Here is a 42971-nt window from a genome sequence, read left to right as displayed (position 1 = left end):
TTCGGCGGTGCTGACCACTTCGTTCGCATCCACAAACGGATCGGTTTCTGGCGTGACCGAAATGGTTAAGGTTGAGGTGTCATTGCTGAGGCCATCGGTGAGCAGATAAGTCACCACTGGCACCGGGCCGTTGTAGTTCAGAGCCGGGGTAAAGCTGTAGCTGCCATCGGTGTTTAAGATCAACACCCCAATACCGGCGATGGTGACGCTATCGCCTGCATTGTAAGTGCTGTTATCGCCGGCGACGGTGAAGCTAATGACTGTGACATCGCCTTCAACACTACTCGTTCCATTAAGAACAGAACCTTCTAAAACAGTATCTTCAGGTGCCGATACTTGCTCATCTTCATCATCAAAGTTATCCGTGATCGGTGTGACATCGATAGTCAGGGTAGAAGTATCTGATACCGAACCATCACTCAGCGTATAGGTTGCGATGGGGACTGGGCCGTTATAATTGTCATCAGGTGCAAATATAAATGTACCATCAGAATTAATCGTAAGACGCCCAACATTGGTGATTTCTACCGTATCACCCGCTTGATATGTTTGTGGATCTCCAGTGAGTTTGTAGCTGACAACAAGAACGCTATTAGGGATCCCGACAAAGTTATCAAGAACATTGCCAAGTAATAGAGTATCTTCGTCTGTGAAAAGAACTTCATCTGCGTCGAAGATCTGTACGGCTTCTATATCATTGTTTTGTATGAAGCTAGAGGCTGTTGAATTGAATCCTTGGGTACTATGACCTGCTGTTGCAAGGGTTTCTGCACCTCCTCTATTTACATTCACAAAACCTGTGCCACCTTGGTTCGTTAACTGTCCGTCACCTGCTGCGGTTTCTGGTAGATCTTCAGTGGGGTCGTCACCCGCTAAAATTTGTGCTTGTAACTGTGCAATTTCATCGTCGAAGTCACCGACTCCTAGATTTTCGGATAGGGGAGATACTTCTGGCGCAGAAAGCAGGTCATCATGTGTGATCAATCGTCCATCGAGTAATCTCAAGACAAACTGGGTGTCATTGGAAAAGAAAAGCTGTTCGCCGCTCTGAATTTCATCGCCTTCTTGGATGGGGCGAGTATTTCCGAGATTATCCTTCGCTTGCAGCTGTCCCTTTAGCTGAGTCACGGTGGATTGTTCAGACGTGATTGCAACACCCATAAGAGCGCACCTGTTCATATATCATCCTTGACATAAATTGAATTTGGTTTTTTTGGTTATGTTTTTATTTTTAACCTTGAATGGTTAAGGTTTGTACGAATACGGTCGAGTGTCAAATTTCTGACATTGCCAAAAAGAAATACTTAAAGAAGATGTTTGAAGTGATGAGATTGGTTTTAGTTCTTTATATTCAGGCGCTTGCAAGTTCTTAGAAGCGTGAATAGGGTGATGCAAATAATAAAACCACCATGAAGGTGGTTTTATTATCACAAATTGGTCTAACAAACTTTATAAGTGCGCGGCATTCCGATAGCTTTGTATCGCACTAAAGTGCTCACCCAATTGCTCTTGAACATCTGCGAGTGCAAGCCAAAAATCACGAGTAGGATTTTGTTCACATACTTTTAGCCAGCTTTCTTTGGCTTCATTGTATGCTTTTTGTCCTTGATACAGGTGTGCCATACACAAATGATATTCGCTATTTTCTTTTAAACTGTCCGATTTAGCTTTGAGCTTATCAATAACCTCAGTATCTTCTGGGGTTAAAATCTTAGGGAAGGCAGCGAACAACGCTTTGTCTGGAGATCCTTTCAGCTTCTTCAATAACAGTTTAATGGCTTCGTCTTTCTTACCACAAACACTAAGGCCTTGCGCATATGCTGCAATATATCTAGATTGGCCGCGTTCAGCACGGCTAAGCCACTGCCAAACTTTTTCAAGCTCTTCTTCGCTATCCAGTGCTGCTTTATCTATGAGTGCGAGATTTGTTGTTTCAACTAATGCTAAGAATCCATCATCATCTAAAACGTTGCGCTTTTTAATGACGGGTAAAAGGTGCTTCAGTGCTTGCCAGTCTTGCTGAGCCTGATATATGTCAATGGCTAAACGCAAAACAGGCAATTTACTCTTACTGGTTGGGTTGAGTTTATCAAGCTCAACACGTGCAGCTTCAGCATTGCCTTGTTGAAGCAAATAGCGGCTTCGCGTGGTCGTCACAGCACTAACTGCAGCGGGATCTTTTTCTGCTTCCGCAAGGTACTGATCTCGGGCTTCGATGTTTTCTTGATGCTGTGCGGCACGAGCAGCAGCGAGTAAATTGAGCGCCGGCAGTTCACCTTTCGCGGCGCCTTTGAGCATCGCTTTTTCAGCCGTTGGCCAATCTTCTTCTGCTAAAGAGAGCGCGCCAAGTAAGGTATTCTTCTTCGCCGCTTTTTTACGCCAGCGCTCAGGCAAGTAACGACTATTCAGAATAAGGTTAATGGTGAATACGATGACCCACTCAGCAACCTGAAGCAGGCTAAAGAACACAATGAGTGCAATCGTTGCAAATACCAAGCTGGTTTCGATTTGATATTCGCCGGCAGCAATATAAACATAGCCAGTGCTGCCCACCAAATACGGGCTAATACATAGTCCGATAAGTATGATGATGAGATAGGCTAGAATACGGATCATAGCGCAGCCTCCTCAGTTACAGGGTTGACTTCACCATATGTGATGAGGCGCTTCAGTTTTGGGGTTGACTCAAAGTTTTCAATTGAAATCGTTGTGATTTTCAATGTACTTAAGGCGTCGAGTGCTGCAAGTGCATCTTTTGTTTCTTGTGCTTCTAAATCGAAGTACTGATAAATCCATTGACGGGCCATCTTAATGGACTGGCGGTAATTGGTTTCATCAAATTTATACAATGCCAGCTGCGATTGAAGCAGTTTATTACGGATGTTTTCTAGTAAATACCACTCTTGGTGCGGTTCTAGTAATGGAGCCAAGTCCGTCGTACGATGCCTTACCGTAATAAAGTCTTCAGTAAGTGCTTTCCATGTTTTAGACAAATTGCTGCGCCAGTCTTCTACAGAGTTAGATAACTCTCCGCTGTCGACTTTCGCATGTTCCGCTAAAGCTTCATTTCTGACCAATGGTAATGTATCTAAGCCTGCGATTAGCTCATCTATGCTCAGTACCGTGCCGGTAACATCGGTCCCTTTGATTGCTGAAACTTTGGCGATGTCACGTGCCAATTCACGGCGCAATGTGGTTAAACCAGGCTCTTGCATAGCTCCGATACGGTTGTCTGCTGCTTTTAATAGTCCGGCTGCAGTTTGTGGGTCTTTTTCTAACCATAATTTGCGGCCTGCCATGCGAACTAAGTAATCTGCTTCGGTCGCTAACCAGTGATTTGGGTTACGCTGGGCGATCATTGCCACACGTTTTTGCAAGGATTCTTGATTCTTACTTAATCCAGCAACATTGTCGTAGAGAGATGAAGTTTGTTGCTGACGCTTTTCTAATTCGAGTAATTTTTGCTTCGGGCCATTGAGTGCCTGGGAAAACTCGGCTTTCAGCTCCGCATTTGCAACTACTTGTTTTTGAAATTCCATATACAAGTAGTAAGCAGCACCGATAGAACAAAGCGCTAAAATGATAGCAACAAGAATACTGAATCGTACTCTCCAAGAGCTCGATTGTTTCACCGGTTCTTGAGGCTGTGGCGTTGGGCTTGGTTCATCCGTCGATGATGCCTTGGGTGGCGTTTCAACAGAAGTCGCTTCTTCCGTTGGTTTTGTATCGACTGAATCTGTTGGCTCAGTTTCTACAGTAGTCGAAGATTTTACTTCTTCTTGTGGTTGAGGGTCTTGTTGCTTTTTGTTATCCATTTAACTGTCCTTTCAAGCATGTTTACAGCCCAAACGTCATGAAAGCTCTCTTTAGGCACCAAGCATCATAGCTATTGCTATAAATGGGAGATCTATATTCGCAGTTGCAATCAGGTAATGGTTTCAGGAATAGATTAATCATTTGTTTTAAAATGATAATTCCTGAAAATCACTAGTGAATTCAACACGTCAGAATGATCAATTATTTAGATTTATCGGCATAATATAACCTAGGATTTGAATTTGACCTAGGGGGCATGCCACAGAAATTCAACTAGTTACTGAGAAAAATTTGACTCGAACTAATCTTGTGTTGGCAGGGCCGCAAGAATTGCTGCTGCATTTGCACCTGCAGCGATAACGATGTTTTCAAGGAAATGTGAACGGGCTATTTCAGCGACGCGGGTGCTGGGCACAATGATTCGGCAGGCTCTAAGCCAGCTACATTGTGTGTTTGAAACAAGCTTGCACAAATTCAGTAGGATTTCACCGCTAGTCACCACGATGGTATCAATACCGGATAGCTGCCACTTTTGTACGATTTTTGAGTCGACACCAATTGGACATGAGCGTTGATAAACTTGCCAATAATTCATGTTGGCCCCCTGCTGAGAAAGTGATTGTGCTAAACATTCACGTCCGCCGACACCACGAATAATAACGATGTTTTTATTTCTTGGTGTTTTAAGTACAGGCAGGCTCAGGAGACCTTCGGTTTTTTGGTTGTCGCTCGGTGCGGCAATGGATGTAATGCCTCTGGCATCGAGGGCAACTTGTGTGGCTTGACCTACCGCGATGTACTTGGCTGCTGAAGGCCATTGATGAGGGCGCTGTTCAAAAGCATAACGGACAGCATTGGTGCTAATAAAAATGATGATGTCAGCTTGATCAATGAGGGACTGGTCAAAGGGCTCTGAATATAAATTGATGTCGAGCAAAGGTGTGACTAAATAAGGCACACCTCTGTGCTCTAGTGCTGCTGCGAGTTGATGGTTGCGCCCTTCCGGACGCGTCAGTAGCACTTTCATGGCTGTGGCTTAAGCTTTGACATAAACCGCGTCAAGAATGGCTTTTGCACCTTTACTAAGTAGATCTTCAGCCAGTGTGACGCCGAGCTTCTCTGCATCTTGTGTCGCACCAGAGATGTTTGACTCAATAATATGACTTCCGTCTGGGTTACCCACTAGACCACGTAAAGATAAGGTTTCTCCAGTGATTTCGGCATAGGCACCAATCGGTACTTGGCAACCGCCTTCAAGACGTGTATTCATGGCGCGCTCTGCTAATACACGATGACGTGTTTCTTTATGCTCAAGTGGCGCAAGAAGTGCTTTTACTCGCTCGTCATTAGTACGGCACTCAATGCCAACCGCGCCTTGACCATTTGCAGGTAGTGATTCTTCTGCTGAAATAAAGCTTGCGATGCGTTGTTCTAGTTCTAAGCGGATTAAGCCCGCCGCCGCTAGGATAATCGCGTCATAATCCCCAGCATCTAGTTTGCCGAGTCGCGTGCCAACATTGCCTCGCAGATCTTTAATGACAAGATCTGGGCGACGGGCGCGTAGTTGACATTGACGACGCAAACTTGAGGTACCAACGACAGCACCTTGTGGCAACTCATCAATCGACTTATAGGTATTTGAAACAAAAGCATCGCGTGGATCTTCACGCTCACAAATGACTTCTAAACCTAACCCCTCAGGAAAATCTACAGGTACGTCTTTCATGGAATGTACAGCTATATCCGCTCTGTCTTCTAGCATGGCGACTTCAAGCTCTTTCACAAACAGCCCTTTACCTCCAACTTTAGCAAGTGGTGTATCGAGAATGACATCCCCTTTAGTGCTCATTGGTAAAAGCTCAACGGTAAGATCTGGGTGAATGCGTTCGAGTTCAGCTTTAACAAACTCAGCTTGCCACATTGCAAGTGGGCTTTTACGGGTTGCGATACGAATGATGTTTTGTGACATGCGTTGATAATCCATGTGAGGCTCATGTTATTTGCGACAATGCTAACATTGCCAAACCATAGATGTAAGAATGCCTTATGGATTCTTTGAAGTGTGTACAGGGATAAAATGAATTGAATTGTGATCTTGATCTCATTTCAATGTCAGCTAGAATAGGGAAGGTAACTCGAAAGTAATACGAATTTTGCTAATCCTATAATTATAGTCGCCTGGCGCTAGGAGAATTGATACGAATGATTAAGCCCTGCCAATTTATCAAAGTATCGCAGCGGCTGAATCAAGTTCGGACGGCGCGAGCACAAGCAGGGCTGACGCTTGAGCAACGACATCTCTATAACCTTATCCCTTTTCTATTCCACATCCATGATGTGCATTTTCCTGGATATAACGGTCAACTTACAGCACGGGGTATTCGTCAGTTTGCATTAACAGAGCAAATCATTGCAGCGTGCGAATATTTTAAGCTGCCGCTCGCGAATGTTGCGGAAAGCGATCAAGAAAGTTTTGATGGTATTTATGCCATGGGAAGTGCCGGTAGTTTTGGCCAGAGCCATAAGAGTGACATTGATGTTTGGTTGGTGCATGACACCAGCCTGTGTTGCGAAGATATATTTTTACTCAATCAAAAAGCGCAAAAGCTGACGGAATGGTTTGCTGTATTCGAATTAGAAGTTAACTTCTACATGATCCACCCGCGGCAATTTATTGATGGTCACCCTCACCGCTGCGAAGGCAAAATGGAAATGGCGCACGAACACAGTGGTAGCGCCCAACATTGGCTATTGCTGGAAGAATTTTACCGGACGCATGTAAAACTGGCGGGCAAAACTTTGGCATGGTGGCCTGAAGTCAAATCTAAATGTCCTTTTTTGAATTTGGGGGAAGTGAGTCAGCTACCTGCAAGTGAATATTTTGGTGCATCCCTGTGGCAACTCTATAAAGGGCTTGAAACCCCTCATAAAGCGCTGTTGAAGGTATTGTTACTTGAAGCATACGCCAGTGAATATCCCAATACGCAACTTCTGTGTGAAACGGTTTGGAATAAGACGCTTTCTGAAGACTTTTCTGCCACCAATGATGCGTACTATTTATTATTTGAAAAAATTGAGCATTACCTGATTGGCAAAGGAGACTCTCGACGCTTAGAGTTGGTTCGACGTTGTTTCTATTTGAAGTGCGGTATTAAGTTATCAGATGAAACGCAACCGAAAGATTGGCGTTATGGACAAATGACAAAACTGGTGAGCCAATGGGAATGGCCAGATAGTCTCATTGAAACCTTAGACAATTGTGAAAATTGGCATAGTGGGAATTTGCAATGGTTTAACGGTCAGTTGAATGAATTGATGCTTGCAAGTTATCAAACATTATTACAGTTTGCGTCTAAACAAGGGTTACGTGAAGGGCTTCGTGTTGATGAGTTAGGCCTACTTACTCGTAAATTACATACATATTTTAGTGACGATAAAGACCAAATTCAGCAGTTGAATCGCTTATGGAGTCACTCGATTGCCGAAGAAAACCTCACGATTGTACATAGTCGCACTAATCAAGAGTTCTACCTGTATCGGCAGCGCCCAGAGCGGCAATACTTTATGGGCGAGTCGGCCATTTACGTGGCAAAAAGCCCAATTGCCACCATTATGTGGGCCTGTTTAAATGGTGTTGCAACGCCTGAAACCCAGTGGCATGAATATGGCCAGCCCCAAGGCAAGTCTAATCGTTTGAATGAAGCTGCGAAAAGCTTATTAGATTATATTGATACGGACAAAGCCAAGGTATCTAAGCGGGATTTGTGCCAGCCTTGGCATATTCGTAAATTGATTATGTTGGTTAACCTTGAACAAGATCCGACACAAACTTGGCGTGGGCAAGAGTTCTTGATCGATCGAATGAACTCAAATGTCTTGTCTCTGGGTCGAAAACAGCAGAATTTATTAGGAAGTGTCGATGCTATTTGTCTCAATAGTTGGGGGGAGTGGCACTGTCATCACTTTGAGGGCGAAGAAGCTTTATTAAAAGCCGCCGCATTTATTACGCCGGGTTTACGACGTTCAAGTGAAGATACGACCTTGATCGAAGTCATTAGTTGTTCGGAGAAGTTAAAATATCAGCTTGAGAATGTTGTCAGTAAATTCTTTAGAAAAGTATCGCGCTTATGCCATAAAACAAATCCAGCGAGTACCTTAGTGCAACCGCTACAGTTGGGTGAGAAAAAGTTTGGGATATTTTTCAATAATAGCGGGCTTGCATACGAAGATATGGCCAGTTCACAAGTGCAAGAACCCAGTTTGTCACAACAGTGTCCACCTATCTCGGAGCAAGTGCTTTCGACAGAATATCAGGATCAAGATATTCCATTGGTCATCCAAGACTTTGCCGCATCGGGTGCCATCCAATATTTCCTACATCCTCAAGGGAATCGTATGGAAGTGTTTGTGCTTAACGAAGACAATGAGCTGAATTTCTATACTCAGGAAGATATCAACATCGAAGCTTTAGTCACGAAGGTGAGCCATCACTACGCGTTTGACCAACCAGAGCAATTAAATGGTAAATTTAATTTGCCGCAGTTCTTTAAGCTATTGACTGTTGAAGGGAAAATAAAAGCAGTGCCCTTTGGTATCGAGCTTGATGAGCTTGAAATTGAATTTTAAGTTGCTCTGCTCGAGTTACTTATGATTCCGATACAGGCATAAAAAAGCCCTTACTCTATTTGTAAGGGCTTTTATTTGAGTCTTAATTTATAAGTCGAGCTTAATGCCACTTTGCTTGTCAATTGAGTCAATAATAAATGGCATAAATTCATGGCCATTTCTATCATCAATCCAACGTTCGCCCTCATAACCAAAATGATATCCGCCAAATCGTGTTGCAACCCAGATTTGATGTAACGGCTCTTGCTTATTAATGACTATTTTTGAGCTGTCTTCAAATTCTAGTTGCAAGACATTGCCACTTGCATCGATATCCACGTCAGCATCTTGATCATCGATGGCACTTTCGATTGCATTTTCTATGGCTTGAAACATTTCATCAGCTAAGTGATGAAATTCTGTATCTGTCATGGCCATTTATATCTGTCCTTTGCTTTCGTATTGATGGATGCGATTATATACACAAGCTTGCGGCAAAAGCGAGATGACAAGCTGCTTCCATGCAGCGTTAGACAATGTCATGATAGGTCTTGTTCGTATGAAAAACTGAAGAAATAAGTCTCGTAGAAGCCGCTTATTCCTTGTGTATAAATCTGAATCAAACTGGATAGATTGATGTTGAGAAATTTGAGACTGTTTTTATTGTTGTTGCTTGCTAGCCTATTCATATCTGCATGTGGTCAAAAAGGGCCGCTGTATAAGACGCCACCGGCGCAAGACAATCAACAACAAACCACTGCAACAGGCAAGGAATCTTAATTTGGACTACTTTCTCTACCAAGATGATGCGCTTTGCGCAGAAACATGTAACGTTCAGCAACTTGCTGAGCAATACGGTACGCCACTCTATGTGTATTCAAGAGCAACGTTAGAACGTCATTGGCACGCATTTAATAATGCTGTGGCAAATCATCCGCATTTGATTTGTTATGCGGTCAAGGCTAATTCAAACATTGCTGTACTGAACGTATTAGCGCGCTTAGGCAGTGGCTTTGATATTGTTTCTGGTGGCGAGCTCGCCCGTGTGATTGAAGCGGGTGGCGATCCAAGTAAAGTGGTTTTCTCGGGTGTAGGGAAAACACGCCAAGAGATGGCTGAAGCGATTGAGTTGGGCATTTACTGCTTTAATGTCGAGTCGGCAGCAGAGCTTGAAGTGCTGAATGATGTGGCCGGAGAACTGGGGCAAGTTGCTCCGGTTTCGCTGCGAATTAACCCAGATGTTGATGCCGGAACGCATCCGTATATTTCTACGGGGTTAAAAGAAAACAAATTCGGGATCTCTATGGAGGAAGCTGAGCGGGCCTTTGCGCGGGTGCAAGCACTCCCCAACTTGGCTGTCAAAGGTGTTGATTGCCATATTGGCTCACAATTGACCGAGATGCAGCCCTTTCTTGACGCGATGGATAGAATGCTCGCCCTTATCGATCGCCTCGCGGCTCAGGGAATTGATATTCGTCATCTCGATGTTGGTGGTGGCTTAGGCGTGACCTATGAAGAAGAAACACCGCCTCACCCAGATGTTTATGCCGCTGCACTGTTAGAACGCCTTGGCGGTAGAGACCTCAAACTTATCTTTGAACCAGGGCGCGCAATTGCTGCCAATGCTGGTATTTTTGTCACGCAAGTCTTGGCTTTAAAAGAAAATACAGATAAACGATTTGCGATTGTAGATGGCGCGATGAACGATCTTATTCGCCCCGCCTTATATAGCGCTTGGCAAAATATTGTCCCGGTGAACAAAAAAGCAGGGGAAAGCCAATGCTACGATATTGTTGGCCCTGTGTGCGAAACTGGCGATTTCCTTGGCAAAAATCGAGAACTCTGTATTGAAAGTGGTGATTTGCTGGCTGTTCGGTCCTCTGGAGCCTACGGCTTTGTTATGGCGTCAAACTACAATAGCCGTCCTAAACCTGCGGAAGTGATGGTTGATGGTGCGCAGCATTTCTTGATCCGCGAAAGAGAAAAACGCACACAACTCTGGCAAGGTGAACACCTCCTGCCGTAAACTAGTGAAATAATTTTAATTTTACCCAGTGAGTGAGTCCCGTAAAACCGCGGGGCTTTTGATCGCTCTTATACCTGGGTATGACTGAGTAAATAGGGAAGCTGTGTTAATCCAATTCACCAAAATGCATGGATTAGGGAACGATTTCATGGTGGTCGACGGCGTCACACAGAATGTGTTCTTTTCGCCGGAGCAAATTCGTAAGTTATCTGATCGCAATTTTGGCGTCGGATTTGACCAGTTGCTGTTGGTTGAGCCGCCCTATGACCCAGATTTAGATTTCCATTATCGTATTTTCAATGCAGATGGGAGTGAAGTCGAGCAGTGCGGCAATGGCGCGCGTTGCTTTGCTCGGTTTGTGCGGCAAAAAGGCTTGGTGAACAAGCATAAAATTAAAGTGAGTACTTCTAAAGGCAAAATGACGTTACGTCTCGAGCGCGATGGCAACGTTACTGTGAACATGGGCGTGCCGATCCTTGAGCCCAATAAAATCCCATTTAAAGCCAAGCGCATTGAAAAAACCTATCTCTTGCCTACAGAGCAGCAAACCTTCCTTTGTGGTGCCGCTTCTATGGGGAATCCCCACTGCGTCATTGAAGTGGATGACGTTGATAACACCGACGTTGACACATTGGGTGCATTATTGACTAACCATGAACGCTTCCCTAAAGGGGTGAATGTTGGGTTTATGCAGGTACTAGATGCTCACCATGTCAAACTGAGAGTATATGAGCGTGGCGCAGCAGAAACTCTTGCATGCGGCAGCGGTGCATGTGCAGCAATGGTCGTTGGCCATATTCAAGGAAAGCTGGCGAAACACGTGAAAGTTGAGCTACCTGGTGGTAGCCTGAGTATTGAGTGGCAAGGCGAAGGCAAACCGCTATGGATGACGGGACCTGCTGAACATGTATACGATGGACAGATCCAAATATGAATGACGCTACAAAATCTCGCGTAGAAGCCCCATTTGATGAGTTGATTATTCGGGAATACTTGCTCGATAACCCAGAGTTTTTTTGTCGTTACCCAGAGCTTGTGCTTGCCATGCGGTTACCGCATCCGGAGCGTGGCACGGTTTCACTTGTGGAAAAGCGCCAAGAGCAATTACGCAGTCGAGTTCAGCAGCTTGAAGAAGAGATCACGGCGCTGATGGGCGCGGCTTATCGCAATGAGCAGATTTATATGTTCAATACCGAGCTATCGTTCAAACTGCTCGAATGCAAAACACTTGCAGAGTTGCGAGATGTGTTAAGCACCGATTTAAAGAAGCAGTTTAATTTCAGCCACGTGCGCTTGATTACTGCCCATGATATTGATAACGAATTATCGTCGATCTGGCAGCAACGATTTGTTCAGGAGCATTATTTTGGTCGCCTTACGCAAAAAGAGTCTCAGCGCTTATTTGGCAGTGAGGTTGGCTCGGTCGCCTTAACGAAATTATCGAATTTAGATAATAAAGTCATTTTTGCTATCGCCAGCCCAGATGCCGCGCATTTCCACCCTGAAATGGATCATCTGTTACTCGACCAGCTACGCCGTTTACTTGAGCACCTCTTGCCTCAGCTATAAACTGTATTGGGCTCAAATCTGTATTCTAAAACCAAGGAGTGATCATGCGCTTAGTGGAAAGTCCTTGGTTATCGCGATTCGAACGTTATCTTTCTGCCGAGCGTCAACTTGCTGCCCATACCGTGCGCAATTATCTATTTGAATTAAATCGGGCAGCTCTATTTCTAGACGAACAATTGTCGTTACACTGTTGGCAACAAGTAACACGTGAGCACCTTCAGCAATTCATCGCTCGATTGCATCGCCAGGGTTTAAGTGCGCGCTCATTAGCCCTCAGTTTGTCTGCAATAAAACAATTTGGTGAGTATTTGCTGCTGCATAACCATATTGAGCAAAACCCTGCAAAGACCCTGAGTGCCCCAAAACAAAACAAGCCATTACCCAAAAATATGGACTTAGATGCTGTGGGGCATTTACTCGAAATTGATGTGAGTGACCCGCTTGCTGCGCGTGATAAAGCGATGATGGAGTTGTTCTATTCTAGTGGTTTGCGCTTAGCAGAGCTTGCAGCACTGGATATTGCAGATATCAATTTCGATGGCAAACTCGTCAAGGTGATGGGCAAAGGAAGCAAACAGCGAATTGTGCCTATCGGGGAGGTGGCAATGAGCGCGGTACAGCATTGGCTATCGCTTAGAAACTACCAAGCCTGTCCAGATGATGCTTTGTTTTTAAGTCAGCAAGGTAAGCGCTTGTCGCACCGCAGCATTCAAGCGAGATTGAAAAAGTGGGGGAATGAGCAAGCGTTATCGGTACCCGTACACCCACACAAGCTTCGACACTCCTTTGCAACCCACATGTTGGAATCGAGTGGTGATTTGCGGGCAGTGCAAGAGCTGCTGGGTCACGCAAATTTATCGACGACACAGATATACACCAGCTTAGATTTTCAACACCTTGCTCAGGTGTACGATGGTGCTCATCCTCGCGCGAAAAAATCAAAAGATTAAAAGGATCTCCTATGCAAATATACGTCCGTCCAGCGCCTTTTCAGGTGTTGAGTTTTGATTTAGACGATACGCTTTACGATAACCGGCCAGCAATTGCGATTGCTGAACGCGAACTACTGCAGCATGTGCACCAACAACATCCGCAAACAGTTTCTTGGCAGCGACAAGATTGGCGAGCGCAGAAATTAAAGGTATTGCAGCGAAACCCCAAATTAGCGCATGATCCGAGCGCAGCAAGGCTAGAGGTATTGACCCAAGGGTTCAAACACCTCGGATTAGGAAATAAGGCCTTTTCCGCGGCAAAAGATGCTTTTGATTGTTTTTATTTTCACCGTAGCAATTTTACCGTTGAAACCTCCGTGCTCACGTTGCTTGCAGAGCTTGGGCAGCGCTATCGCTTGATTGGTGTCACCAATGGCAATGTGGAAGCAGAGCGTATTGGTTTGACGCCTGCGCTTGAGTTGGTGCTGCGCGCGGGTAATGGCCTTCGAATGAAACCCTATGCTGATATGTTTGTTGAGGCAAGTCAGCACTTACAAATCAATTTAAATCAAGTGATGCACATTGGTGATAGCTTAGGGTCAGATGTTGCGGGTGCGCGCTTAGCGGGTTGCCAAGCTACGTGGTTAAGCCCTGGCTATGGCCGAGATCAGCCCGAAGCCGATTGGATGGCTAACAATAAACACCCGATGTTACCCCAAGTGAGTATTCAACATATCACCGAACTCCGTCACTTCTTATCATGCTAATCCGAACCCTGGGGAAGATTAACTTTTCTTCATTTCGCTTTTGATGAAAAAGGGGCGAAGTAAATCACAGGATTGAATGCACGAACCGATTACAATGCCATTTTTGCATTTTATAACCCGAGAGATACTATGTTGCGAATTTTAAGCCTGCTCGCTGCAGCACTTCTATTTTCTACCCCTGCCTTTGCGCATAGCTTTGAAGGTGGTGGTGGCTTTCTGACGGGCTTTAACCATCCCGTGTTGGGCTTTGATCATTTGCTCGCCATGTTAAGTGTTGGCATTTTAAGTACGCAACTTGGTGGAAAAGCGATTTGGACCGTACCCGCTGCATTTATTGCATTTATGCTGTTTGGCGGTGTGTTGGGGCTCACTGAAGTTCATGTCCCCTTTGTCGAAACCGGTATTGCACTATCTGTGTTGCTATTGGGTTTAGCGGTTGCTTTTGACAAAAAGCTTCCTTTGTTATTTGCAATGGCTTTTGTGGGGGTGTTTGCGATATTCCACGGCCATGCCCATGGTGTTGAAATGCCAGCGTTGGCGAGCCCGATTTTATATGCCATAGGGTTTATGACCGGTACCGCAGTCATTCATTTAGGTGGCGTTATGCTTGGGTTTATGATGCAAAAAATTAGTGCTCAGCATAAGCTGGTTCGCGCATCGGGTGCGGGTATTGCTGCTATTGGTGGTTACTTGTTATTGGCGGCATAGGCACTAGCCATCGGTGTAATACTTGGCAGTGCGAGGGCTGAACTGACTTGATGCCAAATGAGTCGATGCGAAACAAAAAAGCCAAACGGTTTTCCTACCGCTTGGCTTTTTTATTGGCGTTAAATACTTAAAGCTATTGCTGTTGTTAACGTCCTCGAGGTAGGGGAGTTGCTAGCACTTGGTTTGTCACTTGTTGTGGATTGACCATGCCTCCCACGGTGAGCAGCATGCCGTGATACAGTATTAATCCCCGGTGATCCATACTTCCAGTGGTTATTTGTTGCGGCGCAAGCCATTGTTGGCGACGTAAATCAAAGCGATACAACCTGTTCGACGCTTGGCTCGGCAAATTATTATATCCAATGCCATCATAGTTGTACGGATTGTCACTTCCCCCTAAAAAGATGATTTGATGCTGACGAGCAGCGCCTGTCGCGGCCATGCGGTAGTGTGCCACGGCTTGTTGAGCCGTTGTGCCCTGTTGTTTGGTGGCGACAGAATAATGGGGAATAAGCTGCCAATCGATGCGTAGATGATTGTCGCGACGAATTTTACCAAATAAACAAACAGGAGAAGCCGTAAAAGTACGAGCTTGTTTCAGCATGGGCGTGACGGTTACGCCATCGCACAGCACTAACTGGTTATCGACAATTCCAGCCGCTTGTCCAAAAACTGCTGGTGCGGGGATCGGCGTTGCTTGTGACCAAGTATTGTTTAGGGTGTCATAGACCTGCACTAAGTTGACGTTGCCGTGTTGGTGCCAGCCGCCTAAAAGGTAGATATAACGATTTTGGTAAGTGACGAGGGCGACATCATCGACCGCCACAGGCATATCAGCAATGCGGCCATAACTATTTGCGCGGACATCGTAACGATAGTTGTCTTGGGTCGAAACCTCATGATGCTTTTTATCGACGGTAAAGCCACCAAAAACATAGGCCTGATCGTCAATACCCACTGCAATTGCAGCCAAACGTCCGGCGATAGGGTTCGCATGGGGAACGGGCTCAATCGCTTGCCATTGGCTATTCACTTTATCTAATTCAAGCTTCCACGCCTTATTGTGAATATCTTCATAGCCCTTGCCAGCCCCAAGGCCCAAGAAGCTTAACAGTATGTCACGACCATTGACCTTCACTTTGGCTACGGCATTATTACTGACCGGTTCCGGCAGTGCTGGCCAGCGTGCTGAATCGGCAGATACGCTGACAGAAAAAAGCCAACCAAGCACAATAGCAGATGTGGTGATGAGGGTTTGAGTAACTTTATTCATAGGTTTTAGTGATACTCAGTTAGATATGAATTTGCGAAATATTGGCTTAAATTAGCCAATTCATCAGTAACTTGCAATACCTCTTCGGCGATAGCAATAATCGATAGAATCTATAACAAAGCCGTTATTTCATGGGGCTTAGACACATCAATCGAATGCGGCGTAGGTTTATCTGATTTCTCGCCTTGGGCAGCCTTGATCAAAAGAGCTATCGATGCGGCAATCGAATCGACATCGATGTCCAATATATCGATGCTCGGAACCGCACAAATTCTCTCAGACATGATCATAAGTCTGCTCATATTGCTTGGAAGCTAAGATTTGGCGTTTTTATGCCCATGATGAATAAATCGTGTTTGTGATAGTTTATCTAACGAAAAAGAGTCTAGTAAATCAGTGGCTATTCATACTAATGCAAGCAGAACACTAAGTGTGGGGTCATGTGTGGGTTTTAAAAAGCAAAAAGGGCCAGTCATTACTGACTAGCCCTTTGAAATCAATCATTAAGACAAATAGTCTTAGTTCATGCCGTATTTTTTAAGCTTCTTACGAAGAGTGCCACGGTTAATGCCTAGCATGTTTGCAGCGCGTGTTTGGTTACCACGAGTGTGCTGCATGATGATGTCTAGTAGTGGTCTTTCAACTTCACATAGAACCATTTCGTATACTTCAGAGGCTTCTTGACCGTCCAACTGAGAGAAGAAGTTAGTGACAGCGCGCTTCACTGAATCACGTAAAAGCTGAGGCTTAATAGTGCCATTTGCGGTTTCGATTTTGCCAACAGTTAGTTGGTGAACTTCTGAGTTAGTTGTCTGATCAAACATTCGTATTCTGCTCTTAATTAATTTTTTACTAATTCATCAAAATAACGTTCTAAAGTGGAACGTTGTTCTGCAACGGTTTCCAGCTGATTGAAGCCAGCACGGAAAGAGCGCTGCGCTTCCTGGTCGAGATACCATCCCACGTGCTTTCTAGCGAAGCGGACTCCCTTATATTCGCCATACAAAGCATATAATTGCGTGAGGTGGTCTAACATCACTTGGCGCTTCGTCTGTATATCGACTGGTGCTAGTGTGTTGCCTGTCTCCAGATAATGCTGTATTTCTCTAAATATCCAAGGCCTTCCTTGAGCACCCCGTCCTATCATCAAAGCATCGGCACCAGTGTAATCAAGCACATATTGTGCTTTCTCTGGACTGTCGATATCTCCGTTAGCGATTACAGGAATCGAGACATTACTTTTAATCGCTTTAATTGTGTCGTACTCGGCTTCGCCTTTGTACATGCACTGCCTGGTTCTACCATGAACCGCGAGTGCGGCAATCCCACAATTTTCCGCAATTTGGGCGATTTGAACACCATTCCTTTGTTCTGGGACCCATCCCGTGCGAATCTTCAACGTGACAGGTACTTCAACTGCGGCAATCACGGTTTGTAAAATCTTTCTTACTAACTCGGGATCTTGCAACAGTGCTGAACCTGCTAATTTCTTATTCACCTTTTTGGCGGGACAACCCATATTGATGTCAATAATCTGAGCACCTTGTTCAACATTGAACTGAGCAGCTCGTGCTATTAACTCTGGATCGGCTCCGGCAATTTGTACCGAGCGTAAGCCCTGTTCGCCAGAATGTAACATTCTTTGGCGGCTTTTATCGGTGTCCCAGACATCTGGGTTCGACGAAAGCATTTCAGAAACGGCCATGGCTGCGCCATGCTGTAAACAGAGGTTTCTGAAGGCTTGATCAGTGACACCTGCCATTGGTGCCACGATCAGCTGATTGGTCAGTTGATAGGGGCCAATTTGCATTTTAGGTTTCACGTTTCGCTTCAAAGGGGCGCTATAGTACGCCTTTTTTGCGCCGCTGAAAAGGTCAATAAATGACCTAAATGCAACTTTTTTTCTTGACTTTTAAGTGCTGAGAAGTCAGTAACCGTGCCGGATAGACTAACGGCTAGCTTGATTTACGTACGCCTGTCAAGCGACTCCAATCGTCTTTGTGAGCGGGTTCATCCATAACAAACCATTGGCTGTAATGGCTTGAAAGTTCTTCAGCTTGTTCTTTAAGAAGACCACTCAGTGCAAGCTTGCCTCCGGATTGAACACGTTCGGCGATCAAAGGGGCTAATTCGCGAAGTGGGCCCGCTAGAATATTAGCGACCAAGATTTCTGCTTGAAGGTTTTGCGGTTGATCTTCTGGCAAGTAAAGGGCGAGTTTATCTGCAACTTGGTTGCGCTCGGCATTGGCTTTAGAGGCTTCAATCGCTTGGTAGTCAATATCTATCCCTGTGACTTGCCCTGCGCCCAATTTGAGTGCTGCGACGGCAAGAATGCCTGAACCACAGCCGAAGTCGATGACTTGTTTATCGGTTAAATCTAGGGCATCAAGCCACTCTAAACATAAAGCGGTTGTGGGGTGAGTACCGGTACCAAATGCAAGCCCAGGGTCGAGGATAACGTTGACGGCTTCTGGATCTGGAATATCTCGCCAGCTAGGGCAAATCCAAAGCCTTTTTCCAAATTGAATAGGGTGGAAGTTGTCCATCCATTCGCGAACCCAATCTTTATCTTCAATTTGTTCGATTTTGTATTTCATGTCTTGCCCCAAAATAGGCATCGACTGGAGGAATTCAACCGTTGGTGTCAGATCGGTTTCCGCATCAAATAATGCAATGACAACCGTATCTTTCCAGAGGGGAGTTTCACCAAGTTTAGGCTCAAAGATAGGCGTATCTTTACCGTCTTCCAAAGTGATTGATACAGCACCTTGTTCCATCAGCAGATCGCCAATTAACTCTGCATGTTCATTGCTGGTACTGATTCGTAATTGGATCCAAGGCATCGGGAATTCTCTACTTATTAAAAATTGACGCGCCATTATACCGAGTCTGTTAAAAACTGCAGTGTAATATCAAGCTTGAGCGCCAAGTATTTATAGCGTTTGGACTCACCAAGGCGTTTGCTAGTATTCACGTTCTCAAGCCACTGTATGAACGGAGGCCTCGATGTACTTGTTGGCTAATACACTGATATTTATGGGTAATTGGTTTTACCAATTCAAAATTTCCGGGTCGTTTTTGTGATCTTTGCAGCAGGCGCGTGCAGTCAATGGTGATGCTTGTCGCATAAATGGTTGCCAGTAAGATGTTTGTTGTGTTTCCTTGATACTCTGGTTATTACCAAGCTAAGTTGACCCGAAGGTAAACCGTAAACCTTATGACTGCTCGAACACTCATTCCTCGAATATTTTCTTATCAATTAACGGGTCACCCATGGTCAGCAAGAGCGGATAAATTGCAAAGTGCGACCGGTTTAATGTTGGCAAGCTTTTTGGTTTTTCACCTGCATTTTGAGTCCAGCATTCTTTTGGGGAAAGAAGTCTTCTTTCATTTAGTGCAAATCCTCGAGGGCGGTTTGTTTACTGATGATGGCCGTGGGGTTAGCGCATTTACCCAAATCTTTTCTGTGTTTATGCTACTCATTGTGGTGTTGCACGCTGCGATGGCTCTGCGTCGATTTCCATCGCAGTTGGGACAATGGCGGGCATTAAGGGGGCATCTTGTGTGTGTTAAGCATAAAGATACCCAAGCTTGGTTTTGGCAATTGGCAACGGGTTTTATTCTATTTTTCTTGGTGCCTGCCCATCTGTTTACCATGATCCTACATCCCGAGATAGGCCCTAATTTATCAGCCGCTCGAGTGGTGCAAGATAACTTTTGGTTACTCTATGCTTTGTTGTTACCAGCCGTCGTCATTCATGGCTTGATTGGCTTATACCGAGTCGCTGTGAAATGGGGGCTAGTGAGCAATCGCAGCGTTTTACGAAAAGTAATTAAACTACTGATTATTTACTTAATTTTACTTGGATGCGCGAGCTTACTTGCGTATGTCGTTATCGGGCTTGATTTACCATCACAGGTTTCTCCATATATTTCTAAAATTTAATCGTTGAAGGTTTGCTCTGGCAGTGTACTTGGGTTGCTGGTGGGAAACCTTGGATTTTAACCTGTGCTGCAAGCTATCGCTTCGGCATTCGTCGAATGTTGGTCACGGCCACGGGCTGTTACAGTGGACTAGCAAAGGCAAATTTTCTTTAGTCGTCATATGTTCAATGTAGGACATGTGCTCATGTCCGACACAAGCTTTTGCTTTGATGGAAACAAGGAAGCATGAATGAATCGAAAAACGCACCGTGTTAAATGGAGTGGCTTGCTGGACTTAACTCAAAGTATATCTGGGATTTTGCTGGCAATTTTCCTGTGGGTACACCTGTGTTTGGTTGCATCGATCTTGCTTGGCGCGGAAGCGATGCAGTGGGTTGCCAAAACTATGGAGTTGAGTTTCTTGAGTGCCGATGGTCATGGTTACCCTTGGGTTGTGACCGTGATGGCGGTTCTTATCGGCGTGTTGATTTTACTCCATGTCCTGGTTGCTTTGCATAAGTTGCCTTTAACTTTAAAGCAGCAGCGAGCGCTCAATAAACAAATGCATGTGATCCCCCATGAAGATACAAAATTATGGCGCTGGCAAGCAATAACCGGTGTGATTGTTCTGCTCGCAGCGCCGGTTCATTTATGGCTGGTGGGCGCCGCTCCTGAAACGATAGGCCCGTATGGTTCAGCCGATCGAATATGGAATCAAGGCGGATGGTTGCTTTACGTGCCTCTTTTATTGGCGGTCGAGTTGCACGCGGCTGTTGGTATTTATCGAGTCGTCTTAAAGTGGGGGCTTGCTGGTGATGACATGACACGAATTCAATTGCGAAAAGCCAAAAGTATTGCCAGTGCCATATTTATATTGGTTGGCCTTGCATCACTCGTCGCATTTATGCCCCATGCAAGTTAATGCATTTAAATATTTAGATTAAGGAGCGCATGTGAAACTCATCTATACCGATTCGTTAGTGGTCGGCGCTGGGCTAGCAGGTTTAAGAGTGGCCATTGCCTCAAAGGAGCAAGGTTTAGATACGCTAGTGTTGTCGTTGATCCCTGCTAAGCGTTCCCACTCTGCTGCAGCGCAAGGGGGTATGCAGGCGAGTCTTGGCAATACAGCCAAAGGAATGGGCGATGATGAGGATGTGCACTTTCAAGATACAGTGAAAGGCTCTGATTGGGGATGTGATCAGAAAGTCGCGCGTATGTTTGCCCATTGTGCACCAAAGGCGGTACGCGAGCTTGCGAACTGGGGAGTTCCTTGGACTCGCGTGACCGCGGGTCCGCGGGACGTGATTGTGAATGCCGAAAAAGTAACAATAGAAGAGGCCGAAGCCGCCCACGGACTCATCAACGCGCGAGATTTTGGTGGGACCAAAAAGTGGCGAACTTGTTATACCGCTGACGGTACTGGGCATTCGCTGTTGTATGCGGTCGACAATAAAGCGATTTCGATGGACATTCCGGTGCATGAGCGTATGGAAGCACTGCGACTTATTCATGATGGAAAGCGTTGTCATGGGGTGATTGCCCGCTGTTTAGTGACCGGAGAGCTGCGGGCTTATGTTGCCAAAGCTACAACGATTGCGACGGGGGGCTATGGTCGTATTTACGAGGTCTCTACAAACGCCATTATTTGTGAAGGGATTGGGCAAGCGTTGGCACTTGAAACCGGCGTTGCGGCGTTGGGTAATATGGAGGCTGTACAGTTTCACCCAACAGCGATCGTGCCTGTGGGGATTTTGACCACCGAGGGGTGTCGAGGCGATGGCGGCTTATTGCGAGATAAAGACGGTTACCGGTTCATGCCTGATTATGAACCGGAGAAAAAAGAACTCGCCTCCCGTGATGTTGTCTCACGACGAATGACGGAGCATATGCGTAAAGGCAAAGGGGTCGAGAGTCCATATGGTAACCACCTGTGGCTCGACATAACGTTGCTAGGCAAAAAGCATATCGATACAAACTTAAGGGAAGTGAAAGAGATCTGTGAAAACTTCCTTGGGATTGATCCCGTTAAAGAGTGGATCCCGGTTCGACCAACCCAACACTATTCAATGGGGGGAATTCGGACCGATCATACCGGTGAAAGCCCTCAACTGAAGGGGTTGTTTAGTGTAGGAGAGGCCGCATGTTGGGATATGCATGGCTTCAACCGACTTGGCGGCAATTCACTTGCTGAAACGGTTGTCGGCGGCATGATTATTGGTAAGTACGTTGCCGAATTTTGTCAGCACAATAGTTTAGAAATAAACACTGAGATAGTGGATGGCGCGTTGAATGCAGTTAATGCTGAAATCGATGGATTGCTCACGAGCCTAGGGAAAGAGAGCGCGTTTCAATTAAAGCTAGAAATGCAGCAGGTTATGATGGAGCGCGTAGGTATATTTAGAAATGGCCCGGAATTACAACAGGCTGTTGCAGCATTACAGGCTTTATTAAAGCGTTCACAGCAACTGGGCTTGCAATGCAAAAAGCGTCATGCAAATCCAGAATTAGTTGAAGCGCTAAGGGTGAAGCGGATGTTAAAAGTCGCGCTTACGGTGGCATGTGGCGCGGCGGCCCGTACCGAAAGCCGTGGCGCACACGCCCGAGAGGATTATCCCCAACGAAACGATAAGGAGTGGTTGAACCGTACGTTGGCGACTTGGCCTGATGAAAATGCCTTGGAACCTCAGCTGAATTATGAAGCGTTAGATGTGATGGCGATGGAGTTACCCCCGGGCTACCGTGGTTATGGGATTGATAATGCGATTGCTCATCCTGATACCGAGGCCCGTGAGCAGCAAATCACAGCCATTTTGGCAGCCTTACCAAAAACAGCAACGCGTCAACAGAAGCAGCAAGCGCTAATGGCATTTGAACTCCCAGAGGAGCTTATGCCTGACAATGAAAGGCTGGTCGACCGACTGCAGCCGCAGCAACAATTAAACCTGAAAAAGTAGGGTGGCACCGATGAACCAACAAACAACTTCAATGTCACCAGAAAACGCCTCAGGGCGTTTATTGAACTTTCATATCTTTAGGTATGATCCGCAGCAGAAAGGGGACAAACCAAGAACTGAAGTCTACCAGCTGCGTGAAACGCCGGGGATGACGATATTTATTGCGTTAAATCAGATCCGTCAGCAGCAAGATCCATCTTTGCAATTTGACTTTGTTTGTCGAGCAGGGATTTGTGGGAGTTGCGCGATGGTGATAAATGGCCTGCCAACCTTGGCCTGTCGCACTTTGACCAGCAAGTTCAAACAAGGTGACATTACCCTGATGCCATTACCTGGTTTTGAATTAATTGGCGATCTTTCTGTCGATACTGGGAAGTTTATGCGTGAGCTCGCTGAGCGACTAAAGTTATGGCTGCACCCTCATCATCATGAAATTGACGTGCACAGCATTGAGGCTCCTATGGCGCCGGAGCAAGCTGCAGCGCTTTATGAACTTGAGCGATGTGTAGAGTGTGGTGTGTGTGTCTCCGCATGTGCGACCAAGCAGATGCGTGAAACTTTTGTTGGTGCCGTGGGCATGATGAAAATCGCGCGTTTTGAATTAGACAGTCGAGATGGGCGAACCGCTGAAGACTTTTATCATGTGATCGGGAATCAAGATGGTGTATTTGGTTGTATGACGTTGTTAGGCTGCCAAGACAATTGCCCGAAAGATCTGCCTCATATGCAGCAAATTGCTTATTTGCGCAGAAAAATGGCCGCGACAATTTTGTAAGTTGCTTGCTACCAGTTTTCAGTTTTTTTGATGTTGTGTTTGCCCTGTTGCTTTATTGTGAAGTGCGGGCAATGCCGCCTTTTTATGGGTATAGGCTTACGCTTTTTGCAAACTCCTTGTAGAGTGCATTATTCAAGATATAGCTAAACATAATGGCTGGCTTTGGTGAGTACTGAGGCTCGCTTTGAGGTGGATGTGCAATTAAATGACTTAGAGCTCTTCATCGCAGTGGCCGATTACGGAAGCATTTCAAGTGCAGCGACCGTACTCGACATGACGCCAGCCAGTGCGAGCGCAGCGCTGAAGCGACTAGAGCAACAGCTTGGTTTTGTTTTATTTGTTCGTTCCACGCGACGACTCCGCTTAACAGCAGAAGGTGAACGTTACTTGCTGAACTGTCGCCAAGCGCTAGTGTTACTGAAACAAGGGGAGCAAGCGGTTGCAGATCAACAAGGAAAGATTGCCGGTACCTTGAACATCACCACGTCATCAGATTTTGGTCGGAATTTATTACTGCCTTGGCTGGATGAATTGATGGATGATTATCCAGAGCTCGCGATTCACCTAAGCTTAAGCGATCAACTTTCTGATTTCTTTCAAGACAAGGTGGATATCGCCTTACGTTATGGTGCGCCCAAAGATTCTAATCAGGTAGCCTTTAAGATTTGCGAGTTTAGGCGCGTTTTGTGCGCCTCGCCGGCATATATTGAACATTTTGGTGTCCCGAAAACAATTCATGAACTTGCTGAGCACAATTGCCTTTTTTATCAAGTCGGTGAAAAAACCCATGATTTATGGCGGTTTGAGCATCAGGGTCAATCACTTAAAATTCGTGTATCAGGGAATCGACGCTGCAATGATGGCGAGGTCGCCCGTAAATGGGCGCTTGCGGGGCGTGGCATTGTATTTAAGTCTGCACTTGATCTTGCAAGTGACTTGCATGCGCGGCGGGTCGTGAAAGTCTTGCCGGCGTACAGGGGAGAGGAAGTTGAACTGTATTTAGTGTGCCCAGGGCGAGAACAAGTCACACCAGCGGTCATTGTTATACGTGATATGTTGCGTCAAAAGTGCAAACGGGTTCTGCAGGCACTAGCGTCGCTGAATACGTAAGGCTCGGGCGTTAGGTGGGATCGTTACATTAAGAAGAAATCCGTCAGCCAATATTTAATTTAAAGTGGAATCTCAGCATAAAAAAAGCCGCAATTATGCGGCTTTTATCGTTTCAACAGACACAGTTTTTTATGACTTGGCGCGCTTCATTGCGGTAAAGAACTCGTCATTGGTCTTGGTCATCGCAAGCTTATCAATCAAGAATTCCATGCCGGTCACTTCATCCATAGGGTTGAGGATCTTGCGTAAAATCCACATTTTTTGCAGCTCATCAGGTGTGGTCAGCTTCTCTTCGCGGCGTGTACCTGAGCGATTAAAGTCAATCGCTGGGAATACGCGTTTTTCAGCGGCTTTACGTGATAAGTGAAGCTCTTGGTTACCTGTACCTTTGAACTCTTCGTAGATGACTTCATCCATCTTCGAACCGGTTTCAACCAGTGCGGTAGCAATAATGGTTAAGCTTCCACCGTGCTCAATATTACGAGCAGCACCAAAGAAACGCTTTGGACGATGAAGTGCGTTTGCATCTACACCACCGGTTAAGACTTTGCCTGATGATGGAATAACCGTGTTATAAGCACGTGCTAGACGAGTAATCGAGTCCAAAAGAATCACAACATCTTTTTTGTGCTCAACTAAGCGTTTGGCTTTTTCAATTACCATTTCGGCGACTTGCACGTGACGACTCGCAGGCTCATCGAAGGTTGAAGCGATCACTTCACCTTTCACCATGCGTTGCATCTCGGTTACTTCTTCAGGACGCTCATCAATTAGCAATACCATAAGTACTACATCAGGATTGTTGTAAGTAATGCTTTGTGCCATGTTTTGTAAAAGCAACGTTTTACCGGCTTTTGGTGGCGCAACAATCAAACCACGCTGGCCTTTACCAATTGGTGAACACAAGTCCAAGATGCGCGAAGTGATGTCTTCAGTCGAGCCGTTACCACGTTCCATACGCAAACGATCTTCTGCATGCAGTGGTGTCAGGTTTTCGAATAGGATCTTGTTACGAGAGTTTTCTGGTCTATCGAAGTTAACTTCTGCAACTTTTAATAGTGCAAAGTAACGTTCGCCTTCTTTTGGCGGACGAATTTTACCAAAAATGGTGTCACCGGTACGCATATTAAAGCGACGAATTTGGCTAGGGGAAACATAAATATCGTCCGGTCCTGCGAGATAAGAGCCGTCGGCGCTACGAAGAAAGCCAAAACCATCTTGCAATATTTCTAACACACCGCCGCCAAAAATGTCTTCGCCGCTTTTGGCATGAGCTTTTAAGATGGAGAAGATAATGTCTTGCTTGCGAGCTCGAGCCATGTTTTCTAGCTTCATGCTCTCTGCTAAGGAGACGAGGTCTGAAATTGAAGTGTCTTTTAATTCTGTTAAGTTCATTTTGGTGGGTCTTGTTTTTTACGCGACAATAGTGACTGTGCTCAATCAGCTAAGTTATATATTTGGAATTGATTGGACAGTAAGAAGTGGGTTAGTTAGACGAAATCTGATTATTAAAGTAGCACTAACTGGGCGGGGCGTCCAGAATTTTAGCGGCTCTCGACACATATTTATCATTAACATGTGTCGAGAATCACTGAATGTTACAAATCCGCGGGGGAAGTGTGAATAGAACTTTGGCTAGTTTTAGACTTGAGCGTCAATGAACTCTTTTAATTGAGTTTTTGAAAGTGCGCCAACTTTGGTCGCGACAAGCTCACCACCTTTGAACATCAATAGGGTTGGAATACCACGAACACCGTACTTTGCTGGCGAAACATTGTTCTGATCAACGTTTAATTTAGCAACGGTTAACTTGCCTTCATACTCTGTGGCAACGTCATCTAAAATTGGAGCAATCATTTTACAAGGACCACACCACTCAGCCCAAAAATCAACGAGCACGGGTTGTGCTGAATTAATGACGTCGTTCTCAAAGCTATCGTCGCTCAGGGTTACAATTTTATCGCTCATGATGTTCTCCAGTTTTAGTGCCATCGCTGGTTTGTTAATGGCTTAACCTGTATATTGGGTTGGACTTTTGGCTTTTCAAGCCTTCTTTTTCATATAGTCGCTATTTCAAACGATTGAGTATCTTATTGCAACCCTAACTGGTATGCTTCCGCTATGAGCGAAACACATTTATCAAAACAGAAATTTGCTGATTTACCTCTACAACCTGAGGTTATCAAAGCACTAAACGAAAACGGCTTCGAGTATTGCACACCCATCCAAGCGTTGGCTTTACCCGTCTTACTTCAAACAAAGGATATTGCTGGTCAGGCACAAACAGGTACAGGAAAAACCTTAGCCTTTCTAACTGCAACCTTTAACCATTTATTACTAAAACCGATCCCTGAAAATCGCCAGTTGAATCAACCTCGTGCGATTGTCATGGCGCCCACCCGTGAGCTTGCCATTCAGATTGCCAAAGATGCGAAACTATTGGCAAAACATACCGGTTTAAAGGTCGGCATTGTCTACGGTGGTGAGAGCTATGATGTTCAGCGTAAAGTGCTGGACACCGGTGTCGATATTTTAATTGGAACCACTGGGCGTATTATCGATTATGTACGTCAGGGTGTGATTAATTTAGGTGCTATTCAAGCGGTCGTACTTGATGAAGCGGATCGCATGTTCGATCTGGGCTTTATCAAAGATATTCGCTTCTTATTTCGCCGTATGCCAGGCGCGAAAGATAGACTCAACATGTTGTTTTCTGCAACCTTGTCAATGAAAGTGCAAGAGTTGGCTTACGATCATATGAATGACCCTGAAAAGGTTGTGATTGCGCCGGAAGAGAAAACTTCGAAAAATATTGCGGAAGAGATTTTTTATCCTTCTCAAGAAGACAAGATGCGTTTATTGCTCACCTTGTTAGAAGAAGATTGGCCAGAAAAAGCGATTGTTTTTGCCAATACGAAGCATAGCTGTGAAAACCTATGGTCTTGGTTAGAAGGTGATAAGCACCGTGTGGGTTTGCTGACTGGTGATGTGCCACAGAAGAAACGTCTGCGCATCTTAGAGCAATTTACCAAAGGTGATTTAGATATTTTAGTGGCAACCGATGTTGCGGCTCGTGGCTTACATATTTCAGATGTATCCCATGTTTATAACTATGATTTGCCAGATGATTGCGAAGATTATGTGCATCGCATTGGTCGAACGGGTCGTGCTGGTCAAAAGGGTTTGTCTATTAGTTTTGCGTGTGAAGAGTATGCGTTAAACCTGCCAGCGATTGAAGATTATATTCAGCACAATATTCCTGTGACCTCGTATGATCCAGAGGCGCTGCTTGATGATCTCAATAAACCAGTGAAGATTCATCGTAAGCACAATAATCGCAACTCTCGTGATCGTAATGCGCCAGGCCGACCACATGGTGCACATCGAAGCGGCACCGGTGGGCGTACCGGTTCGCGACACGATCGGACTCGCAGACACTCGTAATATGTCAACGCCTCTGTACGCTGCTATCACGCTAGGTTCAAATAGCTTCAATATGTTGGTTGCCCAGAAGCAGGGTGACCAAGATGTTGTGGTTGCAAAGTACAAGCGTAAAGTGCGGCTTGCGGAAGGGATTGAAGCCGACGGGCTCCTCAATGACGAGGTCATGCAGCGCGGCTTGGATTGCTTGGCGATGTTCGCTGAAATGCTTCAAAAAGAAGGCGTTCAAAGTGAATATGTGGCCGTTATCGCAACGGCAACATTACGCAATATTGCAAATGCCGCTGAGTTTTGTGAAAGGGCATTGACGATTCTTGGGCATGAAATTGAGATTATTTCGGGCTTAAAAGAAGCTGAGTATATCTACCGAGGAATGGCTGCCACAACCCCTGGCGCGGCTCAGCGACTTGTTATCGATATTGGTGGTGCCAGTACCGAGTTCATCATTGGTCAAGCTGATGAAGCGCTATTCAAGACGAGCCTGAAAATGGGCAGTGTCACCTTTACCCAACGATTTTTTGAACAACGGCCTTATCAGCTAAGTCAGTTTGATGATGCGGCCGCAGAAGTCGAGCTCATCCTTGCGGATAACCGCCAATTGCTTTTGCAGACCGGTTGGCAAGGGGTGGTTGGGGCATCAGGTGCAGTGCAGTCGGTTCTTGAAGTTTTAGCTGCGCGAAATCTGTTCTCTCAAGATCAGACCCATGAGATAGCGTTGCAGAATTTGTATCAATTGCGACAAGAAATCCTGAAGTCTCAAATGACTGATTTAAGTGACATCGAGGGATTGAGTGCGGAGCGTGCGCCAACTTTTGCTGGTGGCGTGGCAATTCTTGTTGCCTTGTTTGAACTGCTAGACATTGAAAGCCTACAGCTTTCGGGTGGGGCGTTGCGTGAAGGTGTATTGCAGATGCTCCGGCAGCGCTTACCGCAATAGCCACGATTCCATTTGATTCCATCGACAAAAAAGGCTGCCAATTGCAGCCTTTTTCATGTTCTTAAAACTGACTTGAGTTAGCTGAGGATCTTGGCTAAATCTATTTCTAGCGAAGCTGTTGGGCGCTCTACGATACGACCAATTTCCTTCCCGTTTTGCTCAATAATAAACGTTGGAATGCGCTTAAACTCATACTGAGCAGCAAGGTTTTCAGGATCTTGTTTTTTGCGATCAACGCCGATAAATTTGACCTTGATATGCGGGTTATTCGCGGCTTCCATTATGCGGATAAAGCGCGGTGTCTCGCGATGACAGTCAGGACACCAAGTGCCGATAATGACGGTAATTTCAGTCGGTGTGGTTACTGCTGCTATCGGAGCAATTGCCTGTTGGTCGACTTGATAGCTTTGATAACCTTCACTAAACGTATCAAGCTCAGTCACTAGGGTATGTGCTTCGACGATGCCAGTTAGAATCACTTCTTGTTTCTCCTCACTACAGGTTGCAAATAAGCCTTGTTGCTCTTGCTCAAAACCACATCCACCCGTTGCCAGTGAATATCCGCTAAAAAGTATGGCGCCACTCGCAAGTAGCGTGACTAGTTTGGCTCTCATTTAGGATCCTTAACAAGAATTAATCTTAAGTCTTTCGATATAATCATTGATTGCTAATGGAAGGAAGCGCTGTAGGTGTGTGGTGTTAGCTTGATCACGCAAAGATTTGTAAATAAAAATCGTCGACAAAAGCCGACGATTCTTGGGGTGAGTATTGGTAGATATTACGACTTATCTTCGGCCATCCACTGCGCCGCGCGTTTGGCGAAATAGGTCAAAATGCCATCTGCACCAGCGCGCTTAAAGCAGAGTAGTGACTCCATCACAATCGCTTTTTCGGCTAACCAACCATTTTGAATCGCTGCCATATGCATGGCGTATTCACCACTAACCTGATAGGCAAATGTAGGCACGGCGAGTTCAGTTTTCACGCGGTGTACTATATCTAAATATGGCATCCCAGGTTTCACCATGACCATGTCGGCACCCTCTTGAATATCAAGGGCGACTTCATGTAAAGCTTCATCTGAGTTCGCTGGATCTTGTTGGTAGCTATGCTTGTTGCCACCTTTAAGGTTGCCTGCTGAGCCCACAGCATCGCGGAATGGTCCATAGTAATTTGAAGAATACTTGGCTGAATAAGCCATAATTTGAGTATTGACATGACCAGCAGCTTCTAGTGCGTCGCGGATTGCTCCGATGCGGCCATCCATCATATCTGAAGGGGCGACGATATCAGCACCCGCTTCAGCATGAGAAAGCGCTTGTTTGACCAACACTTCAGTGGTGATGTCATTCAAAATGTAACCGCTATCATCAATAATGCCGTCTTGACCGTGGGTCGTAAATGGGTCGAGTGCCACATCCGTCATAACACCAAGCTCAGGAAACTCTCGCTTGAGTTCGCGTACAGCGCGTTGTACGAGGCCATCTGGATTGTATGCTTCTTCTGCTTGTAACGATTTTGCTTCAGCAGGCGTCACGGGAAATAGCGCAATGAGTGGAATGCCAAGCTTCACAAGCTCTTCCGCTTCCTTTAAAAGCAGATCAATCGAGAAACGTTCAACGCCTGGCATTGATGCAACTTGCTCAGTTCGGTTGATGCCCTCTAGCACAAACATTGGGTAGATAAGGTCGTTAACCGAAAGCTGATTTTCGGCCATTAAGCGACGGCTGAATTCATGTTTACGCATGCGACGCATTCTGCGTTTTGGGAAAGCACTAGTAATAATGTTCAATTTCGACTCCTGACTTTTGTTTATGGCGCCGTATGGGTTGCTGGAGTGCAACTGACACGGTTTCGGCCACTATTTTTTGCTTCGTACAAGGCCTTGTCGGCTTGTTCGAGTAATAATCTTGGGTGGTTATCATCTTGAATGATATCTGCACTACAACCGATACTTACGGTCAGTGGAATAGATACATCTTCCCAGCGGATATCGAGCGACTCGACGGCTTGCCGGATTGTTTCAGCGACGAGAGTAGCGCCCTCAATGGTGGTGTTGGGTAAAATAATTGCAAACTCTTCACCGCCATAGCGGGAAACTAAATCTGATGGGCGACGAATGTTGAATGACAGTGCTTTGCCAATGACACGCAAAGCCTCATCACCCGCAAGGTGGCCAAATTTATCGTTGATGGCTTTAAACTTATCTATGTCGATCATTAAGATTGCCATGGCGGTTTGCTGACGTCGGCTGATGCGGCCTTCTGCCACAAGGCGTTTATCAAATGCGCCGCGGTTTTTCACACCCGTTAAACTGTCGATGGTACTTTGTTCAGTGAGTTTAGAGTTGGCTTCATTGAGTTCTCGAAGTGCAATCTCGAGCTCTAGTGTACGTTCTTGTACCATCTGTTCGAGTTTTTCACTGCTTTCTGCTTCGGCTCTTAGTGAGGCTTCTCGAGCTTCGCGAATTTTTTCAGCCTGACGTAATGCTTCCTGCTGGATCTTTATTTTTGACTTACGCTCGGCGTTATAGCGAATCGCGAGCACAACCGCCATGAAGACAACTTCGAACGTTAGGCCAATCATGATAGGGGTATATGGCATAAATGGCGCGTGAATGACGCCTAAATAGAGCAATGCCGTTGTAATCGCGCCGAGCAACATGCTGGTCCAAGCGAAAACATAAAAGCGGGCCAAGCTATTGCCTTTTCTCGCTTCCATGATGCCAATAAACATGAGGAGGGAACATACGAAAATGATTGAAAGCAAGTTAATACTAATCAATGACCCGTAGCTGACAAAGGGGGTTAAGAACAATAAAGAGACACAATACAAGGTAACGTAACGGCACGCCCTTAACATTGGAATATTGTTATATTTGAGCAAGAGTACCTTTTCGGTAAACATGGCTGCAAACCCCATCGAAAACGGGATTAATATTGGAATAATAATCGATTGTAAGTCGGGAATCGTTGGCCAAACAAAGCGAAAAGCAGTGCCGTGCAAAGTTGCCACTAATGTCGAAACGGAGAGAACATAGCCCGCGTAATAGATGTAGCTAAATGAGCGAGTAATCATGGCGATGAAAAAGGTAAATACACCGATAGACAACAAAGCACCTAATTGAATACCACGTTTAAATGATTCATTTTCTGTTGCTTGCAGCAGGTTATTTGGCGTGTTGAGCATGATCGGCAGTAAGCTACTGCCTTTGGATTGCAAATGAATATAAAAACGGTGGTTTTCGCCCGGTTTCATGTTAATCGGATATAAAAAGACCCGGCTGAGTAATGGGCGTTGTAAAAACGGTAAGTTATCACCCATGAGTACGGTGTCTTGCTGCACATCATTGATCTGATGGAATACTTCGATACGATCTAAATGCGGGTTATTGAATGATAAAATTCGTGATTGATAACCGTTGGCACTGCTAATACTGAAGGTGAGCCAGATATCAAGTTCACTAATTGCAGGGATTTGTTGCAGCGACAACTTCTGCCAATGATTTGAATCGAGCGCTTTAATCTCTGCAACCGTTTTAGCATCAGGCGCTTCAGCGACATATATCCATTGATTTAGATTTATATCGGCACTTGCTTGCGAGTCGAGTTGCAAATGCGTTGCATTGGCGAGAGAACAAAAAAAGTAGCAGCCAAGCATGCAAAGCCATAACGCTAGCCTCATAGCAAACCCTCAAGTTTAAAAAAGTCGAGGCTGTTTGCGTAACAATGCGCCGCTAACTCGTCGAGTGGTTGTTGTCTTAAATCGGCCACGGTTTGCGCGATAAAAGGTAGATACTCAGGTTTGTTTTTGCTTGATTTAGGCTTCGGGCGCATACTACGAGGCAACAAATAAGGGCTATCTGTTTCAAGCATCAGTCGGTCATTGGGAATGTCGGGGACGAGGGAAGCAAGTTCTGCACCTCGTCGCTCATCACACACCCAACCCGTAACGCCAAGATGTAAATCTAGTTCAAGATATTGCTCAAGTGCCTGTCGGTTGCCCGTAAAGCAGTGTAAGAGTGCGGCAGGTAATTCGGCGCGATAGTTTTTGAGAATTGCGATGAAGTCAGTGCTGGCATCTCGTTCGTGCATTAATACAGGTAGATTGAGCTCAACGGCGATGTTTAATTGTGCTTCAAATGCGGCGCGTTGTTCAGGACGAGGGGAAAAGTCGCGGTTGTAATCCAGTCCACATTCGCCGACCGCAACAACATGCCGTTGACGATATAACTGTTTTAAGCGCTCGCAACTTTGATCATCCCAAGTCTTTGCTTGGTGAGGGTGAACGCCAGCAGTGCTAAAGAGTTGTTGGGGGTATTGCTGACAAAGTTTACTGGCCTGCTCGCTTTCTTCAACGTCGCTGCCAATCACAATGAGCGGTGACACCTGCTGGTTCACCGCATTTTCAATGATTGTATGAAGGTCTTTTTCTAGCGCACTACCGACTAGGTTGACCGCGATATCAATATACTTGGGCATGCTATTTTAAGCGTTTTACCCGAATTGTAGCGTTGCGCTTATCTGTACCGAGAAGAAAAGAGCCTAGGGATGCTTTTTCAATAAATGCTTTGTCACCTGCTTTGAGTTTGAACCTTTTCGCTTCAGCCTGTTTCCACAATTGTCCATTACTAAAGGTAATTTTCAAAAGCCCGCGGGGGTCTTTTTTCACTTTGACAACATCCAAATAAATCTTGGTCACTTCATCTTCGATTTCTTTATATCGAATACCAAAGTCTTCAACTTGTTGCTCTGCAGTGGGTTGTGATTTTGCGGCTTGGGCAGTCTTTGTTACTGGCGCTGAGACTGGTGGCGTTGGCACCGGTGCTTTAACTGCGGGCTTTGCTGCAACGACTGGCGCGATTGTAGTCGTTGCAGTTGAGCTTTGAAAGCGTTTGGCTAACTGGTCATAGCAAGCAAGCCGCTGGCTATCTTGTGTTAGACCTCGACACTCGAGAAGTGTTTGTTCAATAGAAGCATTTGCCTGATTGGACAGGCACAATAACGCAGCAAAAAGCCAACCTAAGCGCATTGATTCGATTCCTTTGTTGAGCTGATCAATTAACTCATCAACGTATGACGCATCAATGTAATTGAGTTAATTGCTAGATTTTTGTTCTTCTTGTTCAGGGTCAGAGCTTTCTGACTCTTCGTCTTCGTTTTCTTCATCTTCGTCATCATTGCTTTTCTTGGTATAGAAACGCGCAGCGAGAAGACCACCCTCGAACAATACCAGCATTGGCACAGCAAGCATAGTCTGCGAGATAATGTCTGGAGGAGTCAGTAACATACCGACGACAAATGCGCCCACCACAATGTAAGGACGTTTGGTTTTTAAATCTTCAACATCGGTGACGCCACCCCAACAAAGGAGCACTACAGCCACAGGGATTTCGAAGGCTAAACCAAAAGCAAAAAACAGTTTCAAAATGAAACTTAAATAGCTACTAATGTCGGTAGCAACTTCAACCCCTTCTGGAGCTACACTCGCAAAAAATGCAAACACTACTGGAAATACAACATAGTAGGCAAATGCTATTCCCAAATAAAACAGGCTGGTGCTGCTAATCAGTAGCGGTGTAATGAGTCGCTTTTCATGTTTATACAAGCCTGGCGCAATAAATGACCATACTTGGAATAATACATAGGGGATGGCAATAAAGAAGGCCAGTACCAAGGTTAATTTAAAGGGAGCAAAGAATGGTGCCGCAACATCCGTTGCAATCATGCTGCCTGACTCAGGCAAGGCCTGCATCAATGGAATTGCCATATAGTGGTATATGTCATTGGCCCAATAGACCATACATAAAAATACCAGCAAGACACTAGCAATGGCTTTAAGCAACTTGGTTCGTAGTTCGAGCAAGTGGCTAATTAACGGCTGTTGTTGCGACATGGACTACCCGTTAGGTTTTGTCTGATTCTGAGCTAACTTTTGCTGATTCACCGCTCGACTTGGGTTCAGACTCGCTAGCCGCTTTCGCTGGGCTAGGCTGATCATCTTCTACCTGATAAGGGCGGTTAACAGATTGAGCTGCTTCTTTTAATTGGTTGATTGAGTCTTGTAGTTCAGGCGAAAGACCGCTAAGCCCTTTACTCTCCGCCTCTTTGAGGTTGGAGTGAAGCTCATCGATTTTTAGCTCTTGCTCAAGCTCATCTTTGACTGAGTTGGCCATCCGCTTCATTGAGCGAATCCAACCTGTGATTGAGCGTACTGCCGTCGGAAGTCTTTCAGGGCCCAATACTACGAGCCCTAAAATGCCGATCAACAGTAACTCCATAAAGCCGATACCGTCGAACATAAGGAGTTACGCCTGTTCTTTGTCCTTAGACTCAGCTTTTGATTCAGTTTCGTCTGCAGTTTTCTCAGCCGCTGAATCTTCAAGTGCTTTCTTTTCATCTTCGGTAGACATAGCGCTCTTGAAGCCTTTTACTGCGCCACCTAAGTCACCACCTAATGAACGCAATTTCTTAGTTCCGAATAATAGAACAACGATTAAAGCGATGATAAGAAGTTGCCAAATACTAATGCCACCCATTTAGGTACCCTCAAGTTTTAAATATTGGTTCCATTATGAACCTTTGATTAATTAGTGCGAGCTAAAATTTACGGTTCTTTGGTCTAGATCGCCATCCGACCAGCCAAAGAAGAATTCCAGAACCAACACAGGCGTAGGAGGGCCATAGTGTAGCGTTCTGCTCAAATAATAACGTGCCACAGATCACCAAAACAGCAGAGGTGATAAGCAGATAATTACTTTTATGCACTCTGTGCTGATGTTTTAGATAGCGATCTAACATCTGTTGCTGCGAACCGATTAATTTTCGACCCATTTTCAAGTTATCGTAAATTAACTCAGGTATTTCTGGCAGCTTGTCTCCCCAAAAAGGAAGTTGCTTTTTCGCTTTATCTAGCATCGCCGCTGGACCGACTTGCTCCGCCATCCATTGTTCTAAAAACGGTTTAGCGGTTTGCCAAAGGTCGAGTTGCGGGTATAGCTGCCGCCCTAAACCTTCAATATAGAGTAAGGTTTTCTCAAGTAACACCAGCTGCGGTTGAACCACAATATCAAATTGCCTCGCGGTTCTAAATATTTCTAACAGCACATGACCAAAAGAAATTTCATCGAGTGGCTTATTAAACATGGGTTCGCAAACAAGTTTTACGGCTTGTTCAAAAGCCAAAACATCGGTGTGTTCTGAAACCCAGCCAGATTCAATATAAAGCTGCGCAATTCGGTGGTAATCGCGATTAAAGAAGGCAAGGAAGTTTTCGGCTAAGTAGCGTTTATCTTCTTCACTTAAGGTCCCCATAATGCCGCAGTCAAGGCCAATGTAATAGGGGTTGTCGGGATGATCGCGCGAGATAAAAATGTTGCCCGGGTGCATGTCTGCATGGAAAAAGTTATCGCGAAAGACTTGCGTAAAAAACAGCTCAACACCACGTTCTGCAAGCAGTTTTAAATTCGTGCCTTGGGCTTTTAGTGCGTCGATATCAGAGACTGGAATGCCTTCAATTCGCTCCATCACCATGAGGCGAGGAAAGCACAGCTCTTCATAGGTATAAGGGATATAAAGTGCATCGGAATCGAGAAAGTTATTACGCAGTTTGGTTGCATTCAGAGCCTCAAGCTTAAGATTCAGCTCACCCATAATGGTCAGCCGGTAATCTTCAACGACTTCGGCGGGGCGGAGGCGGTTGCCTTGTCCTAGCAGCATCTCAAGCAAGTTGGCGCATTGGCTCATGAGTTGCAAATCTGCCACTACTTGGGCTTCAACGTTTGGACGCAGTACCTTTAGCACTACGGATTTGCCGTTTGATTTTAGCGTTGCCGTATGAACTTGTGAAATCGATGCAGAAGCTAACGGTTCGGGGTCGAAATCGTCAAACAGGCTATCAATAGGCGCTTTCAACTCTTCTTCAATGGCTTGCATAGCGAGCTGAGAATCAAAAGGCGGCACTCTGTCTTGCAGCATTGCCAGTTCATGGGCCCATGCATCACTTAATAAGTCTCGACGAGTAGAGAGCATCTGGCCGAATTTGATGTAAACCGGGCCAAGGTGTTGCATGGCGAGTTTTAGTCGTTCACCACCAATGGTGTCCTTGTGCTCATTTCTAATCCAAAATAAACAAGCGCGTGCGAGCTTGAAATACCAGGGTGTTTTTTGTGCGGGCAGCAGTTCATCTAAACCAAAATGCAAAGCGGTCTTAATCACATGGTAGCCGCGTCGAAGACTTTTGATCGTCATAGTGCTGCCTTTTTGTTAGCGTCTGCCTGCACAAGTGTTTTAATTTTTTGTTCTAGTGCGTCTGTGGCCAGACTGAGCGTTTCAACTTGATCTTGAAAGTGCACTAAGTCGATGGGCGTAATTGCAACTCTATATTCCTGGGTTGCGAGTTGCTCCATATGTGAAATCGACTTTCGGAATACGTCGTTAAGCCCAGATTTAGCGGCTTGAGCACCACTGACTAAAAAGTGGGTGGGCGCATCGCCGATGTAGCGTGAAAGCGGTTCTGCAAAGTCGAATTGTGTCTGTTGCAAGTAGTGACTAAAGCTTTGTAACAAAGTCAGGTCGCCCTCAATTTTAAGGCGATCTTGTTTAATCAACTCGGTTAGATTCGCGCCCTCAGTTACTTGATAAAGTGTGGTGAGATCGGCACTGACCGTGACATCGACATCGCCTTCATAATGGCTGAGAACCTGCATTTCTTTTGCAAAGACCAGATAGATTGGCCAACTTAGCTGTGATAATTGGATGCAAAACACCTTGCCATGAAGATTGCGCAACTTCGCGTAATCTTCAGGTGACTGCTGCTGCAATTGTAAGAGGCCTGTTTCCATGGCTGCGCAGGCAAGCAGAATAGCTTGTTGATGCATAATTAGAACTTGTAACCCTTATGAAGTGCGACGACACCATCGGTCATATTGGTATATTCAACCTGTTCAAGGCCGGCATCAATCATCATCTGTTTGAGCGTTTCTTGATCTGGGTGTACACGGATGGATTCAGCTAAGTATTCATAGCTATCTGCGTCCTGTGTAATCAATTGACCCATCTTGGGGATAATCTTGAAGCTATAGGTGTCGTAAACTTTACGCATAATTTCATGCTGTGGCTTTGAAAACTCTAAAACCAATAGCTTTCCACCTGGCTTAAGAACACGTCGCATAGAGCGTAATGCTGCATCTTTGTCGGTGACATTGCGAAGGCCAAAAGCAATGGTAATGATATCAAAGTGATTATCAGGGAAAGGTAAGGCTTCTGCGTTGGCTTGTACGTATTTTACGTTACTGACAATGCCGCGATCTCGCAATTTGGCACGGCCTACTTTCAGCATAGAATCATTAATATCAGCTAAAACTACTTCGCCTTTGTCGCCAACAAGCTGAGAGAACTTAGCAGTCAAATCACCTGTTCCGCCGGCAAGATCTAGCACTTTCATTCCAGGGCGAGCGCCAGCGGTTTCAATCGTGAGACGCTTCCATAGGCGATGTACGCCAAATGACATCACATCATTCATAATGTCGTATTTAGCGGCAACAGAGTGAAATACATCAGCAACAAGGTCGGCTTTCTTTTCTTGTTCAACCGTCTTGTAACCAAAATGAGTACTTGTAGACTTGTCCTCAGACATTAAATTTATTCCCGTTTTTACAATGATTGTTTGCGAGTGTATGCCATCACGTACGTTTGCTAAATCCTTGAACCACTAGTCTGTGATCGAGCTAGAGGTCTGGCATAGAGATCAGAAGAACATGAATGCATGCGCATTAGACCATAATATGCCAGTTTGTTGAATACTTGATGGCCCGACTTAAGAAGTACGTGCTTGAAGGTACACTAAGATCAATTCAGAAATTGCTTGTCCGACATCACGATTTCCAGCAGCTAAACCCGCATCATGGCAGCTCGGTGCAGCTTCAGCTAAATGTAAATAGTGACACGAGGTATTGCTCGCAATATGGTGAATGTATTTGCAGGCATCTAACAGCGGAACCCCAGCAAAAGTCGAAGCACTACTGGGCATTTTACTAATTGCGTCAACATCGAGCTCTAGCCCTACAGGTAGACCGCTGCTGAGCAGTTTGTCACTGATGTCTTGCAGAGCCTGTGGCAGAGGTATTTCTTGTCGAATCCAAATTTGCTGTAGTGTGTGCCAAGTGCCACCAAACGCTTGTAGTTGCGCGAGAGAAGTCTCGCTATTTTTTTGTTCGTGCAGTCCTAACACATGATAATGACTCAGTGCGCCAGTAGCTGCAGCATAGCTAAAACCATTGCCACTATGTCGACCCTCTCGAGGGCGGAAGTCACAATGTGGATCTAGATTTACAGCTGCAACCGGTCGACCTGTGTATTCTTTGGTTGCACTGATCAGGCCAAACGCATTGTTGTGACCACCACCGATCACGATAGGTTCAAGCCCAGCAGCCATAATTTGTTTCATCACTTCAATCACAAAGGTGTCGAGGGTATCGACTTGCTCCCGCAGGGCTTTTAAGTCCGTCTCTTTGTCTGAACTTGGTGCTGAAATTACGCCAAGGAGCGCGCAGTGCTCGCCTTTAAAGTAACGGTTGGATTGCAAGTTGATAAGGTATTCTACGCTGGTTGCAAAGGCATGGATGGAGCCGGCGCGCCCAAGATTTGCTAATGGACCCACATCTTCGGCGATGCCGATAATGGCGAACTTTGCGCCTTGTGCAGCAAGCTGTGCGAGTCCATCAGTTAGGGGCAGTTGCGGATCGAGTAGTAGCATCGACTGACCAAATTTAACTTCACCCTCTCGGAGCTGTAGCTGTGAATTTAACGTTTGCGCTGTATAAGGTAAAAACTTTGGCATGGGCTTGGTCACTCGCATGGCACAATAATTATATGAAAGTTCGGGCTTTTAATTGTTCTAAGCAACTTTCTGTTAGTTCTGCTGGTTCGCTAAATACTGCGCAGATCTTGAGTTAATTTCAATATCATCCTTCATTGTTGTTAGGAAACCGATATTTTGGGGATGGATGTGAGCTGGAAATAATCGCGATTTGTGGCTTGCTTTGAGACCGAGGTTTACGTTGAATTATGGATGCTTAAAATCTGTCGATAACTCTGCTAAAGGCTATTTTTGTTTTGCACAGATAAGTTCAAAGCCAGCAAAGGCTGGCTTTGAGTCATTTTTGCAGCATGACTTATTCGATATCTAATGCTTCGGGTGAAAGAATAATCCCAGTATTGTCGGCATAAATATGATCATCAGGTAAGAAAGTAACGCCGCCAAAATTGACTGGTATATCTGATTCTCCGCTCCCTTGCGTATCTGCGCCAACCGGGATGGAAGCCATGGCTTGAATTCCAATATCCATTTCTTCAATCGCGTCGACATCGCGAACGGAACCGTAAACAACAATCCCTTCCCAGTTATTGGTTACGGCGAGCTCAACAATAGTGGAATCAATAAGTGCGCGCCGAAGAGAGCCCCCACCGTCAATTAACAGGACTCGACCTTGGCCATCTTGCTGTAAGACTTCGACAATGAGTCCGTTGTCTTCGAAGCATTTTACTGTGCTAATTGCACCGCCAAATGAGCTACAACCCCCATAATTACTAAACATGGGTTCCACAACATCAACGACATCAAGATACATGTCGCAAAGTTCTGAGGTGTTGTATTCCATAGTTACTCTCCTGTTTTTCGAAGCGAGGTGAAATCACCTTGATTTCATTCGAGTATATAAGGGATTCATAAAAAGAAAAGCGTGTTCAATCACGCTGTGGTAGAAAATCAGTCCCAAACAGAAATGGTAGTAAAATTCCGTCAATACCTGCCTTATAACGATTAAAGTTTGAGCCGCGTCATTATATAACGTTTTTTAATTACAAATAGTGTCACAGTTTTGCTAGCATAGGCCCGAATTCAATTTAACTTTAATTTAAATTGCTTTAGGGGCAAGGATCCCTCAAACAAGCTTATGGATGGCAGAGGGCCTCAAGAGGTGCCTTATGGAAGGTTTAGATATCGTTGAAGTCGTGGGATATATGGCTTCAGTTATGGTGGCAATTTCACTGATGATGAAGAACATCGTCTGGTTACGTTGCCTTAATTTTGTGGGTTGTTCACTCTTTGTTGCTTACGGAATTGCAATTGCGGCTTGGCCTGTGGCTGGCATGAACGCATTTGTAGCTTGTATCAATGTGTACCATTTGGTCAAGCTTGCACGTAGCAAAGTACAAAAAGAAGAGCCAGTTGCAGCATAGTGACACAGTGAATGTGTCATAAAACTTTAGGGAAGACGTAACTTACTCGTAATAGGCTTTACTTAGGCTTCTAGTTCATTGCTAACTAGGAGCCTTTTTTATGTTCGAACACTTAACTCGTGCCGATGAGAGAATGTTCTTATGGGCAACAGAAACCGCCCAGCGTCACGGTTTGCAGTCAGCCGCTCGCTTCATATCTTGGACTGGGGATGGCCCGTTTTATCTCTACATTGCGTTTGGGTTTGTTGTATTTGATCCTTCCGGCTTGCAGCTCTTTAACCTCGCAATTGCCTCTTATCTGATTGATTTGCCTCTCTATTTTGCGCTTAAAAACTCAATTCGTCGTACGCGTCCGTGTCATCTCTCGCTTGGTATTGATAGCATTTTTGAGCCGTCAGACAAATTCAGTCTGCCTTCAGGCCACACCGCGGCTGCTTTTGTGATGGCGTCTTGTATTGTCATCGTGTTTCCAAGTTTCATGTGGATTGCCCTTGCTTGGGCATTGGCCATCGGGCTATCTCGTGTGGTCTTGGCGGTACACTTTCCTCTGGATATCGTGGCAGGCATTGCGTTAGGGGTTGCCAGTGTCAACCTAGCGCAGTTTTTATTTTTTTAAGAGAATTTAAGCGCTGTAAGCGGAATCCGCTCAATAGAGACAAGGAGTGTACATTGAAAATTCTATACGGCATTCAAGGCACAGGGAATGGGCATTTGACTCGAGCTAGGTTAATGGCTGCAGCTTTACACCGTAAGCATATTGCCGTGGACTTTTTCTTTTCTGGTCGTCAGCCCAATCAATTTTTTGATATGCAGTGTTTTGGCAACTATCAGGTGCAGCCAGGATTAACATTCGCGACGCGTAATGGTGAAGTGCAGTTGCTGAATACAGCTTTACAAAATTCACTGGTGCGAACACTTAAGGATGTCCATGATTTAGACTTAGCTGGCTATGACTTGGTGCTGAATGACTATGAACCCTTATCGGCGTGGGCGGCAAAGCGGCAAGGGATACCGTCGGTTGGGATCAGCCATCAAGCAGCGCTTAAGTATGATGTTCCCAAGATCGGTAACCATTGGTTTAACGAGGTGTTGCTCAACTATTTTGCACCAACAGATATTTCTCTTGGTTGTCATTGGCATCATTTTGGTTTTGAGATTCTACCGCCTTTTGTGGATACTGCCGAGCCACGAGCGCATCTAGATAATGCGATCCTAGTGTATCTTCCCTTTGAGAATCCTGTAGCGATAGTCAGTTTGTTAGCACAAATGCCAACTCAAAAGTTTTGGGTGTATCACGGTATACAGCCGCAACATATTCCCGATAATGTAACGTGGTTTGGCTTTAGTCGAGAAGGTTTTAAGCAGCACCTCGCGCAATGTGATGGCGTGATTAGCAGTGCAGGATTTGAGCTTATTAGTGAAGCATTGACCTTGGGGAAAAAACTATTAATCAAGCCTGTGCTCGGGCAATTTGAACAACTCTCGAATTTGGCTGCGCTCCAATTGCTTGGTGCAGCTGACGGCATGTCTCATTTAGATCTGCAGGCAGTTAAACGGTGGTTAAAGTCACCGTCACCAGAGCCTATTGCCTATCCGCAGGTTGGTGATGCTCTCGTTGATTGGCTGTTGGTGGGAGATTGGCATAACCGACAGCAGTTGTGTCAATCTCTTTGGCAGCAGGTTGACCTTCCCGCGACTTGGCGTAAAAAGTAAGCCATTTTTGTATCGTTGTTTATTAAGCGACTTATATTCTTAAAGTGTGCATTGCAACTCAAAGGAACAGTGTGGTTCTCGAGTTCTCCGACGTTCACACTGTTCACTTTCAAAAGCTAAGGTAAATAGTCAAGGTGCTAGGCAGCCATAGCTGCTAGCAGTTATCATGGTGTTTTATTTTG

43 protein-coding genes and 1 pseudogene are annotated in these 42971 nt (G+C 45.4%); 18 read left to right on the top strand and 26 right to left on the bottom strand.

Annotated elements, in window-relative coordinates:
• The 5 genes from IEY18_RS13850 to hemC form a co-directional block, all read right to left on the bottom strand.
• Positions 1-1161 (bottom strand): retention module-containing protein (locus IEY18_RS13850; RefSeq protein ID WP_194468931.1); only part of this gene is annotated, 1161 nt, incomplete at its 3' end.
• A 288-nt stretch (positions 1162-1449) separates the two neighbouring features.
• Complete coding sequence (locus tag IEY18_RS13845; RefSeq protein ID WP_188921803.1) at positions 1450-2616, bottom strand: heme biosynthesis HemY N-terminal domain-containing protein; 1167 nt, start codon at positions 2614-2616, stop codon at positions 1450-1452.
• A complete protein-coding gene (locus tag IEY18_RS13840; protein WP_188921801.1) occupies positions 2613-3815 on the bottom strand; it encodes a uroporphyrinogen-III C-methyltransferase in 1203 nt (400 codons plus the stop codon). The genes IEY18_RS13845 and IEY18_RS13840 overlap by 4 nt, the downstream gene beginning before the upstream one ends.
• 302 nt (positions 3816-4117) lie before the next feature.
• Positions 4118-4843, bottom strand: a complete 726-nt coding sequence (locus tag IEY18_RS13835; RefSeq protein WP_188921799.1) for a uroporphyrinogen-III synthase — start codon at positions 4841-4843, stop codon at positions 4118-4120.
• A 9-nt stretch (positions 4844-4852) separates the two neighbouring features.
• Complete coding sequence (gene hemC / locus IEY18_RS13830; RefSeq protein WP_188921851.1) at positions 4853-5785, bottom strand: hydroxymethylbilane synthase; 933 nt, start codon at positions 5783-5785, stop codon at positions 4853-4855.
• 233 nt (positions 5786-6018) lie between these two features.
• Between hemC and IEY18_RS13825 the strand changes: the two genes are divergently transcribed.
• Entirely contained in the window at positions 6019-8442 is a 2424-nt protein-coding gene (locus IEY18_RS13825; protein WP_188921797.1) for a class I adenylate cyclase, read from the top strand.
• Positions 8443-8529: 87 nt separating this feature from the next.
• On the opposite strand, the gene cyaY is transcribed toward IEY18_RS13825, so the two are convergent.
• Complete coding sequence (cyaY, locus tag IEY18_RS13820) at positions 8530-8859, bottom strand: iron donor protein CyaY (protein ID WP_188921795.1); 330 nt, start codon at positions 8857-8859, stop codon at positions 8530-8532.
• Between the two features lie 198 nt (positions 8860-9057).
• Between cyaY and lptM the strand changes: the two are divergent.
• The 7 genes and pseudogenes from lptM to IEY18_RS13785 all read left to right on the top strand — a co-directional run.
• Positions 9058-9151: pseudogene (gene lptM, locus IEY18_RS13815) on the top strand (LPS translocon maturation chaperone LptM); the annotation flags it as partial.
• 51 nt (positions 9152-9202) lie between these two features.
• Positions 9203-10447 (top strand): diaminopimelate decarboxylase, encoded by a 1245-nt coding sequence (gene lysA / locus IEY18_RS13810; protein ID WP_188921791.1) that lies wholly within the window; start codon positions 9203-9205, stop codon positions 10445-10447.
• A gap of 124 nt (positions 10448-10571) precedes the next feature.
• Positions 10572-11381: a diaminopimelate epimerase gene (gene dapF, locus IEY18_RS13805; protein WP_188921849.1), complete on the top strand. Its 810-nt coding sequence runs from the start codon at positions 10572-10574 to the stop codon at positions 11379-11381.
• Positions 11378-12016 (top strand): DUF484 family protein, encoded by a 639-nt coding sequence (locus IEY18_RS13800; protein ID WP_188921789.1) that lies wholly within the window; start codon positions 11378-11380, stop codon positions 12014-12016. The genes dapF and IEY18_RS13800 overlap by 4 nt, the downstream gene beginning before the upstream one ends.
• Positions 12017-12060: 44 nt before the next feature.
• Entirely contained in the window at positions 12061-12966 is a 906-nt protein-coding gene (gene xerC / locus IEY18_RS13795) for a tyrosine recombinase XerC (RefSeq protein WP_188921787.1), read from the top strand.
• A gap of 11 nt (positions 12967-12977) precedes the next feature.
• Entirely contained in the window at positions 12978-13715 is a 738-nt protein-coding gene (locus IEY18_RS13790; RefSeq protein WP_188921785.1) for an HAD-IA family hydrolase, read from the top strand.
• Between the two features lie 129 nt (positions 13716-13844).
• Entirely contained in the window at positions 13845-14423 is a 579-nt protein-coding gene (locus tag IEY18_RS13785; RefSeq protein ID WP_188921783.1) for a HupE/UreJ family protein, read from the top strand.
• A 145-nt stretch (positions 14424-14568) separates the two neighbouring features.
• Here IEY18_RS13785 and IEY18_RS13780 read toward each other — a convergent pair whose 3' ends face one another.
• From IEY18_RS13780 to prmA, 5 genes are all read right to left on the bottom strand, one after another.
• The gene (locus IEY18_RS13780) at positions 14569-15696 is read right to left on the bottom strand and encodes a Kelch repeat-containing protein (RefSeq protein WP_188921781.1); all 1128 of its coding nucleotides are present in this window, start codon (positions 15694-15696) and stop codon (positions 14569-14571) included.
• A gap of 110 nt (positions 15697-15806) precedes the next feature.
• A complete protein-coding gene (locus IEY18_RS13775; RefSeq protein ID WP_188921779.1) occupies positions 15807-15980 on the bottom strand; it encodes a hypothetical protein in 174 nt (57 codons plus the stop codon).
• Positions 15981-16214: 234 nt separating this feature from the next.
• Positions 16215-16520, bottom strand: coding sequence for a DNA-binding transcriptional regulator Fis (gene fis / locus IEY18_RS13770; RefSeq protein ID WP_188921777.1), 306 nt, complete (start codon positions 16518-16520; stop codon positions 16215-16217).
• Positions 16521-16537: 17 nt separating this feature from the next.
• Positions 16538-17506 carry a tRNA dihydrouridine synthase DusB gene (gene dusB / locus IEY18_RS13765; protein ID WP_188921847.1) on the bottom strand — a complete coding sequence of 323 codons (969 nt, stop codon included), beginning with the start codon at positions 17504-17506 and terminating at the stop codon, positions 16538-16540.
• Between the two features lie 145 nt (positions 17507-17651).
• Complete coding sequence (prmA, locus tag IEY18_RS13760; protein ID WP_188921775.1) at positions 17652-18539, bottom strand: 50S ribosomal protein L11 methyltransferase; 888 nt, start codon at positions 18537-18539, stop codon at positions 17652-17654.
• 374 nt (positions 18540-18913) lie between these two features.
• Here prmA and IEY18_RS13755 point away from each other — a divergent pair, with 374 nt between their 5' ends.
• The 5 genes from IEY18_RS13755 (at position 18914) to IEY18_RS13735 (ending at position 24459) form a co-directional block, all read left to right on the top strand.
• A complete protein-coding gene (locus tag IEY18_RS13755; protein ID WP_188921773.1) occupies positions 18914-19642 on the top strand; it encodes a fumarate reductase cytochrome b subunit in 729 nt (242 codons plus the stop codon).
• Positions 19643-19870: 228 nt separating this feature from the next.
• Positions 19871-20542, top strand: coding sequence for a fumarate reductase cytochrome b subunit (locus IEY18_RS13750; RefSeq protein ID WP_188921771.1), 672 nt, complete (start codon positions 19871-19873; stop codon positions 20540-20542).
• Positions 20543-20573: 31 nt separating this feature from the next.
• A complete protein-coding gene (locus IEY18_RS13745) occupies positions 20574-22574 on the top strand; it encodes a fumarate reductase flavoprotein subunit (protein ID WP_188921769.1) in 2001 nt (666 codons plus the stop codon).
• A gap of 31 nt (positions 22575-22605) precedes the next feature.
• Positions 22606-23349, top strand: coding sequence for a fumarate reductase iron-sulfur subunit (locus IEY18_RS13740; RefSeq protein WP_188921845.1), 744 nt, complete (start codon positions 22606-22608; stop codon positions 23347-23349).
• Positions 23350-23544: 195 nt separating this feature from the next.
• Complete coding sequence (locus tag IEY18_RS13735) at positions 23545-24459, top strand: LysR family transcriptional regulator (protein ID WP_188921843.1); 915 nt, start codon at positions 23545-23547, stop codon at positions 24457-24459.
• Between the two features lie 129 nt (positions 24460-24588).
• Here IEY18_RS13735 and rho read toward each other — a convergent pair whose 3' ends face one another.
• Together rho and trxA are read right to left on the bottom strand one after the other, a co-directional pair.
• Positions 24589-25854: a transcription termination factor Rho gene (rho, locus tag IEY18_RS13730; protein WP_188921767.1), complete on the bottom strand. Its 1266-nt coding sequence runs from the start codon at positions 25852-25854 to the stop codon at positions 24589-24591.
• Between the two features lie 246 nt (positions 25855-26100).
• Positions 26101-26427: a thioredoxin TrxA gene (gene trxA / locus IEY18_RS13725; protein WP_188921765.1), complete on the bottom strand. Its 327-nt coding sequence runs from the start codon at positions 26425-26427 to the stop codon at positions 26101-26103.
• Positions 26428-26580: 153 nt separating this feature from the next.
• On the opposite strand from trxA, the gene rhlB reads away from it, so the two are divergent.
• Together rhlB and IEY18_RS13715 are read left to right on the top strand one after the other, a co-directional pair.
• Positions 26581-27903 (top strand): ATP-dependent RNA helicase RhlB, encoded by a 1323-nt coding sequence (rhlB, locus tag IEY18_RS13720; RefSeq protein ID WP_188921763.1) that lies wholly within the window; start codon positions 26581-26583, stop codon positions 27901-27903.
• Between the two features lies 1 nt (position 27904).
• Positions 27905-28837 (top strand): Ppx/GppA phosphatase family protein, encoded by a 933-nt coding sequence (locus IEY18_RS13715; protein ID WP_188921841.1) that lies wholly within the window; start codon positions 27905-27907, stop codon positions 28835-28837.
• Positions 28838-28914: 77 nt separating this feature from the next.
• Here IEY18_RS13715 and IEY18_RS13710 read toward each other — a convergent pair whose 3' ends face one another.
• The 13 genes from IEY18_RS13710 to rraA all read right to left on the bottom strand — a co-directional run bounded on the left by IEY18_RS13710 (position 28915) and on the right by rraA (position 40496).
• Positions 28915-29451 (bottom strand): thioredoxin family protein, encoded by a 537-nt coding sequence (locus IEY18_RS13710; protein ID WP_188921761.1) that lies wholly within the window; start codon positions 29449-29451, stop codon positions 28915-28917.
• A gap of 164 nt (positions 29452-29615) precedes the next feature.
• Positions 29616-30629 (bottom strand): porphobilinogen synthase, encoded by a 1014-nt coding sequence (gene hemB / locus IEY18_RS13705; protein ID WP_188921759.1) that lies wholly within the window; start codon positions 30627-30629, stop codon positions 29616-29618.
• Between the two features lie 20 nt (positions 30630-30649).
• Positions 30650-32521, bottom strand: a complete 1872-nt coding sequence (locus IEY18_RS13700) for a sensor domain-containing diguanylate cyclase (protein WP_188921757.1) — start codon at positions 32519-32521, stop codon at positions 30650-30652.
• Positions 32518-33318: a TatD family hydrolase gene (locus IEY18_RS13695; protein ID WP_188921755.1), complete on the bottom strand. Its 801-nt coding sequence runs from the start codon at positions 33316-33318 to the stop codon at positions 32518-32520. The genes IEY18_RS13700 and IEY18_RS13695 overlap by 4 nt, the downstream gene beginning before the upstream one ends.
• Position 33319: 1 nt before the next feature.
• Positions 33320-33868 (bottom strand): hypothetical protein, encoded by a 549-nt coding sequence (locus tag IEY18_RS13690; RefSeq protein ID WP_188921753.1) that lies wholly within the window; start codon positions 33866-33868, stop codon positions 33320-33322.
• Positions 33869-33934: 66 nt separating this feature from the next.
• Positions 33935-34732, bottom strand: a complete 798-nt coding sequence (gene tatC / locus IEY18_RS13685; protein WP_188921752.1) for a twin-arginine translocase subunit TatC — start codon at positions 34730-34732, stop codon at positions 33935-33937.
• Between the two features lie 10 nt (positions 34733-34742).
• Positions 34743-35138, bottom strand: coding sequence for a Sec-independent protein translocase protein TatB (gene tatB / locus IEY18_RS13680; protein ID WP_188921749.1), 396 nt, complete (start codon positions 35136-35138; stop codon positions 34743-34745).
• Between the two features lie 6 nt (positions 35139-35144).
• The gene (gene tatA, locus IEY18_RS13675) at positions 35145-35375 is read right to left on the bottom strand and encodes a Sec-independent protein translocase subunit TatA (RefSeq protein WP_188921748.1); all 231 of its coding nucleotides are present in this window, start codon (positions 35373-35375) and stop codon (positions 35145-35147) included.
• Between the two features lie 61 nt (positions 35376-35436).
• Complete coding sequence (ubiB, locus tag IEY18_RS13670; protein WP_188921746.1) at positions 35437-37086, bottom strand: ubiquinone biosynthesis regulatory protein kinase UbiB; 1650 nt, start codon at positions 37084-37086, stop codon at positions 35437-35439.
• A complete protein-coding gene (locus tag IEY18_RS13665; RefSeq protein ID WP_188921839.1) occupies positions 37083-37718 on the bottom strand; it encodes a ubiquinone biosynthesis accessory factor UbiJ in 636 nt (211 codons plus the stop codon). Before IEY18_RS13665 ends, ubiB begins: the two co-directional genes overlap by 4 nt.
• Entirely contained in the window at positions 37718-38473 is a 756-nt protein-coding gene (ubiE, locus tag IEY18_RS13660) for a bifunctional demethylmenaquinone methyltransferase/2-methoxy-6-polyprenyl-1,4-benzoquinol methylase UbiE (protein WP_188921744.1), read from the bottom strand. Before ubiE ends, IEY18_RS13665 begins: the two co-directional genes overlap by 1 nt.
• A 180-nt stretch (positions 38474-38653) precedes the next feature.
• Entirely contained in the window at positions 38654-39676 is a 1023-nt protein-coding gene (locus tag IEY18_RS13655) for a formimidoylglutamase (protein WP_188921742.1), read from the bottom strand.
• A gap of 334 nt (positions 39677-40010) precedes the next feature.
• Positions 40011-40496, bottom strand: coding sequence for a ribonuclease E activity regulator RraA (gene rraA / locus IEY18_RS13650; protein ID WP_188921740.1), 486 nt, complete (start codon positions 40494-40496; stop codon positions 40011-40013).
• 325 nt (positions 40497-40821) lie between these two features.
• On the opposite strand from rraA, the gene IEY18_RS13645 reads away from it, so the two are divergent.
• The 3 genes from IEY18_RS13645 (at position 40822) to IEY18_RS13635 (ending at position 42789) form a co-directional block, all read left to right on the top strand.
• Positions 40822-41076, top strand: a complete 255-nt coding sequence (locus IEY18_RS13645) for a YgjV family protein (RefSeq protein WP_188921738.1) — start codon at positions 40822-40824, stop codon at positions 41074-41076.
• A gap of 100 nt (positions 41077-41176) precedes the next feature.
• Positions 41177-41692, top strand: coding sequence for a phosphatase PAP2 family protein (locus IEY18_RS13640; RefSeq protein WP_188921736.1), 516 nt, complete (start codon positions 41177-41179; stop codon positions 41690-41692).
• Between the two features lie 53 nt (positions 41693-41745).
• On the top strand, positions 41746-42789 hold the full coding sequence (locus IEY18_RS13635) for an MJ1255/VC2487 family glycosyltransferase (protein ID WP_188921734.1): 1044 nt from the start codon (positions 41746-41748) through the stop codon (positions 42787-42789).
• Positions 42790-42971 lie beyond the last annotated feature (182 nt).

The organism is Shewanella gelidii (assembly GCF_014647855.1).
Classification (GTDB): domain Bacteria; phylum Pseudomonadota; class Gammaproteobacteria; order Enterobacterales; family Shewanellaceae; genus Shewanella; species Shewanella gelidii.
Note: the sequence above shows the minus strand (reverse complement) of the source record. Positions and strands in the feature narration are given on the sequence as shown.

Excerpts from the sequence above, each read along its gene's own strand:
- IEY18_RS13845 (WP_188921803.1), bottom strand. The coding sequence starts at position 2,616 with ATGATCCGTATTCTAGCCTATCTCATCATCATACTTATCGGACTATGT.
- IEY18_RS13840 (WP_188921801.1), bottom strand. The coding sequence starts at position 3,815 with ATGGATAACAAAAAGCAACAAGACCCTCAACCACAAGAAGAAGTAAAA.
- IEY18_RS13835 (WP_188921799.1), bottom strand. The coding sequence starts at position 4,843 with ATGAAAGTGCTACTGACGCGTCCGGAAGGGCGCAACCATCAACTCGCA.
- hemC (WP_188921851.1), bottom strand. The coding sequence starts at position 5,785 with ATGTCACAAAACATCATTCGTATCGCAACCCGTAAAAGCCCACTTGCA.
- IEY18_RS13825 (WP_188921797.1), top strand. The coding sequence starts at position 6,019 with ATGATTAAGCCCTGCCAATTTATCAAAGTATCGCAGCGGCTGAATCAA.
- cyaY (WP_188921795.1), bottom strand. The coding sequence starts at position 8,859 with ATGGCCATGACAGATACAGAATTTCATCACTTAGCTGATGAAATGTTT.
- dapF (WP_188921849.1), top strand. The coding sequence starts at position 10,572 with ATGCATGGATTAGGGAACGATTTCATGGTGGTCGACGGCGTCACACAG.
- IEY18_RS13800 (WP_188921789.1), top strand. The coding sequence starts at position 11,378 with ATGAATGACGCTACAAAATCTCGCGTAGAAGCCCCATTTGATGAGTTG.
- xerC (WP_188921787.1), top strand. The coding sequence starts at position 12,061 with ATGCGCTTAGTGGAAAGTCCTTGGTTATCGCGATTCGAACGTTATCTT.
- IEY18_RS13790 (WP_188921785.1), top strand. The coding sequence starts at position 12,978 with ATGCAAATATACGTCCGTCCAGCGCCTTTTCAGGTGTTGAGTTTTGAT.
- IEY18_RS13785 (WP_188921783.1), top strand. The coding sequence starts at position 13,845 with ATGTTGCGAATTTTAAGCCTGCTCGCTGCAGCACTTCTATTTTCTACC.
- IEY18_RS13780 (WP_188921781.1), bottom strand. The coding sequence starts at position 15,696 with ATGAATAAAGTTACTCAAACCCTCATCACCACATCTGCTATTGTGCTT.
- IEY18_RS13775 (WP_188921779.1), bottom strand. The coding sequence starts at position 15,980 with ATGTCTGAGAGAATTTGTGCGGTTCCGAGCATCGATATATTGGACATC.
- fis (WP_188921777.1), bottom strand. The coding sequence starts at position 16,520 with ATGTTTGATCAGACAACTAACTCAGAAGTTCACCAACTAACTGTTGGC.
- dusB (WP_188921847.1), bottom strand. The coding sequence starts at position 17,506 with ATGCAAATTGGCCCCTATCAACTGACCAATCAGCTGATCGTGGCACCA.
- prmA (WP_188921775.1), bottom strand. The coding sequence starts at position 18,539 with ATGCCTTGGATCCAATTACGAATCAGTACCAGCAATGAACATGCAGAG.
- IEY18_RS13755 (WP_188921773.1), top strand. The coding sequence starts at position 18,914 with ATGACTGCTCGAACACTCATTCCTCGAATATTTTCTTATCAATTAACG.
- IEY18_RS13750 (WP_188921771.1), top strand. The coding sequence starts at position 19,871 with ATGAATCGAAAAACGCACCGTGTTAAATGGAGTGGCTTGCTGGACTTA.
- IEY18_RS13740 (WP_188921845.1), top strand. The coding sequence starts at position 22,606 with ATGTCACCAGAAAACGCCTCAGGGCGTTTATTGAACTTTCATATCTTT.
- rho (WP_188921767.1), bottom strand. The coding sequence starts at position 25,854 with ATGAACTTAACAGAATTAAAAGACACTTCAATTTCAGACCTCGTCTCC.
- trxA (WP_188921765.1), bottom strand. The coding sequence starts at position 26,427 with ATGAGCGATAAAATTGTAACCCTGAGCGACGATAGCTTTGAGAACGAC.
- rhlB (WP_188921763.1), top strand. The coding sequence starts at position 26,581 with ATGAGCGAAACACATTTATCAAAACAGAAATTTGCTGATTTACCTCTA.
- IEY18_RS13715 (WP_188921841.1), top strand. The coding sequence starts at position 27,905 with ATGTCAACGCCTCTGTACGCTGCTATCACGCTAGGTTCAAATAGCTTC.
- IEY18_RS13710 (WP_188921761.1), bottom strand. The coding sequence starts at position 29,451 with ATGAGAGCCAAACTAGTCACGCTACTTGCGAGTGGCGCCATACTTTTT.
- IEY18_RS13700 (WP_188921757.1), bottom strand. The coding sequence starts at position 32,521 with ATGAGGCTAGCGTTATGGCTTTGCATGCTTGGCTGCTACTTTTTTTGT.
- IEY18_RS13695 (WP_188921755.1), bottom strand. The coding sequence starts at position 33,318 with ATGCCCAAGTATATTGATATCGCGGTCAACCTAGTCGGTAGTGCGCTA.
- IEY18_RS13690 (WP_188921753.1), bottom strand. The coding sequence starts at position 33,868 with ATGCGCTTAGGTTGGCTTTTTGCTGCGTTATTGTGCCTGTCCAATCAG.
- tatC (WP_188921752.1), bottom strand. The coding sequence starts at position 34,732 with ATGTCGCAACAACAGCCGTTAATTAGCCACTTGCTCGAACTACGAACC.
- tatB (WP_188921749.1), bottom strand. The coding sequence starts at position 35,138 with ATGTTCGACGGTATCGGCTTTATGGAGTTACTGTTGATCGGCATTTTA.
- tatA (WP_188921748.1), bottom strand. The coding sequence starts at position 35,375 with ATGGGTGGCATTAGTATTTGGCAACTTCTTATCATCGCTTTAATCGTT.
- ubiB (WP_188921746.1), bottom strand. The coding sequence starts at position 37,086 with ATGACGATCAAAAGTCTTCGACGCGGCTACCATGTGATTAAGACCGCT.
- ubiE (WP_188921744.1), bottom strand. The coding sequence starts at position 38,473 with ATGTCTGAGGACAAGTCTACAAGTACTCATTTTGGTTACAAGACGGTT.
- IEY18_RS13655 (WP_188921742.1), bottom strand. The coding sequence starts at position 39,676 with ATGCCAAAGTTTTTACCTTATACAGCGCAAACGTTAAATTCACAGCTA.
- rraA (WP_188921740.1), bottom strand. The coding sequence starts at position 40,496 with ATGGAATACAACACCTCAGAACTTTGCGACATGTATCTTGATGTCGTT.
- IEY18_RS13645 (WP_188921738.1), top strand. The coding sequence starts at position 40,822 with ATGGAAGGTTTAGATATCGTTGAAGTCGTGGGATATATGGCTTCAGTT.
- IEY18_RS13640 (WP_188921736.1), top strand. The coding sequence starts at position 41,177 with ATGTTCGAACACTTAACTCGTGCCGATGAGAGAATGTTCTTATGGGCA.